The following is a 56,821-nucleotide window of genomic DNA, read 5'->3' on the forward strand; positions in this document are numbered from 1 at the left end:
CGCAGGAATCGAACCGGCTGCTGTTGTTATTGTTGCGACCGTTCGTGCGTTGAAAATGCATGGAGGCGTTTCCAAGCAAGAACTGTCAGTCGAAAATGTGGATGCGTTGCGAAGAGGGTTAAGCAATTTACAAAAGCATATCGAAACCATTCAAGCCTTCGGTTTGCCGTTTGTCGTTGCTCTTAATCGCTTTATCACTGATGCGGATCAAGAAATCGAAACGCTGCTGTCATTTTGCCGCGACCATCACTATCCAGTTGCTTTAACAGAAGTATGGGAAAAAGGCGGCGAAGGAGGAATGGAGCTAGCGGAAAAAGTGCTGGATATGATCGAACATGGCACAAACCAATTTGCTCCTTTATATGATCTCCATGATCCTCTGCCTGACAAAATTCGCAAAATTGCCCATGCTGTTTACGGAGCCCAAGCGGTCGAGTTTTCTACAAAGGCGCAAAAGCAAATGGCTCAATTTGCGGAATACGGATGGGATCGCTTACCTGTGTGCATGGCGAAAACGCAGTATTCGCTGTCTGACGATCCACAAAAATTAGGGCGTCCGACAGGCTTTGCCATTACGGTGAGGGAGTTAAAGCCATCGATAGGCGCCGGTTTCATTGTCGCTTTGACGGGAGACGTTATGACGATGCCGGGACTGCCGAAAGAGCCGGCCGCATTAAAGATGGATATTGATGAGCGCGGACAAGCGATTGGGCTGTTTTAACTAAGTGGCTGATCCGGCGAAGCTGGCCGTCTGCCGAACAGAAGTATTTTTTTGTTGATGACGAGAATGCTGTTGTTCTCATCCCCTTCGCTTTCGAGTGAAAGAGGCCCATGTTCAACTTTGCTGCTGAAAAATAAAGATGGAGTTCATAAAGAGGGAGACACACGAATGTTTGATCCAACCGTGTTTGATAATTTGAAAACAGTGATCGAAGGAGCTGTTTATGATTTAGATTTAGAAGGCGTCATCGCGGTGATAGAGCGCCATGATTTCATCGATTTAGCGCACCTTTCACGAATGTACGAGATTGCTTTTCAGCTACGGGGACAGCTAGGAGTGGATGTATCGTGCAAGGTGGAGCTGACAATGGATTTGGAGCAAATGGCTGGAGAACTGCTGCAAACATTAGCGGCTCCAGGGTGCAAATTAACGATTATGTTTACGATGCCACTAATCCGGGAGGAAACGGTCTGCCCTTTAGTGGAAGAAGTGCTCCAAAAGATTTGGGGAAGCAATCGGAGCATTTCGCAAACTTTGCGACGCGATTATAAAAGCGGGCAAGGCAGCCATGAAATAAAAGTGCAATTTGGCCGGCTTATTGATGAAACCCATATCGATGATTTGCAGGAAATGCTGCCATATATGCTAAAATCTCTTCACGAACTGAAATTATTGGCCAAATGATAAAGTGCCAGAGTGGAAAAGTTCCTCTCCGTTCTTTTATTATAAAAGAGAGAGGGGTGATGCTAATTGAGCATTTACGATTTTACAGTGAAAACGATTCATGGCGAGGAGAAAACGTTAGCGGAGTACAAGGGAAATATCTTATTGATTGTCAATACGGCGAGCAAATGCGGATTTACTCCGCAATATAAGGAACTACAAGAATTGTACGACCAATATCGCGATAAGGGATTGGTGGTTCTCGGGTTTCCATGTAATCAATTTGGAAGCCAAGAGCCAGGAACGGAGGAAGAAATTGCTCAATTTTGTGAGCTGAATTACGGGGTGACGTTCCCGATGTTTGCAAAGGTTGATGTGAACGGAGAACATGCTCATCCGCTGTTTGATTATTTAACAGAGAAAGCGCCAGGGGTATTTGGAACAAAAGCGATTAAGTGGAATTTTACCAAATTTCTTGTTGATCGCGATGGAACGGTTATTGAACGATTTGCGCCCAAGACAAGACCTGCGGAATTAAAACAGGAAATTGAGAAATTATTATAAAAAGGAATAAGCTGCCTTTCCTTAGGGGAAGGGCGGTTTTTTGTCGGTGATGGGATGAAAAACAAAGAACAAATGATTCGTGAAACCGAAAAGTACGTAAAAACTGTATTGGAGCATGACTCAAGCGGTCACGATTGGTGGCATATGGAACGGGTTCGCCGCCTTGGCTGTTGGCTGGCAAAAAGAGAAGGAGCTGACGTGTTTATCGTGGAAATGGCCGCGCTGCTTCATGATCTTGCGGATGAAAAGATAGCGGGAAGTGAAGAGGCGGGAATGAAAAAGGTTAGACAATGGCTGGAACACTGCTCACTCTCGAAAAAAGAAGAAAACAGTGTCATCGAGGCGATTTCAACCGTTTCCTATAAAGGAGGAAATGGAGAAGCGCCGCGAACATTGGAAGCGATGGTTGTCCAAGATGCCGACCGGCTCGATGCGATTGGGGCGATTGGAATTGCCAGAACGTTTATGTATGCCGGCCATCGCGGGCAGCCTATGTATGATCCGGCACTGCCGGTTCGAAATGTGATGACGAAAGAAGAATATCGGCATGGCCCTAGCAGCACGATTCATCATTTTTATGAAAAACTATTGAAATTGAAAAGCTTATTGCATACCAAAAGCGCCAAAAAACTTGCGATCCGCCGCCATGAATTTATGGAGCAATTTTTACAGCAATTTTATAAAGAGTGGGATTTTCATGATGAAGGAGGAAGCGATTTTGCGGATTCGATCGATTGAACCAACCCCAAGTCCAAATACGATGAAAGTATTGCTGGATGAGGAGCTTCCATTTGGGAAGAGCCATAATTATAAAGCGGATAATATTCATACGGCTCCGCCACTTTTGCAGCAAATTATGCAAATTGAAGGAGTAAAAGGGATTTATCATGTGGCTGATTTCTTAGCCATTGAACGAAACGCTAAGTATCATTGGAAAGAAATTTTGCAAAAGGTGCGGGAAGTGTTCGGAGAAGACGCGGAAGATGCCCAAGCCGGGACGCGTATGCATAATGAGCATTTCGGTGAAGTAAAGGTATACGTCCAAATGCTGTACGGTCTGCCTATGCAGGTCAAGCTGACAGATGGAGAGCAGGAGCGGCGGTTTGGCTTGCCAGAACGGTTTATGGACGCTGTAAAAGAAGCGCAAAAATATGCCGAGAATGTAGTTCTTGAAAGAAAATGGTCGGAAAAAGGAGTTCGTTACGGTACGTTTGACGAAATTGGAGCTGAAGTGATCGAAGAGCTCTCCGCTGCTTATCCGCCTGAGCGTCTGGAGCGAATGGTGGAAATGTTTCGCAGCGGAGACCAAGCGAAGACACAACGGCGTACCAGCCTAAAAGTAACAGAAGAAATGCTCGATCATCCAGATTGGACCAAGCGCTATGCCGCTTTAGAGCAAATGGCGGAACCGAGCGAAGCGGACTTGCCTGTTTTGGCAAAAGCGCTGAAGGATGAAAAAGTATCGATTCGCCGTTTAGCTGTTGCTTATTTAGGGATGATTGGCGGTAAAAAGGTGCTGCCATATTTATATGAGGCGTTAAAGGATAAAGCGGTGTCTGTTCGCCGTACGGCTGGCGACTGTTTGTCCGATATCGGCGATCCTGAGGCGATTCCGGTGATGATTGAAGCGCTAAAGGATGAAAGCAAGCTTGTCCGCTGGCGCGCCGCGATGTTTCTATACGAAACCGGCGATGAATCCGCTTTGCCAGCATTAAAAGCAGCAGAAGACGATCCGGAATTTGAAGTGAGCATGCAAATAAAAATGGCCATCGAGCGCATTGAAGGTGGCGAAGAAGCAAAAGGGTCAGTGTGGAAACAGATGACAGAAACGAGAAAACAAGAAAAGTAAAATTTTGTATTTTATGTTAATAAGTGACAATCAATCTCAAGAATGAATCAAAGCGTGATGGATGGCCCGTCACGCTTTGATTGTATAGTTTTATAAAAAAGTTACGTTTCAACGTCTGTCGTTGCGGTTGGAGCGAATTGCACAATTTCGAGCACAATCGGCGTTCCAGCCGGAATAGTATCTGTGCCCGCCGGCACGTCAATCGCAAGCGATCCCACCCCAGTACCACCTGGCGTATAGGTAGAGATTCCATCCATTTGTAAAACTCCATTCACATAAACCGTGTAATAGCTGTTGTCGGTCGCTAAAGCTGGTAGCGTTGTCACCGCGTTTCCGCTGTCATCCAAAAAGTCTGCCGCATCAATCGTAAGCGTAGCTCCTGCTGCTGTATCAGCTGCAGCGACGTAGAAAAATTTGGTGCTGGTCGGCACGGTCGTGATGGCCGTAGCAGCGCCAACAAAGAGCTTCATAAGTTGAAGAGCCATGAACATATCCCCCTTTCCTCTTGATTTTTAATTAAGAAAGCAATAAACCAACATAGTAAGCAAGGCATAAAAAAAGAAAGCAACTGCGCGGGTCATGTTTATTGCTTAACTGTTCATGATTTATCATATGAGTGAGGACGGTAAAATGATTTAGCCAATTATCATGTATTTGAATAAAAAAGAAAAATAGATTCAGCCCATTGGCTGTGACAACATCACTTCCGCAAATGAGCAGATAAGGAGCCTATGATGACATGATGACGGTCGGATGACTGAACAACATCGCTTCCAGACAGATAAATTTTGTCGGGAAGTGGCTGGCTGTTTTGTTCTTGGTCACGCTTTGGCATGATCGAGGCAAGCAACCGACTTGCCTCCGTCCGTAAAAAAGAGAGCGATATATTCCGTCTTCTCATTGGATCTATTAACATATCCACTGAGATGGAGTAGAGGTTCATCTTAGTTTGTATAATCTTCTTTCCTTGTTCACTTTATGTTTTTTTTCTGCATAAAAATATAAAAAGCAGGCGAATGCCTGAATCAATCCAACCAGTTTATGCGCCGTTTTTTCCTTCTGTTTCTGACAGAAAGATCGATTGATCCGCTGGCATTTTTTGATTGAAGGGCCGTCTAATGATATCGATCAGAACAGACTCCCATCCATATTGGCCGGGAAATCGGTTATCCTATTCGTTCCATTGATAGGTCAAGCGTTTCAAACGCTTGCATAAAAGGCAAATAGCGCTTGATAAAGAGAAAGATTGGTTATCTATTTTTCAGTTTGGGTGGTATCTATGAGAAAAAAACAGAACGATCAGAGGCATGTGATTGCTGTTCCAAGGGTATATGACTGGGTGAATCGAACTACAACGATTCATCTCAGCGTAGATTTGCTCATCCCGCCGCAAATTTTGCAAGTCGAAACGTATCAATATAATTCGATATCCGATGGCTGCAAAACGGTTTATACAAATGATGATGAACTAAAGGAATACGGAAATCGAGGAATACTGGACCCGAAGAACGTATCCTTTATCAATTTGTTTATAAACGGGGTGCTGCAGCCGCAAAACGTGTATGAAGTACAGGAAGGAAAGTTGATTTTAAATTCTGCCGATGTTCCACTTAAAGGTACGCCGATCATTTTGCAATTTGTCACCATTAAACAAGGAGGAAGGCATCATCAAGATTGATGGAATAAAGGCTGTTTATATAAATCTAACTTCAAAAAGAGGAAACCCAGAACGGGGTCTGTAAAAACTCACGGTTGGAAGAGACCTTTACTTACTACTCATGAACTCCATATCCATACACATGTTAACATGTCAATTTGATGAGCCGATCCCGTTTACACGCCGTTTCAAGATGTAAAAATCAAGTATCATAGTGAACTTGCTGGTGGCTAGAGACGTATTTGCTTCTATCGATACAGCAGTATTTTTCGTTGATTTTTTCGTAAGGAAATAGTATCCTTTTGACATTGAAGACATGTTTAGGAGGGATTCAAATGTCAATGGCATATGAAGAATATATGCGCCAGCTCGTTCAACCGATGCGTGATGAGCTTGTCCGCGCGGGATTTCAAGAGCTGACAACGGCTGAGGAAGTGGAGAACTTTATGGAACATGTTCAAGGAACAACCTTTGTCGTTGTCAATTCGGTTTGCGGGTGTGCGGCTGGCTTGGCGCGTCCTGCCGCAACACAAGCGATTTTACGCAGTGAGAAAAAACCGGATCATTTAGTGACGGTGTTTGCCGGTCAGGATCGTGAAGCGACAGCAAAAATGCGCGAGTATTTCGTGGGAATCGAGCCTTCTTCGCCATCGATGGCGCTGCTTAAGGGAAAAGAGGTTGTCCATTTCATCCCGCGCCATGAAATTGAAGGAAATTCAATGGAAGCGGTCATGGAAAATATTATGAGTGCATTAGAAGCGCACTGCGAATAAGGATGTCGTCAAGACATCCTTTTTTGGTGGAGGTTTGTATGATTGTTACGACTGCAGGAAGAACGAATCCAAGCATGATCGCCAAGGCAAAACAAATCGCGGATGAGCTCGATATTCTGTACGTGCCGCGTCAGAAAATGTCGGTAGAAGCCTTACAAATGCAATACGGCGATGAAGTGATGGTAGTCGGAAAAAAACGTTTAGAAATATATCCGTCTGATGGAACGTCCTCTTTCTTTTTTCATCCGAATTCGGCGATGTTTCGAGTGAAAAGGGTATTGCGCGGGGAGACGGAGCCGTTTTTGGAAGCCACTAAACTGCAAACAGGAATGTCGTTTTTAGATTGTACAGTAGGAATCGGTTCAGACAGCATCGTAGCCAGTACGGTGACAGGGGAAAACGGCATTGTTGTTGGAACAGAAGGGAACCGTTATATCGCTTATTTAGTTCAGCAAGGATTGCGCCAATGGGATTCAGGTATCGTTCAAATGAATGAGGCGATGAGGCGCATTCAAGTGTTTCACGCTGATTACTTTTCTTTTTTACGTTCCCTCCCTGATCGTTCCTTTGATGTCGTTTATTTCGATCCGATGTTTGAACAATCCATTGTCGAATCGGACGGCATTCAAGGCATAAAGTCCTTTGCCCTTTATACAGAACTGACGGAAGAGGTCATCTTTCACGCGAAACGGGTTGCGCGGCAGCGCGTGGTGCTTAAAGACTATTGGCAGAGCACAAGGTTTCATCGTTTCGGCTTTTCGGTCTATGCGCGTAAAACGGCTAAGTTCCATTTTGCGGTGATTGAATTGGCAGAAGGAATAGAGAAAAAATAAAGATGGGGACGTTCATGGACGGAGGTGACAACATATCAAAACGAAAAAAAGATCCGTCCAAGACGGGTTTAAGCTCTTCGCATATCCAAGGGCAAGGAACGACGACTACGGAAACGGGAGCGCACAAACTTGATTCTGCTCGCAAAAAAACAAAACAATAGCGATAGATAGGAAGGTTGAGCGATCGAACAGTACTGCTGATAGGAATGTATTTGTCTATTAACGGCGGGCTGTCCGGTCTTTTGTTTATGCTAAATCGTGGCAAAAGCAAGTTACCGACTGTCGAAATATATCCAAATAGTCGTGAAAACAAAAACTCGCAGGCCCCCCTGCGAGTTTTTACGAGTCGGCAAAACAGCTATAAATGTAATAAGCAATCGTCAGCAAGCTTAATCCGAAAAAAATCGCATTCATTTTTATCCCTACCCTTTCTATTCTAGAGTGATCAAATTGTGCTACACTGGTATTGTGAAATCCTTTGTCTCGGAGTATTCCTTATATTCATAATATATATCAAAAAAATAAGAAAAAGAAAGGGGTTTTTTGGAGAATGGAAATGAAAATATCAGAGCGCATGAAAGCGTTCGGCGCTTCTGTATTTAGCGAGTTGGTTGCTTATAAAAAAGCGAAGATGGCTCAAGGATTTGATATGATTGATTTAAGTATCGGAAGTCCCGATTTGCCGCCGCCGTCCTTTGTAAGAGAAACCATCGCTTTTTATGCCAGCCAGCCTGATACATACGGTTATTCTTTAACAGGAACGAGTGAATTTTACGATGCGGTGGCTTCCTATTACCAAACGGAGCATAAAGTGCAGCTGAACCCAAATGAAGAAGTCGTTTGCTTAATGGGATCTCAGGATGGTCTTGTTCATTTGCCGATGGTGTTTGCCGATCCCGGTGATTTTATTTTAGTTCCTGATCCAGGCTATACGGCGTATGCAACAGGAATTGCGATGGCCCAAGCACAGCCTTATTTCATGCCGCTTCGCAAAGAAAATGGCTTTCTTCCAGATCTTCGCGAGATCCCGGAGGAAGTGGCAAAACGTGCGGCGATGATGATCGTCAATTTTCCGGGGAACCCTGTTCCTGCGTTAGCCACTGAGTCTTTTTTTCAAGAGGTCATTGAATTTGCTAAACGATATAACGTGATCGTTGTTTCGGATTTCGCCTATAGCGAGCTGTATTATGAAGGACATAAGCCGATTAGTTTTCTATCTATTCCTGGAGCGAAGGATGTAGGCATTGAGATCAACTCGCTGTCGAAAAGCTATAATATGGCTGGATGCCGAATTGGATATGCCTGTGGAAATGCAGAAATTCTCAAGGTGTTTTCACAGTTTAAATCCAACCTAGACTATGGCGTGTTTTTGCCTGTTCAAAAAGCGGCTGTCGCAGCTCTGACAAAAGGAGCTTCTTTTTGTGAAGAAAGCCGAAACATTTATCAATCTCGCCGCGATTTATTAATTGAGGGCCTTTCTTCTATTGGCTGGAAAATTGAACGGCCAAAAGCAAGCATGTTTGTTTGGGCAGACATTCCCGATGGATGGGCATCGCTAGAGTTTGTTTATGCTTTGATGGATCGAGCCCATGTTGTGGTAACGCCGGGACATGCATTCGGCCCGAATGGGGAAGGTTTTGTCCGCATCGCTCTTGTTCAAGATGAGGAGAGATTAGCCGAAGCTGTCAGCCGCATTAAGCAAAGCGGCATCTTCCGTCTTCGCTCTTTTTCCTAAAATTATGCATTTCTCTAGCTGTTTTCGTGTGCTATAGTAGAAAAAAGAGTCTGTTGGCTTGCTAGTTTCATAGCATGCAGGAAAAGGCAGGGAAATAGCTGGATGAAACGTTTGATTGGTCTCGTGGCAATGGTTGTAGCTGTTATTCCGCTGCTGTCGTTTTCGCCATATCCGAATACGCACGGTGTTTTATTAAGAGCGAGCTCTCTTGCTGGGATGGACGTTCCCTCTTATTCGCTATTGCGAAACATGGTCATTTTGCCTGATGGGCCATTCAACCAGGTAGAGGCCAAAAAAATGGTGAGCACACTGGCTCGCATTGACGGGGATTTATTACAAAAAATGGCCGATAAACAGATATATATTAAACTGTTTAATGGAAAGCTGACGGATGAGCCGTCCGCCCGATCATTGCGCGGAAAGGTGCCCCGCGGCTATATGGCGCTTTTAACATGGGATGATGTGCCAGGGATGGGCGGTTCACGTCTTGTGCTCGTTAAAATCGGGCATAGTGACAAAGGAAAAGGGCATGGTTCCATCAATTTAGAATTGCACGAGCTTGCCCATTCTGTAGATTATATTGTATTGAACGACATTCATGAAACCCCGGATTTTTTGGCGATTTGGCGCGAAGAAGCAGAGCGCCTGTTTCCCGGTCAGTACTATTTTCTTGATTATCCGGAAGAATATTTTGCGGAAGCGTTTGCTTATTACTATCATAACGATGAAACGCGCGCTCATTTGCAGAGATTGGCACCAAAAACGTATGAATTTATGCAGCAATTGACGAAAAGAACTCGAAAATGAGTTCTTTTTCATTTATGATAGAACATGAGGTGAGCACGATGCAGCAATATTTACAATTACTTGAAGATATTTTGGAAAATGGAATTGAAAAAACAGACCGAACAGGAGTGGGGACCCGATCAGTATTCGGTCGGCAGCTGCGATTTGATTTGCAACAGGGCTTCCCGCTATTAACAACGAAAAAGCTACATATTCGGTCCATTATTTATGAGCTGCTCTGGTTTTTAAGCGGCAACACCAATGTTCGCTATTTACAGGAAAATGGCGTAACGATTTGGGATGAATGGGCTGACGAAAACGGAGAATTGGGGCCTGTCTATGGAGCGCAGTGGCGTTCTTGGAAAGGAGCGGACGGCAAAACGGTTGACCAGATCAGCCAAGTCATTGAACAAATTAAAACAAATCCTGATTCGCGCCGTTTGCTTGTTAGTGCATGGAATGTCGCGGAAATTGACAAAATGAAATTGCCGCCTTGCCACTATGCATTTCAATTTTATGTGGCGGATGGAAAATTGTCTTGCATGTGGCAGCAACGTTCTGTCGATACGTTTCTTGGCTTGCCGTTTAATATTGCCAGCTATGCCCTGCTGACGCATATGATCGCCCAACAATGCGAATTGGAAGTTGGTGAGCTCATTTTTACAGGCGGGGATGTTCATTTGTATTTGAACCATCTGGAACAAGCAAGGCTTCAATTAACAAGAGAGCCGCGACCGTTGCCAAAGCTGGTGATTAAGCGGAAGCCGGACTCTATTTTTGATTATCAGTTTGAGGATTTTGAAATTGTTGACTATCATCCGCATCCGCATATTAAAGCATCGGTTGCGATCTAAAGGAGAGAGAAGATGATTTCGCTTATTGTCGCAATGGATCACCATCGCGTGATTGGGAAGGATAATCAATTGCCTTGGCATTTGCCAGCCGATCTTGCCTATTTTAAGCGCGTTACGATGGGCCATCCCATCATTATGGGCAGAAAAACGTTTGAGTCGATTGGCCGGCCGCTGCCAGGAAGAGAAAATATTATTATAACCCGCAATCATTCTTTTCGTCCCGAAGGCTGCACGATTATTCATTCTGTAGCGGATATTCAAAAAATCGCAGCAGAGCGCGAGAATGAAGAGATTTTTATTATCGGAGGAGCTGAGTTATTCCGAGCGACGCTGCCGTTGGCTGATCGCCTTTATATCACAAAGATTGCTGGGCAATTTGCTGGGGATACCTTCTTCCCTTCGTTTGATGAGAGAGAATGGTGCCTAGTGTCAAGCCAGCAAGGCCAAAAGGACGAAAAAAACCGGTATGACTTTGCGTTTCTCGTCTATGAACGCAAGCGGCCGCGCTCCGAACATGGCCGGTCTTTGACATGAAAAAATGCGCGTCCCGATTCTCCGTAAACCGTGTTTTTCAGTTTTCGTTTCTCTTTTGTCCGGCACCACAAGAAAGGGTGAAAACACATAATTGGATGGATATAGGACTTACCGCGTCCGTTTCAGTCTGCGCAAAAACGTGCTTCGCAATAAGCGAAGCACGTTTTTCTTTTGACCGATTTTGAATAGAGAGGGTGTAGAAAAGGAACGATAACAATAACCAAACGAGAATGGAGGGAGAAGTTATGAAGCATATCATTTCATTCGTGATCAAATTTGTTTTATGGAGTACGGTGTTGCTTTCGTTTTTAACCATTTTTAATACGCCGATTTCGCTTATTTTTTTTATTTCATTGGCGGCAACAGTGATTTCATATGTACTTGGCGATTTATTGATTTTACCGCGAATGGGAAATTTCGTGGCAACGCTTGCTGATCTTGTTTTGTCATTCGGGTTGATTTGTTTTTTTTGTTATTGGTTAATCGAACGAACGGCCAATATGGCTTATGTTGCTTTTTTCGCAACGTTGGCGATTGGAGCTGCAGAAGCATTTTTTCATCTGTTTCTTGAAAACCATCTTTTCACTGACCGCACCATGCGGCAAACAAGAAATTGGTTCGATGAAGGAAGATGGGCGACCGAATTCGCAGAGGAGTATGAAGAACCGAAACAAAACGACGATTCTCAGTAAATGCCCTGTTTTTATAAATTTTTTGAAAATTCCCTTTCCTTTTTTAAAATTTGTGATATAATTTTCAAATTAAAAAAGTGATGGAAAGGACAAGGGAATATGGAACAGCAATTGAAACGAAAACGAGGAGCCGTGTATGTGGAAGATGTTTTAATCGCGCATCATACGCTAAAAGATGTTGTATACCACACCCCGCTACAAAGAAATGCATTGCTATCGGAGCGCTATGGCTGTCAAGTTTATTTAAAGCGTGAGGATTTGCAGGTTGTGCGCTCGTTTAAAATTCGCGGCGCTTATAACTGCATGAAGCATCTGACAGACGAAGAACGAAAACGGGGAATTGTTTGTGCTAGCGCAGGTAATCACGCTCAAGGAGTGGCCTATTCATGTCGCGCGTTAGGTGTGCATGGAAAAATTTATATGCCTGCGACAACACCACGCCAAAAGGTTTCACAAGTTCAATTATTCGGAAAAGATATGGTAGAGATTGTTTTAGTTGGCGACACATTTGACGATTCCTTTAACGAGGCTGTTCAATGCGCCGGGCGAGAAGAGAGAACGTTTATTCACCCGTTTGATGACGAGTATGTGATGGCTGGACAAGGAACGATCGGAGTGGAGATTCTTAATGACTGTGAGGAACCGATTGATTTTGTGTTTGCCAGCATTGGTGGCGGCGGATTGATGGCAGGTCTCGGTACATATATCAAAAGCATCTCGCCTGCCACAAAACTGATTGGCGTCGAACCAGCCGGAGCTCCATCCATGAAAGCGGCACTTGAGAAAGGGGAAGTTGTGACTTTAGAGGAAATTGATAAATTTGTGGATGGAGCAGCAGTCAAAACAGTAGGAGAAAAAACGTTTGCGTTATGCAGAGAAATGATTGACGACATCGTCGTTGTGCCAGAAGGGAAAGTGTGTACGACCATTTTAGAACTTTATAACGAAAATGCCATCGTGGTTGAACCAGCTGGAGCCTTGCCAATCGCCGCTTTGGATTTGTATCAAGAGCAGATTCGCGGAAAAACCGTTGTTTGTGTCATTAGCGGAGGAAACAATGATATTGATCGGATGCAGGAGATCAAAGAACGTTCCATGATTTATGAAGGCTTGCAGCATTATTTTATCGTTAATTTCCCACAGCGTGCCGGAGCATTGCGCGAATTTTTAGATGAAGTGCTAGGACCGACGGACGATATTACGCGGTTTGAATACACAAAGAAAAATAATAAAGAGAACGGACCTGCATTAGTGGGGATCGAACTGAAGCGGCGGGAGGATTATGCTCCTCTCATTGAGAGAATGAAAAAGAAGGGATTTCCTTATCAGGAAGTCAATAAAGATCCGAACTTATTTCATTTACTTATTTAATATATCTATTGAGAAGTCTCCCACCGCTTAACAGAGTGTAGGGGAGAGAGGGGTGTTTGGAAGCGGTCGGTATTCGGTCGGCCGACAATCGAAATCAGATGATCGCCTGCTCATTTGAGGCTAAATGTGGATACAGGTCGATATCGTTATGTGGAGCACAATGAGTCATTCGTTATTTTTCGCTAAAAAAATTATAAATCTTTCGCGCAATCTGACATACTTTTACACCGATTTCGTGTATAATAATAATAAATCGGTCAAAAAAGAGGATTGATATTTTGCTATTCAAAAGCCTGGAGTTCAAGAATGCTTATGGACAGAAGGTAAAAATTATTGAGATTCCAGTATTGGAGGAAGATAACACCTATCGCTTTATTGTTCAATCACGTTTAGAGACGCTGATAGCAAAGGTCTATTGGTCTCGGGAAGCACGTTGTGTTTATTCGTTTAGGGATCATTTAAAAAGAGTGTTGAAATGGCCTGTCTATGAACAAATTTTCAAGACAGATATTTTAAAAAATAATGCATAAGCATCATATGAAAAAGTTGCTTTGCCAAAGCAAAGCAACTTTTTTTGCATTTATTATAGGCATTTCACTCGTTTCATTGTATAATGTTCAATGAGCCTTAACTCCAGGAAGTGAAATAATGAGCAAAATCAAAATTGTAACGGATTCGACAGTAGATGTTCCTACTGAAACATTAAATAGGTATGGAATTGAAGTGATTCCGCTCACTTTTACAATGGACAACAAAGTCTATACAGATCGTTTGGATATCACATCAGAAGAATTTATGAAAAAAATGGCCCAAGCAAACGAGCTGCCGAAAAGTTCTCAACCTTCAATAGGAAGCTTTCTGGAGCTATATAACCGTTTGGGAGAGGATGGATGTGAAATCCTTTCGATTCATATGGCTGGCGCGCTAAGTGGGACGGTGCAATCGGCAAGACAGGCAGCGGCCATGTCACAGGCAAATGTGGCAGTTGTTGATTCGCAATTTATCTCGCTTGCCCTAGGATTCCAGGTCATAGAAGCAGCAAAGCAAGCGGCAGAAGGGAAGAGCTGTGCTGATATTATTCAGCATCTTGAAAAAGTCCGTTGCGGCACGCATCTCTATATAGCTGTTGACACGTTGGACCATTTAGTGAAGGGGGGCCGAATTGGACGCGGCAAAGCGTTGCTTGGCTCATTGCTGAACATCAAGCCGATTGCGGCGCTGATGGATGGCATCTATACGCCTGTGATGAAAGCGCGGAGCTATTCACAGATCGTCAGCTATTTCACACAACGGCTGGTCGAGGATGCGACCGGCAAAACGATTCGTGCGATCGGCATTGCCCATGCTGATGCGTTGACGTTGGCGAATCGCTTAAGGCAATCTATTGTTGAGGCAACTGGCTATGAGCAGATTGACATAGTATATACGACGCCGATTGTTTCGATTCATACAGGTGCAGGTGCGATTGGTTTTATGTACTACGTTGAATAAATCATGAAACATTTGGTAAAATGAAAGAGGAAATGAAAACAGGTGGATTTAGCGATGAGAAAAACAAGTGCCATTGTGCTTATAAGCATACTTTTGTTATTCACAGCTGCATGCAGTAAAAAGATCCCTGATGCCCAAAACTGGCCGGTTGCGTCTTTTACCTTTACGGATCAGAATAATCAACCGTTTGGCTTAAAAGACTTAAAAGGGAAAGTATGGGTAGCTGATTTTATGTTTACTCGCTGTGCGGATGTATGTCCGCCAATGACGGCCAATATGGCGAAGCTGCAGCGAATGGCCAAAGAAGAGGGATTAGAGGTTGAATTTGTTTCTTTTAGTGTGGATCCGGAAAACGATCATCCGGAGCAATTAAAAGCATATATTGAGAAATTTGATGCTGACACTCGTCATTGGCATTTGCTGACGGGATACACTCAGCAAGAAATTGAAGCTTTTGCTCAAAAGAATTTTAAAACGATTGTACAAAAGCCAGCAAACCAAAGCCAGGTCATCCACGGAACCAGTTTCTATTTAGTCGATCAAAAAGGAAAAGTGGTTCAATATTATAATGGAATGAATAACGTTCCATACAAGAAAATTCTAGAGCATATTAAAATTTTGCAATCATCATAAAGAGGCAAAAATGTGGTGGCATTTTTGCCTCTTCGTGTTTTCCTTTTTCTAGGAAGGTGAAAGAAATGAAAAAATGGGGACTTCTGTTTTTGTCACTGCTTCTAAGTGGGGGATGCTCAGCCACGGAAGCGATGAAAATGGAAAATATTCCATTGCGGCAAATCGGTCTTCCGAGTCGTTTAATAATCGACCAGGATTTTATCCCCCGGGATTGGAATGTGGTGGCTTTTGGCGACTCATTAACGGAAGGAGTAGGAGATCGAGACCATCAGGGCGGCTATGTTTTTGATCTCAAAGAAAAATTATTGCATAATAAGGGAGTTCGCTCTGTTACGGTCACGAATTTAGGAAAAAGAGGCTTACGTCTTTCACAATTGCAGGATGTCATTCAGTCTCACGAACAAGAGATAAGGGAAGCCGATATGGTGTTGATCACGATCGGTGGTAACGATATTATGAAAGTTGTCCGTTCTCATTTGTTTGATTTAACCTATGATTTATTTGAGAAAAATCAGAAAAGCTTTGCTGCCAAATTAGACCGGCTCATGCAATCGCTGCGCGCGCTGAATCCACATGCTACGATTGTTCTTGTTGGGGTGTATAATCCATTCTCAAGCCCGCTTCAAGACGTTCCTGAAATCGATGAGGTGATCGATATGTGGAACCGCGGAAGCCAAGCGGTTTTAAGCAAATATGATCGAGCGATTTTTGTCGATGTGAAGGATTTATTCGATAACCGTGATGATTTGCTTTACGATGATCAATTTCATCCGAATGAATTAGGATATGAAAAAATTGCTGAACGTGTCTATGAACATTTGTTAGGGAGTATGAAACAATGAAATGGAAAATCGCTTTTTTTGGATTATTAGCAATCAATATGGTCATTGTGGTAAGTTTACTGTGTCTTATTCTTCAGCCGTCTTCAACAAAGCTTCCGACCCTAAAAGCTGTAAAGGGAGCAACATTTCTCGTTCATTCATCAAAAGAAGATGTCAATATTTTGCTGAATGACTATCTGAAAGAAAAAACAAAAAATAGTTCGCTTTCGTATCGGGTTTGGATTGATGATCGTGTATATGTAGCGAGTCAAGTCCCGCTTTTTAGCAGAAATGTGGACTTAACGGTTTCGTTTGTGCCCAAAATCGTGAAAGGCGGCAATTTAGAATTAAGGGATCCGGATTTATCGTTAGGAGAATGGCAGCTTCCGGTGAACTATACGTTGTCATACTTGCAAAAGCATGCGAAACTGCCTGACGAAGTCATGATTGAGCCCGATGCTCACCGAATTTATATTGATTTAGCCAATATCCAGTTGAAAAATGGATATCGCATTACGGCAAAAGAATTTGATCTAGAGCATGACAAAATTGTGTTTGCATTAACCGTTCCAGTAAAATAACAAAAGGAGACAAGCGGTTAACAAATGTTTTTATACTGCATGGCTTGTCCGCGTCGATGAACATCTTGGTTTCATTCTCGTTTTGATTTGGCGGCATTTTGGTTTCATGGACGTTTTCAAAACCGTTTGGGACGGGAAAATGCAAGTGGTCATTTCATTTGCTTGCTCATCAAAAAATCGTCCTTTCTGAAAATGCTGTTGAGCAAAGAAAGGACGATTTTTTTTTTGCGCATTTTTACAGAATCCACCGAGAAAATTCCCATCTTTTAACGGAGTGGAGGCGAGAGAGGTTCAGATGAATCAAAAAGGGGGCTTCCGAAAGCCAACTAGCTACAGCCCCTAAATTCTTAGCCCCTTTGGATAAAAATTTTTCAACGTTCCTTTTACTTCCTTTCCCCAGCCGAGCGGGTAGCCGTCAATCGTGACCATAGTCCAGCCGCGGTCTTCGCCTGTTTCAAGCGTTTCGCCGCGCAAATATTTCATAATCGGCTCTTGGTCGCTGCTGTTTAAATCGAGCGAATGAGCGACCACTTCTTTTTTTAAGGCTAAGGCGAGCGCATGATTCGGCTCAAAGCGCTGTTTCTTTAACTCTCCTAAATGCAAGCCCGCTCGCACCACTTTTAATCCCTCAAAATTCGGGCAATCCTTTGGCAGCGCAAATAGCTGTTGTTGAAATGCATAAATAGTGCGGGTGATTTCGGTTTTTAGCACCTCTTTTGCAAATGCTTGATAGTCACGCTGCGCCGATTTGGAAAGGTTGGAAGCAGCGGTTTTGCCATTCCATTGGTTGGATCTTCCTGTTTTTTGCAGCTTAGCAACAAAATGTCCTTCTCCTTTTAAATAATGTGGCCAAAGCCGTGCTGTTTTCGCCATTTCTTTCATATGAGTATTTGTCCATTCCGGTCTTCCTGACTGAATGCCCGCTGTTTTATCAATCGGCAATAAAATCAGATCCTCATATTCTGCAAGAAGCGCTTCGATCGTTTGCTCGTTTTCTTCTGGAGAAAACGTGCATGTCGAATAAACAAGAATGCCTCCTTCTTTTAACATGCGATAGGCACAGGACAAAATGTGGCGCTGCTTGCTGGCGCATTGCGCTACATGCGCTTCGCTCCAATAACGGATGGCCTCCTCATCCTTCCGAAACATTCCTTCACCTGAACAAGGCGCATCAACTAAAATTTTATCAAAATATCCTGTGAAGCGCTCTGCCAGCTTTTCTGGCGTTTCGTTTGTGACAAGCGCATTGGTGATGCCCAATCGCTCAATATTCTCTGATAGTGCTTTGACGCGTTTTGGATGAATCTCATTCGCAAGCAAAAAGCCGGTATTGTTCATCATAGCTGCCAGTTGTGTCGTCTTCCCTCCGGGAGCTGCACAAAGATCAAGCACTCTTTCTCCTGGTTCAGGACGCAATGCTTCAGCGACAAACATGGCGCTTGGTTCTTGAATATAATAAAGGCCGGCCGCATGATACGGGTGTTTTCCCGGCTGTTCCGCAGCATCATAGTAAAAGCCGGTCGAACAAAATGGAACAGGTGATAAGGAAAACGGCATCAGTTCTAAAAAGGTGCTTCGCTCTATTTTAAGGGGATTCAAACGAATCCCGTTCGTTTTGTTTTCTTCATATGTATGAAAGAAGGGAAGCGCTTCTTCCTGTAAGAGTCGATTCATTTTTTCGCGAAATGGCTCCGGTAATTTCAACAAATAAAACTCCTTTCATTGGTCTTGTGCGTCTATTGCTTGAAAAAGAACGAATGCGATCATCCCGATCATCCGATCGTCGCAGGATCCGCAAAAGAGGCTGCCCGAGTGAATGGGACAGCCCTGTGAGCATTTATAGCCATTTGATTTTTGGTTCCGTTTTATTTATAATTCGCTTAATGTTGGCGCGATGGCGATAAAAAACAAAGAGAGCGAGCAAAGTAACGCCGATCCTCAGCGGAATGTCATTAGTAAAGAAAATCGTATAAATAATCGCGTAAACTCCCGCCAGCATCGAGGAGAGAGAGACATATTTTGAAAGATATAGTACAAGAAAAAAGACCACTAACAGTGTGAAAAATAAAAATGGCGAATAAAACAGCAAGACTCCCCCCGAAGTAGCAACGGCTTTTCCGCCACGGAATCCGGCGAAAATCGGGTATGTATGTCCAAGCACTGCCAGCGCTCCGGCAATGAGCGGATGAATGTCTACATGAAACAGCACCGGTAAGCTAGCGGCGAGCGTTCCTTTTAAAATATCGCTGATCGTTACAATCAATCCTGCTTTGACACCGAGTACCCGAAACGTATTTGTGCCGCCCAAGTTTCCGCTCCCATGCTCGCGAATATCAATGCCAAACCCGACTTTTCCGACAATGAGCGCGGAGGGAATGGAACCAAGAAGGTAAGCGGCGATTAAAATCAATAGCTTTGTCACCAATCTTCATACACCCTTTACTTGTTCAAATTCATGCATGATTTTATTTTACCATGCATTAAAAAAAACGCCAGATAAGAATTTGGGATTTGTATGAAGCGGGAATGGGCTAAAGGGGTTTTTTTAAAAACCGGTCATGGATTTTTGAAAGAGCCAACCAAGCTAATATGGAGCCGATGAGACAAAACAGCATATCCCATTGTGTATCCCATATGTCACCTTGGGTGCCCAGAAAATCTTGCACTTGCTTTACCTGTTTGGCCAATTGCCCGATTATCCATTCAATGATTTCATACAATGCGGCAATCGCCAGCATCATGCTCATCACAATCAAAAATAGCCATCCGCCTCGTGTCAGCGAGGTTTTCCGTAGTAAAATTTCTCTGAGCACGATGGCAAATAACCCCTTTAAAAAATGACCGAAACGATCATAATGATTGCGTTCTAAATCGAACGTGTCTTTCACCCAATTAAACAAGGGAACGTTGGAATAAACATAATGCCCCCCGATAAACATGCTGATGGCTAAAAGTGAAATAATAGCATACGAAAGGGTGGTCAAGCGAAAGCGACGATAGAGAAGGATCGCAATAAGCAACCCTGCAACAGCAGGACTGACTTCCAGCAGCCATGTCAAATAGCTTGCAGGCTTGACCGCTGACCATATCAATGCGGCAGTCACTAAGAATAGCAAAACGAGATGTTCTTTTAGATGTTGGGATTTAGCCATATCATGCCCTCCTTGCCATCATATCGTTGCGGCCTGCTCATTATAATTTAAAAATGGAACAAAGCAATTCAGAAAAGGAGCGTATTGGATTTTTTCGATCATATGAACGAGGCCAAACAACACGGTGATTCTACAGACCAATGAATAATAGGGTTCAGGCGGCACAACCGCCCTAACTCTAAACGTTAAAAGATTGCGTTAATAGTATGAGAAAAAAGAAAGCCGCTTATGCAGCAAGAAGCGGCTTGTTTGTTTATCGTTTTTGGTGTTTATAAAACAGGCGTGAAATGATGATGCCAATGCTGCCAAGTCCGATGAACAGGATGGAACGCATCAATAAAGAAACAATCGGCAGATCAATAAATACCAATTTCAGCAATGTTAAAAAAATCAATCCGATTCCTAATAAACGCATCGCTTTTTTGTCGCGAATTGTTCCAAAAACGACACTTCCAGCGGCGAAAGCAGCCCAGCTGAATGACAACAATATTGATTCTTTAAGTAATATAGCTGCGCAGTCTGAGCGAAAAGAGTGATGTGTTGTCACAAGCTAGGGCATATGGAACGAATAGAAAAAACAAAAGGACATGCCCGGCGGCCAATGCCCTTTTGTTTTCTTTTTATGTAAGATGTTAGGCTTTTTGTTCAAACAGTTTCGCAATTTCGATAATGACTTGCGTTGCTTTGACCATATTATCGACAGAAATATACTCATAACGGCCATGGAAGTTTTCTCCGCCTGTAAAAATGTTTGGCGTAGGCAAGCCCATGTAAGAGAGCTGAGAACCGTCAGTGCCGCCGCGGATCGGCGAAACTTTTGGCTCAATGCCGAGGTTTTCCATCGCTTCATATGCAATGTCGACAATTTCTTTCACTGGTTCAATTTTTTCTCTCATATTGTAATACTGATCGTTTATTTCCCATTCGACACGCTCTTTACCATATTTTTCTTGAAACTGTGCAGCTAGTTCCGTTATTTTTGTTTTTCGTGCTTCGAATGCGTTTCGGTCGAAATCGCGGATAATATAGGAAAGAGTGGTTTTTTCGACATCTCCCTGAAAGGATAACAGATGATAAAATCCTTCATAGCCTTCAGTGTGCTCCGGCGCTTCATGAGCTGGCAGCTGGCTATGGAATTCCATGGCCAGTTTGATGGAGTTGACCATTTTGCCTTTAGCCGTACCAGGATGCACGTTTTTTCCTTTAAAGATAATTTTCGCTTGTGCGGCATTAAAGCTTTCATATTCTAGTTCGCCAAGCGGTCCTCCGTCCACTGTATAAGCGTATTTCGCCCGAAAAGCGTCCACATCGAATTTATGCGGACCTCTGCCGATTTCCTCATCCGGTGTAAAAGCGACGCGAATTTCGCCGTGTTTCACTTCTGGATGCTGAATAAGATACGCCATCGCTGTCATAATTTCAGCAATGCCCGCTTTATTGTCGGCTCCTAGCAAGGTCGTTCCATCGGTTGTGATCAAGGTATGTCCTTTGTAGCCAGCGAGCTCAGGAAAATCGGCGGGCGAAAGAACAATAGAAAGCTGGTGATTTAAGATGATATCGCCTCCGTCATAGCTTTCAATCAGTTGCGGATAAACATTTTCCCCCGTAAACTCGGTCGCCGTATCTAAATGTGCCAAAAATCCGATCGTCGGCACTTCTTTCTCTGTATTGGCCGGCAGTGTGGCCATCACATAGCCATTTTGATCAACCGTCACCTCTGTCATGCCGATCGCTTTTAACTCTTCTGCCAGCATATTGGCTAGTTCGAGCTGACCTGGAGTTGAAGGGCACGTGTCGCTGTTTGGATCAGATTGGGTATTCACCTTCACATATCTAGTCAAGCGCTCAATGATTTCTTGTTTCATATCGTCCATCTCCTTATGATTTGCTATCTTTTTCCGATGTTATTTTATCATAAAACGCTTATTTCAAGAAAAATGGAATCCTGATTTAGACCATTGATCATCGGATACAAGCTTTATGATGCGAATGAGTGACAAGAGCTCTGAATAAGGGCTGTTTCTGAGGCCGAGTAGATGGATTTATGAATGAATGATGTTATCTAGTAGGTCAACTGTGGGAAGCGTATAAAAGCCTTAACGTTAAGAAGCGAAGCTTTACGCATGGACAATATTCAGCAAAACATGTATAGTATAAATGGAATAAATAAAATTTAGATTGATTCATCTTCGGGGCAGGGCGAAATTCCCGACCGGCGGTGATGAAGCGAATAAGCTTCTAAGCCCGCGAGCCGCAAGGCAGGATCCGGTGCAATTCCGGAGCCGACAGTTATAGTCTGGATGGGAGAAGATGAAGGTTTGCCGGCGTTCGGCGGTTGCGCTTGAACGTCTGTTTGCGCATGCCTGCTATCCTCCCTTGAGCGTTTAGGCTTAAGGGTTTTTTATGGTCAGTCGGCAGCCTTCTTCTTGTGAGGATGAGTCACGAGAAGGAGAGGAGAATCAACATGAAAAACATGAACGTATCCGCTTTTGCGGCGATTGGATTGTTTAGCGCCATCGCTTATCTATTGATGCTGCTCAATTTCCCGATTCCGCCATTTCCTCCTTTTTTGCTTGTTGATTTTAGCGATGTTCCAGCATTAGTCGCTGCTCTAATGTATGGACCGATTGCTGGGATGCTCGTCGAATTATTAAAAAATGTGCTCAACTATTTCCTTGTCGGCAGCGCGGCTGGCGTTCCAGTCGGTCATTTTGCGAATTTTATGGCTGGAATAACGTTTATTTTACCGACCTATTATATTTATCGTAAAGCAGCATCAAAACAGGGAATGGTCATCGGTTTGGTGGCTGGCACCATCGTGATGGCAACGGCGATGAGCGTGTTGAACTATTATATCTTTCTGCCGGCCTATACCATTTTTCTCGGTTCGCCGGCAATGAGCGCCCCGGAAGCGAAAGCGCTCATTGTTTCCGCGATTTTGCCATTTAATGCCTTAAAAGGCGTGTTTATAACCGTTGTCTTTATGCTTCTTTTTCTCCGGCTTCGTCCATGGCTGCATAAACGAGCGGCAAGCCGCATCTGAGCCGCAAAAAGGCTGCGTTTACGAACGCAGCCTTTTTGTTAAAGCTTCGACAGCGTTGAATCGGAAAACCGCTCCTCTTGAAATGGGTTCGCTGTCATTGAATAACCTCTCACTTCCCAATAGCCAGGCTCATCTGTTTTCATAAAACGGATGCCGGTCGCCCATTTCGCCCCTTTCCATAAATAAAAAGAAGCAGGGGGAATGAACCTCAGCGGATAGCCGTGCTTTGGCGAGATCTCTTGCCAATCGTGATGAGGGTCCTTCCATCGGTACACAAAAAGCGCGTCATCTCCCATGAGAGCATGAAGAGGCAAATTGGCTGAATAGCCGAAGGGATCGCCATTTAAATATCCATAAACTTTGACATAAGCGACGTCTGGATTCAGCTCGACGAAACGCAAAAATTCGCGAAAAGCAATGCCCTCAAATGTCGTGTCAAACTTGGACCATGTTGTGACGCAATGCATATCAATGGTTGAGATCGTTTTTGGCAATTCCATAACTTGCTGATAAGAAAGAGAAACCTCTTCTTTCACCTCGCCGAATAATGTGAATTTCCATGTAGCCTCATGAAACTCGTATACATCGCCTTCGTGAAGAATCGGCCATTTCTCCGTTGCAAATTGCCCTGGAGGCAGTTGTTTTGTCAATGTTCTGCACCCTTTCTTCCAACATGATATGATTTACCATCATACGGAGATTTGTGAGAAAATGCAATACAAACCGGAAGGAAATTGGCAAATGATGTAGAATATTCCGGGAAGCAGAAGGCGATGAAAAAGGAGGGTTCCTATGAACGAAGCTTTGACGCCGCATATCTAGTGCTCGCTCCTTTCGTTTGCTTCTACGCTTATGGTTTCGGGAATATTAGTGCTTCTCATTGTTAGTATATGGATGCAAAACCGGACATTGAAAGGCATGAAAAGAAAGTTAGAGAGCTTCAAGTAAGGACAAGGAGTAAGAGAATAATGGAACATGTTCAGATTGTGCGTGATATCGCAAATGCGAATTGGACAAAGATGAGAGAAATCTACGAATCTGTTGGCTGGGTTAAGCATACAGAGCCAATCATTCAACGAGTTTTTCAAGCGAGTCATATAGTAGCGCTTGCCTTTTGCTCCGGCCGTCTGGTTGGATTTGGCCGCGCTCTGTCAGACGGCGTATTCAATGCGGCGATTTATGAATGATGTCGTCGTTCACCGCGATTATCAAGGTAAAGGTATTGGAAAAGCGATCATGAAAGATCTGCTCGAACAGCTTGATGCCATTTCATGCATTCATCTTATTTCGACGATAGGAAACGAACCGTTTTATATTCAATCAGGATTTCGTAAAGCAAAGACGGCGTTCGCTCGTTATCGCAGCATGGATTTGGCACAGATCTATTTAGAAGGAGGGGATGGGAGTGAACATTCGGCAGGCAAAGGTGGATGATGCCGAACGATTAACAGCGTTGATTTTGCAAGTAGAGCGCGAATCAGCCTATTTGTTGTTTGAAGCGGTGGAACGGCCGCTTACGGTTAAAGAGCAGCGCCGCCAGCTTGAGGCGATCGAGCATGAAGAAAATGCCGCGATTTTTTTGGCGGAGACAGAAGAAGGGGAGCTCATCGGTTATTTAGTGGCAAGAGGCGGACGTGCTAAGCGCAATCGTCATACTGTATATATCGTTGTCGGTTTGCATGCTTCCTATCGGGGAAAAGGAATTGGCACGATGCTATTTACAGAATTGGAGCGCTGGGCGCGGACAAAAGGGATCCATCGTTTGGAGCTGACGGTTGTGACAGACAATGTCCCCGCGATTTCTCTCTATAAAAAAATGGGATTTGTTCAGGAGGGAATCAAACGCCATTCGCTGAAAATCGACGGGCAATATGTCGATGAATATTATATGGCGAAGCTTCTGTAGGTGAACACTCCCTTTTCACGTAACCAAAACGCAAGCGGGGATTCAGAAAACGGAGAGGGCTTATCTTGATTTTGATGATGTCATTTTAACGCTCCGTTACTACCGCATACATAAACAAGACAGAGCAGCTAGCGATCAATAAGTACTCGGTGAGTTAAGGGGAATTGGGGAGGCCAATTTTCTTTTTTTACTGTAGCACTAATCGAGATTCTATTACGTTTTTTATTCTTGGAAAATTTGAGTAGCATCGGACATAGCGTGTTAGGCGAAACGTTGGATCTTATGTGAATCGTAATGATTTCTTATGGAGATTCGAATGGAACGTTTGCGATTGTGACATAGGAGCTTGTTTATGAGGTGGTATGAATCGAAATATCTTGTTTATTTTCCCGTATATATGCTTAAATGGTAATGGATGCAATAGCGACCTATTTCCATTTACAAGGGGGGAACAAGGCAGTGAGCTGGATGATTCAGTATATTCTCGCCTTTTTTGTGTTTGTTTTTTCCACTCTTGCTTCTTGGTACGAAGGAAGCGAAATAAGGTCTAACCCATGGGAGTGGAAGTATTCTGCTTTTTTTTTCACAGATGCTCCATGGTTCCATCACCAATAGCAGCGATATTTCACAGCTCGATCATTTTATTTATGCTGCTAAATTCAAGCCTGCTTTTCCTTTGCTTATGGCATTGAGCATTATTTATATAGTGATGCTAACAGGGTATTGGCTATGCCGGAGAAACAACAAAAGATTTCGCTTGTTTTATGCCGGCAGTCTGCTATTTTGGATACTGGGGGCGATCGTAGCCGATTCCCCGACGATCGGTGGGCATTATTTTACAATGCTTTTTATGGCTGCGGGTGCCGGAAGTGCAGCAATGGCTCTTTTGTCTGTGCTTCGGGCAAAGTGTTGGCGAGGTGAGGAGCTAAAATAATGGATACCGTGATGAAAAACGAACGTGATATCATCCAAAGGATTCAGAAGGACGAGTGGATGATGGAAACATTGCGAGCCGTACAGTCGCTGAATTTGCCCGATTGGTGGGTGTGTGCCGGATTTGTCCGTGCGAAAATTTGGGATGTGCTGCATGGATTTCAAGAAAGAACGCCGCTTCCAGATATCGATGTCATTTATTTTGACCGCAAGCATACGGAGAAAGCGGCAGAAAAGAAGCTGGAACAGAAGCTGTACCATCTCCTCCCCGATCGTCCATGGTCGGTGAAAAATCAGGCGCGAATGCATGCAATAAATGGCGGATCTCCTTATTTATCTTCCGTCGATGCCATGTCCAAATTTCCGGAAACTGCCACTGCTCTAGGGGTAAGGCTTGATGAAAAAGGCGTTGTTGTCTTGGCGGCACCTTGGGGAGTCGAAGATGTTTGTCAGCTTCTTGTCAAGCCAACTCCATATTTTTGTGAAACGAAAAAAACGGGCTCAAATGTATGAAGAACGAGTGCGGAGGAAGAAGTGGACAAGCATTTGGCACAAGCTAACAATCGTGACGCTAAAAAATGCTTAAAAACGCGAGACAATGATTTTTCTATTGCAGCATAGGGAAGGAGACAAAATCATGGAAATTCGTTATCGGTTAACGGAAGAAGATTATGTGCAGTTTAATTTGTTTCATATCAAGCATTCGAAAGCAGCCCGGAGAACGTTGGCGATTCAGCGAGTTATCCCTCCCGTTCTTTTTCTTTTGGTTGCCTGGGTATTTGCTGAAATCGGACATGCTTCCTTTTTAGGATTGCTGATTACATTTTCGATTGTGGCGGTTTTATGGGTGATTTTTTATCCGAGTTACTTTGATCGAGCCATTATTCGCAGCGCAAAGAGAATGATGAAAGATGGAAATAATGAAGGGTTATTAGGAGAGCATCATCTTGTGATGACAGAAGAAGGAATCGTTGACTCGACTTCTTACGGAGAAACAAAAGTAAGCTGGGGAGGCATAAAGGCTTTCAAGGAAGACCGGCACAGCTTTTATCTCTATAATAGTGCTGTCAGCGCTTATATTATTCCAAAGCGAGAGCTGAAAAACATAGAGGAGATTCGATCATATCTTCACACAAAGCTTAAGCATATTGAATCAGAAAATAAGTGATCAATGACCGGTGGGCATATCCCAGCGGCAAGCGAATGGCTTGCCGACTATTCAACGATTTTATATCAGTGACTCCATCATTTCCATAACCTTACTAAAAAGGCCCAAAGAACGAACGGCACCTCAAACGTAGAAATCATGACTCATCATTCGAAGTGCCGTTCGAAACAGGGCCGTTTTCATTTTAAAATGTCGGCAAGTTATCGAGATTGTTGCTTGGATCTCCATCGGCATTGCTACGCAGATGCCAGTCGCCGTCCTTCCCTCTAAATGTGTTTACACCCTCGATCTCGCCGTTTTGTGCCATCACTTGTGCCTGTTTATAATCGACAATCCGTCCAGAAGATAGCTTGAGCTCAACAATATCGCCATCGCCATTTTTTCGGACTGCTACCACTTTTTCACTCATCACTTTCACCCCCTCTATCATTTTAGTATGGGGGATTTGTCAGCCATTTTATGCACATACAGCCTCAATAACAAACGCTCTTCATTGAAGACGAACCCATATTTCGGAATAAAAATCAGGGCTGGTTGGATCGTCGTCCGGATATACCTCTAATTGCGGCGTGCCTGCAAGCTTGTAATGCTGGGATGGCAACCATTCTGAAAAAATTTGCTCCCATGCTTTTTGTATCGCTTCCGGCATCGATCCGCGCACCTCAAATATGCCCCATTTAGAAGCGGGTATTTCTAACGCCAACAGCCCGTTAGGCACCTCGCCATTATACTCTGCGGCTATCCAATAATCGATCGTTTGTCCTGACTGGTCATCGCTGTGTGCGGTACATACACCGATCAAGCCTTTTAATGAGCCGTTGTTCAGTGATGATAATAACTTAACGGTGCCGTTTTGATGAACTTCCTCCCACATCTTAGCAATCCCTGTATGATTCTCTCCATTGACTAGCGAAAATGTCCGCTTGATTCCCACTACTTGAAAACGATCTTTTTCAATGATTTGGTGATTCATTGATTTTCCTCCCATCTCAAGATAAAGAAACGATTCTAGGCTTGCTTGTGTATGGCCACTATCTATTTGATTATAGCACATATGTTCGTGTGTGACTACCTATCTTTCTGTTTAGAAAAAATGTTTTTAGAAGCAAAAAATGATGGCAGATTTGAATGGGAAAAAGGGGCTCGACTGTTTAACAAGAACGGGGGACCGTTTTTTGACAACTGGGGGATTATTTAAATGTTATATTACATATAAATGGAATTTATTGTTCATTCAAAAGCAGAGCGGAGGCATGGCGGTGACTTGCTTTTGTTACGCCAAAGCGTACTAGATTTGAAATAAAATAGAGAAACTTTCAAACTATTTTCTAATAAATAACGAATATATGAATGAAAGGCTAGCCTTTGAAAGAAGTAGGAGTAGAAGTCAATGGAGAAAATAAAGGAATGGATCACCAAAGCCAAAAAAGGAGATCGCAATGCCGCTAACCAGCTTGTCAGTTTTTATTATAAGGATCTATATGCTTATATTTACAGGCAGACATTAAACAAGGATTTAGCAATGGATCTAACCCAGGAAGCATTTATCAGCATGCTTCGTTCGATCCGTTCGTATGACGAGAGAAAGGCGTCATTTCGAACGTGGTTATATCGAATTGCCACTTACCAAACGATCAACTACTATCGCTCAAAATATTACAAACAGCAATCAATTGTGACGGAGATCGATCACGAGTTAGGGCAAGAAGAAGATTTTACATTGAAGCTGGAATACAAGGAGGAGGTTGAGCGGATTTTAGCGGTATTGAATACGTTTGAAGCGTCTGTCCAGCAAATTTTCCGTCTTAAATTGTTTGGTGAATATACTTTTGCTGAAATTGCTGCTGTCACTGGCTTAACGGAATCGACAGTGAAAACGAAATTTTATAGTACCGTAAGAAAAATAGGCAGTAACATAGCGATTGTCGATTGGAAGCAGGATTTTCTTTCTATCTGTTGAATGTTCGAAAAGGCGAAGAGAACGTTGGGAGGACTTGTATGATGAAACGATTCACATTTGCTAAAAAAGCCGGCACCGCCATGACAAAATACAACTCCAAGTTACCGAGCTATACGAGAATAACGAAACTAACCGAATCTGCCGTCATCGGCTGCATGTACATTGAAGCGAACGGAGTGGTCGGCTATCATGAAGCGCCAGTGCCGCAGCTGTTTCTTGTTGTACAGGGGGAAGGCTGAGTGACGGGGGCGGATCGCAAAAAAGTGTTTGTCAAAAGTGGAGAGGCGGTGTTTTGGGAACAAGGCGAATGGCACGAATCGGGAAGCGATCAAGGAATGGCCGCGATGATTGTTCAGTCTGAACATTTGACACCGAAATATCTCATACAATTGCAAGTATCCGAGTGAGTAATTTGATTTATAAGAATCAAGTGAACCGAAAACGGCGCGGTCAAATCACCGCGCCGTTTATCTTGGCGTTTCTTGAAAGGTAATGCCTATTACTCGCTCTGTTGCGGTGTTAAATTGGATATTGACAAAAACACCAAATTCTTTCTGGTTGGTTCTCAGCCATAGCTTAAATTTTTCCGTCGTCACATTCGCTTGTTGGTCGCGGCCAATATGGAGGTAGTCGACGATTTGGGCGTTTGGATATTTTTCCTTTGTTTTTTGAAGAGCGAGTCTTCCCCATTTGGCATATGGTGGCATTTCGGTTTGGGCGATCGCGTGATGGACGATTTCAATCGGTTGGATGCCCATCCCCGCAACTGACCAGACACTGAGAGCGAATAAAGTGATCCATCTGTTTTTCATATATAATAAAACCTTTCTTTTTTTATGTTTAGCGTGCACGATGCTTGTCAGATTATTCATCCTCTCTAAAACGGAGAAAGAAAATGACGGTTCATGATGCAGCTGTTTGATGTGTATCGCTCTCCGTTTTTAATAGTGCGGGCAAAGAAAGAAGATGCTTGTCTGCTTATAAAATTCTGTTGTCCGATTCGCGTTTTCACTCGTCTGTAAAGGGAACTTTTTCATTTATTACAAAAAATTCAATATCGATTGAAACCTTTTTGCGTTTTGAACGTTAATATTATGGAAGATAAGCGGCGAGGTTGAGAACTAAAAAATATGGAATGTGTTGCAGCATGTGATCTATGTTTCAAACAGAAGATCAGCTGATGGAAAGCATGAGCATACGGTTCCCTGTCCCTTAAAGCTGGAGCGAATGCCGTCTATTTATGAAATTCGAAGGAGTGCATGAGGAATGAACTTTTTTAAAAAATTGAGCTATAGCGTAGGGGATGTCAGACGTTATCCGGACATGGTGGCGCAAGGCGCAGGAAAAGCTTTTTTATATTTGCTTTTATTTGCGCTTTTGTTTGGTACGCTGAATAGCATCATTGTCGGCTATCAATTTAATCAAAGCATCGGCCATTTTACCGGAACATTAGAAAGCAAAATCCCGGAATTCACCTTTCAAAACGGAGAGTTGAATGTAGAAGGAACGATGCCGATTGTGTTGGATGATTCTAAAAATGGCGCTGTCATTATCGATACGACGGGCCAAACAACAGAAGATCGTTTAAATCCGTACTCGTCGGGAGTGCTGATTTTAAAGGACCGGATGATTAGCAAGCAAGCTGGAGGGCAAACACAAGTTTTCTTATTTCGTGATTTTCAAGGCGTAACGTTTGATAAACAAGATCTGGTCGGCTTTTTGCCATATTTAAAATGGCTCGCTCCCATTGTGGCAGTGATTGCTTGGATCGGCTTTTTCATTGGCAAAATATTCAGCGCTTTATTTTTAGCGATTATCAATCTGGTGATCTCTAAGCTACAAAAAGCGAACTTGCCTTTTGGCCGGCTATACAGCTTGAGCATTTATTCATTATCTTTGCCGATCATCCTTGATCTGATCTTTAAGCTGTTCCATTTCCGTTTACCGGGATTGATTTATTATATCGTTGCGTTAGTATATAGCTGGCTGGCGATTAACCAAATCAAAAAACAAGCGGGAGAGGCTTTTTAACAGATCGGATCCCCTTTTGTGTGGGATGAGAGCCGTCCGCTAAGCCGCGCTTCGTCTTTGTTAAAGAAGCGCTGTTGCTCGAAAAATCAGCTGCGGTAGGAGATTGGTATGAATCGTGAATCATGATCCTAAGATAGGGGCTGTCCCAAAAGTCAGGGTAACTGACCTTTTGGACAGCCCCTCATTTTTTCGATTTAAAAAGGACACAAAAATCATCCTTTCTAGTAAAATGAAGTTGCGACACAACATTACAGAAAGGACGATTTTTTATGAGCAATCAAATGATTACTCCTGGAAAGGATCACACACAGCCTCTAGATGGAAAAGAAGAAAAACTCCTGCAAAACTTAGTATGTTTTTTTGATGAGGCTGAGCGAAGGCATGGGGATGGCCCAGCTGCCAAATCGTCTCAAAAATAGACAGGCGGCATTTATTACGCGGAAACTGACAGCTGAAAATGTTACACTTTTTCCTCTTTGCGGTGAGCTGTGGCCTGCTTAAGCCACATGTTTTTTGGGTGCCATATTGGCTGAATGAGTCGGCTTAAACTATAGCCAAGCATTCCGCCTAACGTATTTAAAATTAAATCATCGATGTCAAAGCTTCCTAATTCAAATAATAGCTGCATCACTTCGTATGTAAAGCTTAAACACAAGGTTGCAAGCATGGTAGCAGAAAAGCTGCGAAAGCGTGTCGACAGCAATGGAAGCATCCATCCGAAAGGAATAAAACCGATAATGTTTCCAGCTAAGTTTTCAATTTTAATGTTTAAATTGACATCGGCAAAGAATAAATAAAAAATAATGGTTTTCAGGGGAGTAAAGTTGCTTGAATGCCATTGGTTTTGAATGGCGCTGAAGTCGAAATGGTAGATCATTTCTTTCCAAGAGACATATTTAAATAAGACCATTTTCGTGAGAATAAATAAATAGAGACAAAATAGCCATACGAACATTTGATAAAAAAACTTTTTCATTCACTTGCGACTCCTAAAGTTCATCGTTTTATTTTTTTAGCGTTTGAACCGTGCTGATCACTTCCGCCCATATGTTTATGTTTCAGCTGCTTCTGTGCTTGGAGCGCAACGGCATTGTACGCTTTATTACCATGTTAAATGATCATCGTTTTTATTTCAATCATTTCCCGAAATAGTTGGTAGTCAATCGCGGCAGCTGCTATAGAATGAGGAAGATGGAGATGAGGAAAACGTTTGTAGGCCTACCTCCCCGGCTGTCGTCGGAGATGAATGCAGACAGATCATTTCGCTTTCATCTCGCGTCACTGGCCTCGCACGTCCGCTCACGGTCTTCTTTTAGCTTCACCTGTTTTTATCTTGTCTAACCGTTTTCAAGCCCGTTCGATCGGGAAAATCAGCTGCTTAAAAAGGGAAGACAAAGCTCATTTTGCACCTTATCTACAATGAGAGATCCATGAAAAGTTTGTAGAGATCGGAAAAAATCCATTACTTTCTTTTCCAAAAGGTATTTGCAAAGAAAATCCCCTTGCGGATGGGGCGCAAGGAGATCGGCTGCTCACTTAGACATTTTTCATTCTTTTGATAAAAATGATGATATAAATCATTAGGGTAATAATGGTGAGCGCAGGACCTATATTCATTAAGGTTAAAAAGTTGCCGTAAAACCATCCTTCTTGAGCGAATAAGGAAACCGGCAAAACATGGGCCGAGCTATTGGCATGATAGACGGGTTCCCATAAAAGAAAAGTAAAAAATCCTGCTAAAAATCCGTGAATAATGCGAGAAATGAAAAAAGGCTTAAAGCTGATATCGCTTTGTGCTAAAAGGCTGGCGACTTGAGCTTGTACACTAAGACCGCTGAAAGCAAGAATAAAGCTTATAATAATGGCTTTATGCATTAAAGAGACTCCCTGGACTTGGCTTGTCATTTGCCCGCCTAACGTGATCTCAAATAAGCCGGATATAAGAGGGGTGCTCAATGCTTCTGGCAAATGGAACAAACGAAGCGCATATGCTACTAGTTCTCCTAAAAACTGGGTAATATGTAGACTCGATAGCAGCCTATTGATGACAGAAAACAAAATGATAAAACCGCCGATCATTAATAAAGTATGAACAGAAGAGATGACGGCATCCCCGAGCAGCTTGCCAATCGGTCTTTTTTCTTTCATACGTGTGGTATGCAAGGCGGAAAAGGCTCTGCGCAATAGTGCTTCGTCTCTGGCCTCCTTTGGATCTTGTGGCTGCTCCTTTCCGTAAAACCTCATCATAAGGCCAATACATATGTTTCCTAAATAATGCGATAAAATCAAGACGGCGCCAAGCTGTGCATTATGAAAAAACGAGATGGATACGGCACCGATGATAAAAAGTGGACTGGATGAATTTGTAAAACAGACCAACCTTTCTGCCTCCACTTTACTGAGTTGTTTTTCTTGCCGCAATAGTACAGTGAGTCTTGCGCCTGTCGGAAAGCCAGAAACCATTCCCATCGCCCATACAAATCCCCCGACGCCGGGAACCTTAAATAGGGGCTTCATGAGAGGTTCAAGTATAACACCGATAAATTTTACAACCCCAAAATTAATCAGCAATTCACAGATAATGAAAAAAGGCAGCAGCGAAGGAAAGACGGTCCCCCACCAGATTTTCAGTCCCTGCTTTGAAGCATTGACGGATTCCTGCGGGAAGGAGACGAGGGAGACGGCAATAAAAGTAGCTGCTAAGGCTAATACGATCGTTTTGAATCGGGAACGGGACACTTCTCAATCCTCCTCAAATGGATAAGCTAATGTTGCTGTTATAAAGTTTATTTGCGATGAGAGTAGATTAGAACTGATGGCACCGTGTTTGTCCGCTGCCATCAAACCTTGGTTAGAAAAGGGGCGTGGAAGTGACCGCCGCCGGCAAAAGGATGGAAATACTCTTTGACGTTCGATCAACTTTCACTATCGATGAAACGTAATCTTTGAAGATGTGATGTTTCGGCGGGGCAGACGCGTAAATGATGAACCGTTTGACAATCCCATCAATGGACCTGAAAGCGTTTTGACAAAAGCAAGTTCACATAGATGGGCCTTTGCCCGTCGGTTTTCAGAAATGATCGTTCCATCTAGAAACGGTATGGTATGATCGATAAGAAAACGTTTGAGGCAATCAAAAAAATAGGAAAAAGAGCAGAAGGAAAAGGAAGAGGAAAAATAGAATAAAAAACAAGAACATATATTCCTGTATTGATGAATCTATGCTATAATAAAGATGCACAGCTATATGCAGGGTGGGAGCGGCCTACTCCCTTAGAGAAGGGAGGTGCCGCTGATGATATCTGTGACCGATACACTGACGCTAATGATTGCTTTTGCATCATTAATGGTAGCTGTTATCGCTGTAGCGAGAGACAAAAAATAACCCACCCTGCTCGCCTTAAGTGAGGGTGGGTTACAACCGCCTGTTTTCGGCCGCTGCACGTCTTGCAGTCAGCTGTGTATTGAATGGACATTGGTTGCCGCCAATGTCCTATTTTTATTTTATGCTTTATACGTTTATTATACGCATAAAAGTGTCGGAATGACAAGGAATTTCTCTTTGTGCGAAGCCGCAGGTGAGACGGTTGGTGTTAAATCGTAAATATTACGATTTGTACTTTATTCATTTATCAGGAACCAACAAATGCAGGGAGGGGATCGAAAAATGTTTCCCAATTCCGGCTCATTTCCTGAGCGGTAAGTAAACATTGGTCTAACGAATCTTCTATTTCTTCTTGATTCATCTCGATGCCGATAAAGACGAGCTCGGTCATGCGGTCGCCATATGTTTGATCCCATTTTTCAAGAAGTTCAGGGTTCTCCATTAAAATTTGTTGGCGCTCAGCTTCAGGATAAGCAGCGACCCATTCGCCCGCTCCTTGGATCACGATCGATGTGCCCGCTTGTGATAGAAGGCCGCATACATCATTTCTTGACGCAAGCCAAAAAAAGCCCTTGGCGCGAATCACTTCAATTGGCCAATTCTCAAGCCATTTCATAAATCGTTCCGGATGAAAAGGTTGTCTTCTCCGATATACAAAAGAGGAGATGCCATATTCTTCGGTTTCTGGAGTATGCTCTTCATTCAACTCTTTGAGCCAGCCGGCCGCTTGGCTGGCACTTTCGAAATCGAATAAATGCGTGTTTAAAATTTCGTCTAACGCTACTTGGCCAAATGTCGTAGGGATGATTTTCGCTTCCGGATTCAGTTTTTTTAGCATATTTTCAAGCTCTTTTGCCTCTTCGGGATGAATTAAATCGATTTTATTAAGCAAAATGACATTAGCAAATTCGATTTGGTCGATTAACAAATCAGCTACTTCGCGTGTATCTGAATCATCGACAGCTTGCTTGCGATCGAGCAAGCTCTCTCCAGAAGAAAAATCGTTCCAAAATCGGTTAGCGTCGACAACGGTGACCATCGTATCTAAACGACATTTTTTAGTGAGATCAATTCCTAAATTTTCATCTATGTAGGTAAAAGTTTGCGCTACCGGAATCGGCTCGCTGATTCCTGAAGATTCAATGACGATGTAATCAATTCCCCCTGCGTCTACTAATCTTTCTACTTCCTTCATTAAATCATCGCGCAATGTACAACAAATACAGCCGTTTTGAATTTGAACAAGCTTTTCTTCTGTTCGGGAGAATCCCCCTTGTTTAATCAATTCCGCGTCGATATTCACTTCACTCATATCATTCACAATAACGGCAATTTTTTTGTTTTCACGATTATGCAAAATATGATTGAGTAAGGTGGTTTTTCCAGAGCCTAAATAACCGCTTAATACAGTAACTGGCACTTTTTTCATGATAAGTAACTCCTCCCTTTGGTAAATCGTAATTATTACGTTTTAACAACGTCAATCATACAAGAAAATAAGAAAAATAGCAACTACGAGAATGAAAGGGAGGTATAGATATCGTTCATTCTATCTTTGAGCTGCCATGATCGGATAGATTTTTCAAGATCAGTTCATCGCTTTCATCGTTTTTTATTATAGAGAGATACGATGAGAAAATTACACTTATAGCTAACCGATTCAAATTTTCCAACGGTCGCCCGACTAGCGAAATCAGATCATCTGCGCACTTGGCGACAAATGTTGACGGAGCAATTGATATTTCATAGTCATATTTTTGTGGACAATCTATGTATATATGTTAATAGGAAAAATTACGATTTGTTAAGAAGAAATGAGAGCATGAATGGAGGAAATGAATGTGAAAAAGGCGATGTCTCATACAATCAATGATGGACTAGCGTTTGTTCTTTTATTGTTATTTTTATATTTATTCTTTTTTTATGGAATGGGGAATACGAATTTTACATTGCCGAAAGAGTGGGCGATTGTCCATACTATGTTTTTAAGCATTGTTTTAGAAGCGATTCCGTTTATTTTAGTAGGCGTCTTTGTATCCGCTTTGATTCAAACCTTTATTTCAGAGGATACGCTGCGGCGTTGGCTTCCGAAAAACCCGTATGTGGCCATTGTATCTGCCGCCTTTTTCGGAATCATTTTTCCCGTTTGTGAGTGTGCGATTATTCCAATTGTAAGAAGGCTGATTAAAAAAGGAATGCCGCCAGCAGTTGGCATGACATTTTTGATGAGTGCGCCCATCATCAATCCGATTGTTTTCCTCTCGACCTACTATGCGTTTCAGCAAAAAAGCGAAATCGCTTTTGCTCGCGTGGGCCTTGCTTTTTGCGTTTCTGTGTTGGTAGGCTTGCTTTTATACCGCTTTTTTCAACATAAGACTCCGCTCAAACCAACAGCCTCTTCCTCGCACGAACATATTCATTCTACAAATAAATGGAAAGAAACGTTGCATCATGCCAGCGAAGAATTTTTTGACACGGGAAAATATTTAATCATTGGCGCGTTTTTAGCCAGTTTATTGCAAACGTTTCTTAATCGGAACGAATTGCTGCAAATTGGAGCCAATGAACTCATCTCTCCTGTTGTGATGATGGGTTTTGCTTATTTGCTCTCGCTTTGCTCGGAGGCCGACGCTTTTGTGGCTGCTTCGTTTAGTCACACCTTTTCTACAGGCGCGATTTTAGCGTTTCTTATTTATGGAGCCATGCTTGATTTGAAAAATACCTTGCTGCTGCTTGCTTATTTTCGAACACGGTTTGTCATTGCGTTTATTCTCGTGTTGACATGTGTTGTTTATTTGGTTGTTTGGCTCTATCAAACAATCTTTATCCATGGATGAGGAGGTGAAGGAAGTTGAATAATCAGCTTTTTTTGCGGGGAGTTCTGCTCGTGGGCTTTGCGTTAGTCATGTTTAAATTAATCGTAACAGGGCAAATCCAGCAATTTATTGCACCAAAGATGTTTCCTTTCCTTTATTTTGCGATGGGCGTACTGTTTATTCTTGGCATTTTTCAAATTTGGCGAAGTGATCATCACGATCATGCGGTTGGTTGTGAATGTGGCCATCATAAGGATAATCATCCTCTAAAGACGTGGATGATTTATCTTTTATTCATTGTGCCCATCATCACAGGTTTAATGTTTTCAAGTCAAGTATTGGACAGCTCGGTCGCTGCCAAGCGCGGTGTGCAAATGGGTGGGGGGCAGAAGCAAAGCGATCCATCAGCGAATGCTCAAACGCAATCCTTAACCGAATCAGCACAGACCGAACAGCAGCCAGCCGAAAAAAGCATTGACAAACAGCAGCTCGCTAAGAAGTTAAAATCTGCGAAAAAGATAGAGTTTACGAATGAAAACTATTTAGCCACTCTGGAAATCATTCATAATCATGTTCAAGAGTTTATTGGGAAAGAGATTCAACTTACCGGATTTGTCTATCGCGAACCTGATTTTCCAAAAGGGGAAGCAGTCATTGCGCGATTTGCTGTTACTTGCTGTGTTGCCGATGCTTCCGTTTATGGAATGCTATCAAACGGAGAACAGCTAAAAGAGCTCAAGCCGGATGAATGGGTAGAAGTAAAAGGAGTCATCGGCCAAACAACGTATGAAGGAAATATCCTTCCTTGTATCAACATCAAAACAGTGAAAAAAGTTCAACAGCCTGATGAGCCTTATGTTTATGACCGCACTCCTTACTGATATCCATTTTAAAGACACCGTGAGCGCGAATAACAGCAAAACAAAAGCGATGGCGTTCATCACCCGCTCCGTTAGACTCGAGGTAATCAGCGCGCCGCCCGCTAATGTGCCAACAAAGGAGGCTGCTCCTCCGATGGCGATCAGTGCGAAAAAAAGTGTGCCCAACATGATCCCTTCTTAATCTGTTAATCTAAAAAATGGATCCAACGAACACCATGGGTACATTTTCTATACTACCATTTATTTCTGGATCGTTGCATAGATCATATGACACAATATATGGAAAGCGAAAGAGGAAATGTTCTATTTCCCCGGCAAGCGCAAATTGCGACAAAAAAGCAGGAGAATCGGGGGGCGGTGCTGCGAATTTTGTAAAGGGAAGATAGAGGAAAAAGTTTGATTCTCTCTGTTTTCTGGAATTTAGTAAAATAACAAGCAGATAAACAACGGTTATATGCTTATAGGGCTTTTTGGACAGTTTCTTATGATAATGAATGTAATACATCATGTAGTTAAGAATAGAAAATTGTTTCTATATTTTTCTATTTCTACAACTTGAGAAGCCAACACGGGTTTCTATGTGAGCGAGTAACGATTCATCTAGCAAGAGAACAATAAAACGAATCGGTTTTATCATCTGTTACTGAAGCAAAACTTATGTAGCAAGAAAGGGGAGGAACGGGGTGATTCTCGAAACACCACGATTGATATGGAGACCATTTACCGATAGCGATCTGTTCGCTTTACATAGCATTTTTTTTGATCAAGACATGATGAAGTTTTATTCGGCCCCTTTTACTGTGGCGCAAACCCAAGATTGGATTTAACGAAATTAAAAAAGGTATCATAAGCGCTGCTTTTATTTAATGTGAAAATTTGGATGTTCGCTCTCTATCAAAGAAAGGAGACATGTAAATGGAAGAAATTGTGGCGCCAATGACATTTGAACATTTACAGGAATGTATCGAACTGTATATAAGAGTGTTTCATCGTGAGCCTTGGAATGAGAATTGGACGTATGAGGCGGCTCGAGAGCGGCTCACCGATTTATTGCATACGCCTAAGTTTATCGGATTTGTATGTAAACAGCGTGAAGCGATCCTTGGTTTTATCGCTGGCCACAGCAAAGCGAGCGATCAGGGGATGGCGTTTTATCTGGCGGAGTTGTGCATCGATCAGAAAGCCCAAGGGAAAGGATATGGCTCTCAACTGCTGCAAGTTCTTGAGGAGGAACTACAGAAGCAACACGTCAAAAGCATCTATTTGTTAACATCCGCTTACGGAGCGGCGGCAGCGTTTTATCGAAAAAACGGCTACACCGTCCGCGCTGACCGGATCGTGATGAAAAAGAGCCTTTGACCGCTTTTGCGGCTGCCTGTTGCTTTTCGCCGAGCGTCAGGGTATTGTGAATTCAGCTGCTTGCAGATACAAACGGCTGGAGTGAATCCGTATGATAGAGGAGATAGCCAGATGATGTCTCAAAATGACAGCATAGCATAAATATAGTACATCCATGAGATCATTAGCTGGCGCGAAATGAAAACAAGCATCGATTTTTGTGATCCGACAACACGCTTCTGCGGCGAAAAGCAGAGCCGTAACAAAACGAATCTTTGATTTTATTTCAGCTAAGCGCGGCTTGCTATTTTTTTAAGATGCCTAAATATTCGATCCAAGGTCCGACATCTTCCTTGTATCTTTTGGCCATCACTCTGACAATTTGGGCGATGTGGGTCAAATCATGGACAGCCCAAGTAGACAGCAGTTCTCGCAGCTTTACAGGACCAAAAGCTGGATGAATCCCGGTCCATTCAAAATCGGTTTCTGGGCCGATGAGATGGTTTAGCTTGGCGAGATTTTGTTCACGCAACTCTTGAAATAAACGCAGCTTTTCTTCGATGGTCTCTCCTGAGTGTTCTTTTAAATGGCTGAATCGGTCGAAAACGGGAAAGGTTTTATCTCCGTGTTCTTGAAGAATGATTTCAAGCCTTGGAATCCAATTCGTTTTCTCAGCTTCTATCAGATGCTCGATAACTTCTGTCGCATTCCATGTGCCTTCTCCCTCGCGGCATTGCAACCATCCAGCGGATAATCCGGATAAAAAATTCTCCAATGTTTTCGGCGTGCGCTGCAGTAATTCAATGGCTTCTTGTAACTGAAAGTTCATAGAAATAGCTCCTTTCATCATTTATTAATAACTTACCATAATCAGCGGATGATGCAAATAGAATGACCGAAGACTTGACGAATAGCAGAACGGATACGCAACAAAATGTGATGAAAACAGAAAACGATGGAATGGATGATAGGCTTATATCGAGTTTTTGCGGCTGAATCCCTTGAGAATATTTTTTTCGTTCGCCGGCGACAATGGATGATAGAAATTCCGATGAAAAGAGGCCAAAAGAAAAATGTCCGAGCTAGCAGGATTCCTTTGACCAATGCCGAAATTAGTACACACAAGACACGAGACGAAAGGGGAACACATATGCCAATCGTGAATCCAAGCCGCGAAGAAATCGGCGATATGTTGCAAAAAGCAAAGCGCATTGCTGTTGTAGGTCTGTCCAATAATCCAGAACGCACGTCATATATGATCGCTCAAGCGATGAAGGAAGCAGGATATGAGATTATTCCTGTCAATCCAACCATTGATGAATGGGAAGGGATTCCGGCTGTTAAATCATTAAAGGACATTGACGGACATGTGGATATTGTGAACGTGTTTCGCCGTTCAGAGCATTTGCCGGAAATTGCCCGTGAATTTGCACAAATCGATGCCGATGTGTTTTGGGGGCAGCTGGGTGTAGCCAATGAGGAAGCCTATGAATTTCTCAAAGAAAAAGGATATACAGTTGTGATGGATCGCTGCATTAAAGTAGAACATGCTTTAACGAAAAAGAATTGAATGGAATCAAAACGGCCATCTTTAGTTGTGAAAGATGGTCATTTCCATTTTCGACAAAAATTTTGCGTGTTCGGCTGAAAACGGTAAAATAGGCATAGACGTTTTGCAAATTTATGCTACAATAAAACAGAAACAAACGTTCTTGTTTTTGAAAGGGGTATGTTCGTGACAAATCAGCAACGATATGAATATAACGATGATGCGATCCAAGTGCTTGAAGGGCTTGAAGCGGTGAGAAAACGTCCGGGAATGTATATCGGCAGCACCGACAGCCGCGGCCTGCATCATCTTGTATATGAAATTGTCGATAACTCCGTTGATGAAGCGTTGGCGGGGTACGGAAACTATATTCTCGTCAAAATACATAAAGATAATAGCATCACGGTGCTTGACGAAGGCCGGGGAATGCCGACGGGCATGCATAAGCTTGGCAAGCCGACTCCGGAAGTGATTTTAACCGTCTTGCATGCAGGCGGCAAATTCGGACAAGGCGGGTATAAAACAAGTGGCGGTTTGCATGGAGTCGGGGCCTCGGTCGTCAACGCTTTATCGGAGTGGCTTGTTGTCACGATTCATCGCGATGGATTTATCTATCGGCAGCGGTTTGAAAACGGTGGAACGCCCGTGACGACATTGGAGAAAATCGGAACGACATCGAAAACGGGGACGATGATCCAATTTAAGCCGGACTCCAGCATCTTTAGCACGACGTCGTTCAATTATGAAACGCTCAGCGAACGGCTAAGAGAATCGGCCTTTTTATTAAAAGGACTGAAAATTGAACTAATCGATGAGCGGACCGGCGCAAAAGAGAAATTTCATTATGAAAACGGAATTGAAGCGTTTGTTGCTTATCTCAACGAGGAAAAGGATGCTCTGCATCCAGTCGTGTATTTTGAAGGGCAGCAAAATGGCATCGAGGTGGAGTTTGCGTTTCAATTTAATGACGGCTATTCGGAGAACGTGCTTTCATTTGTTAATAACGTCCGCACAAAGGATGGCGGAACGCATGAAGCGGGCGCCAAAACAGCCATGACCCGCGTGTTTAATGAATACGCTCGCAAAACCGGCTTATTAAAAGAAAAAGATAAAAATCTAGAAGGTTCCGATATTCGCGAGGGACTCTCAGCGATTGTTTCTGTAAGAATCCCCGAGCATTTATTGCAGTTTGAAGGCCAGACAAAGGGAAAGCTTGGAACGAGTGAAGCTCGTTCAGCCGTCGATGCGATCGTCGCGGAGCATTTAACTTATTTTTTACAGGAAAATCCGGATATCAGTGCGATGCTCGTCAAAAAAGCGATAAAGGCTTACCAAGCGCGAGAAGCAGCGCGCAAGGCACGCGAGGAAGCGCGAAGTGGAAAAAAGAAAAAAGGAAAAGAAGCGGTATTAAGCGGCAAGCTGACGCCGGCCCAGTCGCGCAATCCGAACAAAAATGAGCTGTATTTAGTCGAAGGGGATTCGGCAGGCGGCTCCGCGAAGCAAGGACGAGATCGCCGCTTCCAAGCTGTGCTGCCTCTCAGGGGGAAGGTCATTAACACAGAAAAAGCGAAGCTGGCTGATATTTTTAAAAATGAAGAAATCAACACGATCATTCACGCGATCGGCGGCGGCGTGGGAGCCGATTTTTCCTTGGCCGATATCAACTACGATAAGGTGATTATTATGACCGATGCCGACACCGACGGCGCCCATATTCAAGTGCTGCTTCTTACATTTTTCTACCGCTATATGCGGCCGCTAATTGAAGCAGGCAAGGTGTATATCGCGCTTCCGCCGCTCTATAAAATTAGCAAAGGAGCGGGAAGAAAAGAAATCATAGAATATGCTTGGACGGATGAGCAATTAAAAGAAGCGGTGAAAAAATTCGGCAAAGGCTACACGATTCAACGCTATAAAGGTCTTGGCGAAATGAACGCTGACCAGCTATGGGAAACGACAATGAATCCAGAAACGCGTACGCTGATTCGCGTGCGAATTGATGATGCTGCCAGAGCGGAGCGGCGCGTCACAACGCTGATGGGAGATAAAGTCGAACCGCGGCGCAAATGGATTGAAGCGAATGTCCAATTTGGCTTAGAAGAAGATCTGAACATTTTAGATAACGAACATGTCGTAGCAGCAGAGGAGGGAGTCAGATGACCGAACGGTTATTGGATTTGCCATTGGAGGATGTGTTGGGCGACCGCTTTGGACGATACAGTAAATATATTATTCAGGAGCGCGCGCTGCCTGATGCTCGCGATGGACTTAAGCCGGTGCAGCGCCGCATCTTGTATGCCATGTATGTCGACGGCAATACAGCGGATAAGGGCTTCCGCAAAGCGGCGAAGACGGTCGGCAACGTGATTGGCAACTTCCATCCACATGGGGATTCGTCTGTTTATGAAGCAATGGTACGAATGAGCCAAGATTGGAAGCTGCGCAACATTTTGATTGAAATGCACGGAAATAACGGCAGCATCGACGGAGACCCTCCGGCAGCGATGCGTTATACGGAAGCGCGCCTCTCTGCGATTGCCGTAGAGTTGCTGCGAGATATTGAAAAACAAACGGTAGAGTTTGTCCCTAACTTTGACGACACAAGCGAGGAACCGGTCGTTCTGCCGGCGATGTTTCCGAATTTATTAGTGAACGGTTCGACCGGAATCTCGGCAGGATATGCTACTGAAATTCCTCCCCATCATTTAGGAGAAGTGATTGATGCTGTCATTATGCGAATTGATAAGCCAAATTGTACAGTGGATGAGATCATGACCGTTCTTCACGGTCCGGATTTTCCGACGGGAGGAATCATTCAAGGAAGAGAAGGAATCAAAAAAGCGTATGAAACCGGAAAAGGAAAAATTATGATCCGGGGAACAGCAACGATTGAAGCCGCAAAGGGCGGCAAGCAGCAAATTATCATTACAGAGCTGCCTTATGAAGTAAACAAGGCCAATTTAGTCAAAAAAATGGATGAGCTCCGTTTTGACCGAAAGCTTGATGGAATTGCCGATGTTCGTGACGAAACGGACCGCACGGGCCTTCGCATTGTCGTTGAATTAAAGAAAGAGGCAGATGCGGAAGGAATTTTAAACTATTTATATAAAAATACGGATTTACAGGTGCCGTATAATTTTAATATGGTTGCCATTCATAACCGTCGTCCGAAGTTGCTGAGCTTGCTTGAGCTGCTGGATGCCTACATTGAGCATCAAAAGGAAGTGGTTACCAATCGTTCGCGATATGAGCTGAAAAAAGCCCATGATCGCCAGCACATCGTCGAAGGATTGATGAAAGCATTATCCATTTTGGATGAGATCATCGCGACAATCCGGGCTTCGAAGGATAAGCGGGAGGCAAAAGACCGGTTAATGGCTCAATACGCGTTCACGGAAGCTCAGGCAGAAGCGATTGTGTCCCTTCAGCTTTATCGTTTGACTAACACCGATATTACGGCCCTAAAGCAAGAGGCGGAAGAGCTGGAGAAAAAAATCAGCGAGCTAAGCGCGATTTTGGCCAGTGAAAAAAAACTGTTGTCCGTCATTAAAGCGGAATTAAGAAAATTAAAAAAGACATATGCTGATGAACGAAGAACCGCCATTCAAGAGGAAATTGAAGAAATTAAAATTAATTTGGAAGTTATGATTCCGGCGGAAGATGTCATCGTTACTGTCACAAAAGAAGGATATGTGAAACGAACGAGCCTTCGCTCATATACAGCCTCTAATGGACAGGATTTTGGCATGAAGGAATCCGATCGGCTGCTGGCGCAGTTTGAGATGAATACAACGGATGTGCTGCTTTTGTTTACACGACAGGGAAGTTATATATATTGTCCTGTTCATGAGCTGCCGGATATTCGTTGGAAGGAGCTTGGTCAGCATATTTCCCATATGGTCCCGCTTGATCGGGAGGACGAGCTGGTCGCAGCGGTTTCCGTTCAGGATTTTGATCAGCCGCATGATTTGATGTTTGTCACCAAGCAAGGGATGGTCAAACGAACGCCGATCCAACAATATAAAGTGCAGCGTTATGGCCGACCGTTAGTTGCGTTGAATTTAAAAGAGCATGATGAGGTTGTCCATGTTTACATGACGGACGGACATCAAGATCTTTTTCTTGTGACTCACCAAGGATATGGGCTATGGTTTAGCGAAGAGGAAGTGAATCCGGTCGGTGTCCGAGCGGCAGGGGTGAAGGGCATTCAATTAAAAGAAAACGACTTTGTTGTCGCAGCACAGCCTATTTTTTCACCGGAGCAAGCCAAAATTGTCATCGCTACGCAACGGGGAGCAGTGAAAAAGATGGGGCTTGGCGAATTTGAAAAATCTTCGCGCGCTAAGCGGGGATTGGTGATGATTCGTGAATTAAAAACGAACCCTCACCGAATTGCGGCGGCGGCCATAGTGGAAAGCGACCCAAGCCAAATGGTGGTGCGGACGGAAAAAGGAGAAATAGAAGTGCTTGATCTGTCGCAGCTGAAGCTGGTTGATCGATATAATAGCGGGAAATTTGTCGTGGACCATGAAGAAGCAGGAGATGTTAAAGAAATGTGGCTCACCGATTTCCATCACGGAAGCTGACAGATAGCTAGAAATGGACATGGAATCGATAGACGAAGGATGAGCGGGAGGGGGAACGACGATGCGATTTAAGCGAAACGAAGCCTTTCGCTATCAATTCGGACAGCCGCTTTTGGGCACATTCCGCATCGCTTATATTGATGGAAAAGAGATGGACAGCGAAAAAGGAGCTGTTGAAATTTACGATATCAGTCCAAAGGGGATGAAGATCCGCACGGTATTTGACATTCCTCCGCGCCCGCGGGATGTCTGTATTCAAGTGACATTTATGCTTAACGATGTCGAATTCAATTTATTAGGAATCATCGTGTGGCAAAAGAGGGACTTTAGAGGTTACTTTTATGGATTGCAGCTGCACCTGTCACATGAACAGGAGGAAATCATGATTCGCGAACTTAAGCGATATGTGACACTTCGCCAGAGCGATTAGCAATCAATAGGCGTGTGCCCCCCATCCTCATGTTAGGAGGGGGGATTTTAATGTCAAGGATAAGGCAGACTGTCCAACTTTTTGGCGAAAATAAAAAATAGAAAGGCTCTTAGAAAGCCCGCGAGACATCGTGCCGCAACATGGGCCAATCGCTTTATTAGTGTGTACACGGCTTTATCATCATCAACAGCAAGTCTTTTTGTGGCTTGCTTTTTTTGTTTTTTCGTTTTTCGTTCCGAATAAAAATAGGATTGACTGCCTTGTATATACAGGTTAAAATGATGCCTAAAGAAAGTGCATGTATATACATGTCTATTTTTATATGAATGAAAGGGTGAACCATAATGATACCTTGGCAAGAGGAAGAGATTATTTTCGCACCATTGAATGGTCGGATTATACCGCTGGAAGAGGTACCGAATCCCACGTTTTCGCATAAATTTTTAGGAGACGGCATCGCGATTATGCCAAACGATGGACAAGTCGTTGCTCCAGTGGATGGCAGAGTGGCTAATATTTTTCGTTCCAAACATGCCATTGGAATTTTATCGAACAAAGGAGTAGAGATTTTGATTCATGTAGGGCTGGAGACGGTGCTGTTGAACGGAGAAGGCTTCACCGTCCATGTTAAAAGGGGAGAAATGGTGAAAAGAGGGGATTTGCTGCTATCATTTCATTTAAAAACGATCAAAAAAAGAGCGGCTAGCCTTCTAACGCCAGTTATTATCACCAATCATGAGCAGGCGGAGATTACGAAAATTGCTTCACGGCCAACATGCGTCGCAGGACAAAGCGCGCTGCTGCGGGTAATGGTCACAAGAACATGTCTGTTTCGTGTGAAATAAATAAGGAGGGATTTTTGTTGCTTGTTCAGTCTGAATATTTGCACTTTTGTAAAAAATATATGGATGTAGGTTGAGTTTCTTGGATCCCCCTCACTAAATCGCTCTATTCTATCGATTTTGTTATTCGAACGATGTGAGAATGAGAGAGTACATAAACGTCTCTTTAAAGATGAAACGAATGATCTCTGGATATGGGCGGTTGGAAAAGGTTCAATGATTTGCTTTTTTATCATGTATGCATGATAAAGACTTGAATCATATTCTTTTTTCTGCTCCTGTAAGGGCTTTAAGAAGAAGCGATTGGTTATTCAACCGTCCGGCCGCCGAAAATGAATCCGAACTTGATGTCTATAAGCACCTTTATCTTAAAAAATACTCTATGCCTTGCGCAGATGAATCATATCGTGAAAAGAGAACGAACATGATGATATACAGGCGATTTTTTTATTGACGAACTTGTATATACAGATTAAAATAAAAACATCTTGTATATACAAGTTTTGAAAGCGGTTAAAAGGAGAGTTCATGATGTTAAAAAAATGGTTTCGCAAAAAAGAAGAAACGCTCGTAGCGCCTTTAACTGGAAAAATAGTCGAGATCGAACAAGTTCCTGACCCAACGTTTTCCCAAAAGCTTATGGGGGATGGAGTAGCGATTGATCCTGCAGAGGGGATTGTCGTTTCGCCGGTTAATGGGGAAGTGATTCAATTTTTCCATACAAAGCATGCGATTGGCATTCGTTCAGATGCAGGGCTGGAGCTATTAATCCACGTTGGCTTAGACACCGTCATGATGAATGGGGAAGGGTTTGTTGGACATGTGAAAGTCGGCGACAAAGTCAAGGCAGGCGACCGCTTATTGACGTTTGACCTGGAGTTGGTTAAGGAAAAGGCGGCAAGCACGATCACACCGATTGTCATTACCAATATGGATGCTATTCAATCACTTGAAAAGAAGCCGCTTGAAAACGTGCAGGCAGGAACGGATTGGTTACTATTTGTCGTAGCAAAGTAGCATTTATTTTGTAAACGGTTACGGAGGGATCATCATGAGCATCAGCAAACAATCAGTCGAAAAGATTGTAGAGTCTGTTGGAGGAAAAGAGAATATTGTGGCGGCAACACATTGTGTCACCCGCTTAAGATTTGCATTAAAGGATGAGAGCAAAGTAGATAAAGAGACTTTAGAAAGTATTGATCTCGTCAAAGGTTCCTTTTCCGCAAACGGCCAGTTTCAAGTCGTAATTGGACAAGGGCTCGTTGATAAAGTGTACAACGAAATGGTGGAGTTGACGGGTATTGGCCGCGCGACAAAGCAAGAGATTAAAGATGCAGCGGAAGCGAAGCTAAACCCGCTTCAGCGCGCGATTAAAACATTAGCGGATATCTTTATTCCGATTTTGCCGGCGATTGTAACAGCGGGTTTATTGATGGGGATTAATAACATTCTAACAGGCCAAGGGATTTTTTACGAAAATAAATCGTTTGTGGAAGTGCATAAAGAGTGGGCCGATTTTGCTAGCATCATTAACTTAATTGCCAACACGGCGTTCGTCTTTCTACCAGGTTTAATCGGCTGGTCAGCGGTAACGAAATTTGGCGGCAGTCCATTGCTCGGTATTGTGCTTGGCTTAATGCTCGTTCATCCAGATTTGTTAAACGCATGGGGATGGGGAGCAGCGAAAGAAGAAGGAAAAATTCCTGTATGGAATCTGTTTGGATTGGATGTTCAAAAGGTAGGATACCAAGGGCAAGTATTGCCTGTATTAGTGGCATCGTACGTGCTGGCGAAAACAGAACTGTTTTTGCGCAAACGAATTCCTGATGCGTTTCAATTGTTGCTAGTTGCTCCGCTTTCGTTGCTTTTTACCGGCTTTTTAGCGTTTATCGCGATCGGGCCGATTACATTTGCCATCGGCAACGGAATTACGAGTGTATTTGTTTCCGTGTTTCATAATGTTCCTGCGATTGGCGGGCTTCTATATGGAGCGTTATATGCCCCTCTTGTGGTCACGGGGATGCATCATACGTTCTTGCCGGTTGATTTGCAGCTGATCACCAACACGGGCGGAACATTTTTATGGCCGATTCTTGCTCTTTCGAATATCGCTCAAGGTTCAGCAGCGTTAGCGATGATGTTTTTAGCAAAAGATGAGAAACTGAAAGGGTTATCATTCACATCTGCTGTTTCAGCTTATTTAGGAATCACGGAACCGGCCATGTTTGGAGTGAATTTACGCTTCCGTTATCCATTTATTTCAGCGATGATTGGAGCCGCGGTTGGCGGAATGTTCATCACGCTCAATAAAGTGATCGCAGCTTCCATCGGCGTGGGCGGTCTTCCTGGTTTCTTATCAATCGTTCCGCAAAAATGGGCGCCGTTTTTCATTGGAATGGCGATCGCGATTGTGCTGCCATTTGTTCTAACGTTTGTGTTGGGAAAAATTCACAAAGACTATAATTAATAGAACTATGTTCTAAATAATCAATATAAATAACTAAAGATTCATACCATTGGTGAATGACCGCCAATGGTATCGTTTTTCCCGATAGTCGCAAAATTATAAACGAGGTGATATTCATTGAAGCAACCATGGTGGAAAAAATCCGTTGTTTATCAAATTTATCCGAAGAGCTTTAAAGATACGACGGGAAATGGAATAGGAGATTTGCAAGGGATTATCGAAAAATTAGACTATTTAAAGACATTAGGGATTGACGTCATTTGGCTGACGCCTATTTATGCTTCGCCACAGCGAGATAACGGCTATGATATTAGTGATTATTTTAGTGTCCATCAAGATTATGGAACAATGGCGGACTTCGAGCGTCTGCTTGCTGAAGCTCATCAACGCGGTATCAAAGTGATTATGGATATGGTCGTCAACCACACCTCAACCGATCATGAGTGGTTTCAGCAGGCGCGTTCGTCAAAAGAAAACCGCTACCGTCATTTTTATATTTGGAAGGATCCTAAACCAGACGGCAGCCCTCCAACAAACTGGACGTCCAAATTTGGCGGATCGGCTTGGGAGTATGATGAGAAAACGGGGCAATATTATCTGCACTTGTTTGACGTCACTCAGGCGGACTTGAATTGGGAAAATGAAGAACTGCGCAAAACGATTTATGAAATGATGCATTTTTGGTTTCAAAAGGGCGTCGACGGTTTTCGCTTGGATGTCATTAATTTGATTTCGAAAGATCAACGTTTTCTCGATGATGATGAATCCTTGTCGTTGGGGGACGGCCGCCGATTTTATACAGACGGTCCGCGCATTCATGAGTTTTTGCAGGAAATGAATCGGGAAGTGTTTGCAAAATATGATATTATGACGGTGGGGGAGATGTCATCGACCACCATTGATCATTGTATTCAATATACCAATCCAGCGCGAAACGAATTGAATATGACATTTAACTTTCACCATTTAAAGGTAGACTACCCAAATGGTGAGAAATGGGCGGCGGCTCCATTCGATTTTCTGGCTTTAAAACAAATTTTATCTACTTGGCAGGTGGAAATGAATAAAGGAGGAGGCTGGAATGCCCTCTTCTGGTGTAATCATGACCAGCCGAGAATCGTGTCGCGCTATGGTGATGATCAAGTCTATCATAAAGAATCAGCGAAGATGCTGGCGACCGTTATTCATATGATGCAAGGAACACCTTACATCTATCAAGGTGAAGAAATCGGCATGACCAACCCGAAGTTCGAGAGAATTGAAGAATACCGCGATGTGGAAACCTTAAATATGTATAAAATTTTACTGGAGCAAGGAAAAACAGAAGCAGAAGTACTTGAAATTTTAAAATGCAAATCGCGGGATAATTCACGGACACCGATGCAATGGGACGATAGTCCGCATGCGGGATTTACAACTGGAACTCCTTGGATTTCTGTCGCACCGAATTTTAAAGAAATTAATGTAAAAAATGCATTAGAGGATCCGACATCGATTTTCTATCATTACAAGCGTTTGATTGAATTGCGAAAAAACTATGAGATTATTACAACAGGAAACTATCAGTTATTGCTAGAGGATCATCCGCGAATTTTTGCTTATGCGCGCAATGGAAATGGCGAAAAGCTGCTGGTAGTAGCCAACTTTTTTGGCGGCCAAGCGACCTTTATTTTGCCAGACGAGTTGGATATAAGCGGATATACAAGCCGCATCTTGCTTTCCAACTATAATGACTCCTCTGAGCATGTACAAGAAATTATGTTGCGTCCATATGAGGCGATTGTGTATCATTTAACAAAATGATACAATACAATTCGGTGATGACCATGAAGGAAAATAAATTTTTAGCGATTTACAACGATCTTTTGCTTCAGATTCGCAAAGGCGCTTTTCAACCGAACGAAAAGCTGCCTTCTGAAAATGAACTGTCCCAGCAATATCGAACATCGCGCGAAACCATTCGCAAAGCGCTCAATCTTTTGTCAGAGCATGGCTATATTCAAAAAATAAAAGGAAAGGGGTCCATCGTATTAGATGTCGGGAAATATGACTTTCCTGTCTCTGGACTTGTCAGCTTTAAGGAATTGGCGCAAAAAATGAACAAGCCGGCAAGAACGATCGTACATGAACTGGAACTGATTGAGCCTGATGAATATATTAAACGGCAATTGGAAACCGAAAATAAGGAAAAAGTATGGAAAGTGATTCGTGCTCGGGAAATTGAAGGAGAGAAAATTATTTTAGACAAGGACTTTCTTTGCCAAAAATTTGTTCCAATATTGACTCGCGACATTTGTGAAAATTCAATTTATGAATATGTGGAAAACGAACTAAAGCTTCGCATTAGCTTTGCCAAAAAAGAAATGTTTGTTGACCGAGTGACAGCTGAGGATCAAAAATATTTGGATTTAAACGGCTATGAACATGTAGTCGTTGTGAAAAATTTTGTCTACTTAGAAGATGCGAGCTTATTTCAGTTTACTGAGTCAAGACATCGACTCGATAAATTTCGGTTTGTTGATTTTGCCCGGCGTACTCATCACCCGCACCTGCTTCCATAAGCACGTGCGTTTTTTTTCGGTAATACAATTTAATAAAACTATGTGCTAAATAATCAATAAATGGAGTAATAGTTTAAAGCATTTATGGCTATCCTTCTAACATAAGGATGGTGAATATCAAATTGGAAGGAACATGGGTTTCATTATTGCCGTTTCTCATTGTCATCCCGCTTGCTATTTGGCTTCGAGAAATTCTGCCGGGACTCGTTGCTGGTTTGTTGATCGGAGCATTTTTTCTAGAAAAACATTTCCTTTTAGCGATTGAGCAAGCCGTTCAGGCAACGCTGCAGGCAGCAACGGAAATGAGTCATATCCAGGTGCTTGCTTTTCTTTATTTATTTGGCGCCTTAGTCGGAATAATGCAGATTACCGGCGGAATGAAAGGATTTGTGCAATGGATCAGCAAAAAAATTCATTCTCGGCGCCGCTTGCTATGGTTTATTTGGCTTACCATTCCCTTTACGTTTTTTACACCGATGTTTCGTATCATGCTGATCGGTCCTGTTATGAAATCGTTGCTCGACAAGTTTCATATCGATAAACGAAAAATGGCGTATATGATTGATGTCTCGACGGAGCCTATCATTGTGTTGCTTCCAGCGGCAACGGCTTTTGTCGGTTTTATGACATCGGTTGTAGATGGGGCGCTTAAGCAAAACCAAATGGAAGAAAATGCGTTTTCTCTCTTTCTTGCGAGCTTGCCTTATAATTTTTTTGCCATTATTGCGCTATTGATCGGAGTGGTGACTACTTTTAAAAATATCGGCATCGGCCAAGAAGAAAAGGAAAAAGGAGACGAACAGAATTATTTCCATCGTCTCGGTCTGAAAAAAGAGCTCGCTTTAGTAGTGGGAGAGCCGCTGCACTTATTTTTTCCGCTTCTCCTTGTCCTTTCCTTCACGCTTTTTTTCTTTTGGTATGATGGCACAAAGCGGGGAGCTGACAACCTGATCGCCGCCTTTACCGCAGCGGACGCAACATTTGTGATGGTGGTGTCACTATTTGTGACCATTATTGTGACCATGTTATTTTATTTATTCCGCCGCCAAAAGCTGGATGAATTAATTTATCATCTTTTTGAGGGGGGAAATGAGCTAATGGCTCCGATCGGTATGCTTATTCTTGTATGGGCCCTGTCTGCTACGGCAGAGCAGTTGGGCTTTTCGCACTATATTGCTTCCACTTTTGGCGGAATGCTGCCAAAAGAAATGGTTCCGGCGATGATGTTCGCGCTTGGTTCGTTTATTTCTTATTTTATCGGCACATCTTGGGGAACATGGGGTCTGTTTATGCCGCTCGGTGTCACACTGGCCGCAGCGACGGGCGCTTCGCTTCCGATGACCGTAGGTGCTGTATTTGCTAGTGGCACATTCGGCGCTTTTGCTTCACCGCTGGGCGATACAACGATAACAACTTCTTCCATTATGGATTTGGATTTAATGGAATATGCCAAATATAAATTAAAAATTTCGCTTGTGTGTGGTGTTCTTTCATTACTCAGCTATTTGGCCGCCGCTTGGCTTTTGCCCTGATTAGCAGAATCAATCGCTCCATAAATAGATAGGAAAAGACGATTTTATTTTATAAAAATGCTTTCTATTTACTGATCTATTGTTCAAAAATGAAAACACAAGATCCATTCCCTTATGCTTCGGGGAATATAAAAGCTATCAGCTTATCCCTATATTCTTAAACGATGTTCTAAATAATCAAAAAATATTTTCAAACAATAATTGCCAAAGACAAAAATTTCCGCTATGATGAAGGAAAGCATATGGATAAGCCTTTATAGGGGAAAGGGGGAGAAAAATGGCTACGCATATTACTCATATCACCGTTCGTTTTGGAGAAACAGATGCGCTTGGCCATGTCAACAATACGAATTATTTTGTATATTTAGAGGAGGCGAGAATTCGCTTATTTGAGCAGCTCGGCTTTGGCTCTGCCGATCCTCATGAATGGAAGTTTATCGTCGCCTCTGCTAAATGCGATTTTATCAACCAAGCATATTTTGGCCAAACGCTCAAGGTGGAAACGAATGTATCCAAAATCGGAAATAAAAGTTTTACGCTTGTTCATCGCATTGTAGACGCGAACAATCAAACATTAATTGCGCTTGGAGAGGTAGTCGGTGTTTATTTTAATTTTGCGACGCAAAAAAGTGAGCCAATTCCAGAGGATTTGCGCAGCCGACTCGAGAAATATAGCGTGTCTGACATCGAAAACCACTTGAAATCATAACAAGCTGCCTAATTATTAGGCAGCTTGTTTTTATGAACCCCTTTTTCTGTTTATACATACTGTATCATAAACATAATGGAAGGGGGAGTATGCTTATGGAAATTAAGGCAGTGATTGGCAGTCAACGGTTTACTTCCCACGGAGAATTAGAAACTTACTTTCAGCCATTTCGTCAGGCGACGATCGGAGCGGATTTTTCCTTTGCCACTCCATTTGGTCAGCAGAGAATGATTTATGCCGATTGGACAGCAAGCGGCCGCTTATATGCGCCAATCGAACGTAAAATCATGGAGGAAATAGGCCCATATGTCGCCAATACCCACACAGAGTCGAATATTACAGGTACTAAAATGACCTTAGCATACCAGTACGCAAAAGATGTGATGAAAAGACATGTCAATGCGGGTCCCTATGATGTCCTTTTATTAGAAGGAGCAGGAACGACAAGCGCCGTGAACAAGCTTCAGCGCCTTCTCGGCTTGCGTATACCGGAGCAGTTTCGTCCCTATATCGAACTCCCCAAAAGTAAAGTACCTGTTATTTTTGTTACCCATATGGAGCATCACTCCAATTTGTTGTCGTGGATGGAGACAATTGGCGAAGTCATCACGATTCGCCCGACCGCCACAGGAGAGGTAGATGTCCATCATTTGCAAGCGCTATTACACCAATATAAGGACCGTTCTTTAAAAATTGGCGCTTTCACTGCATGCTCCAATGTGACCGGGCTGCAAACCCCTTATTACACCCTTGCCAAAATGATGCATGAGCATGGCGGGCTTTGCTTTGTTGATTTTGCCGCTTCAGCTCCATATGTCTCGATCAATATGCATCCCGATGATCCGCTGCAAAAATTAGACGCCATTTACTTTTCGCCCCATAAGTTTTTAGGCGGGCCCGGAAGCGCGGGGATATTAGTTTTTGATGGGCGCTTATATCAAAATCGCATTCCAGATCATCCGGGAGGAGGAACGGTGCTATGGACGAATCCATGGGGAAAATATCAATATGTGACAAATATTGAAGAGCGGGAGGATGGAGGCACCCCGCCGTTTTTGCAAGCGATTCGAGCGGCGCTAGCCATCAAATTGAAGGAAAAAATGGGGATAGAGGCAATCATAAAAAGAGAACAGGAGTTAATAAGACTGCTTTTGCCTTCATTAAAAACCATTCCTAGCGTGCATGTGCTGGAAGGAGAGCGGGAGGATCGGCTCGGGATCATTTCCTTTATTATCGAAGACTTGCATTATAATTTAGTTGTTAAACTTCTTAATGATTATTTCGGCATCCAAGCACGTGGAGGATGTTCATGTGCTGGGCCGTATGGCCATTATTTGCTTGGGATCGATCAAAAACAATCTGCAAGCATGGTCAAAAGCATGGAGGAGGGAAACTTGTTAGCCAAACCAGGATGGGTGCGCATCTCCTTGCATCCCATTATGACGAATCATGATATGTACCAAATCATTCGTGCGATTCGCTACATTGTACAGCATAAGAAAAGCTTGAAAACGGCATATGAATATAATGAAGCAAAAAATGAATTTTATCATCGTGAAGACGATCGTCATGTCCGCCATCTTTTTACTTTTTAGATGGATCGATTCTACAAACTTGAAGCTGGAATGAATAGAACTCTAGGCACATATTAATGGCATATGGTTTCCATTCCGATCGGAGAACAGGTACAATAAAACATAGAAACCTATATTTATTGAAGAAGGAGAAACGGAGATGAATCATCTATACCATTTATTTCTCCGCACCGAACGGGAACAAATGCTGTACGAACAGGCGCGGCAGCTATCCGAGCAGTTTCGGACGCGCGCAGCTTGGCATGATGAGCAGGCGGCGTTTCCCTTTGATAATTTTGCTGAGTTAAAAGAAGCTGGATTGCTTGCACTGACGGTACCGAAAAAATATGGCGGAGAAGGTAGTTCATTATACGAGTTTTTACTAGTACAAGAAATGCTGGCCCAAGGCGATGGGGCTACAGCATTGTCGCTTGGCTGGCACTTAGGCATTGTCATGAGTTTAGCTGAAGAAAATAGGTGGCCGCCATCGATCTTTGCTCGACTTTGTCAGGAAATTGTTGAAAAAAAGGTGTTGCTGAACAGTGCCCACTCAGAAGCGGCAACAGGAAGTCCGGCACGTGGCGGAAAACCGGAGACAACGGCTGAAAGACGAAAAGACGGCTGGCGGATTTCGGGACGGAAGACATTTACATCGCTGGCTCCTGCGCTCGATTATTTTATTGTCTCAGCCACCATCAAAGAGACGGGGGAAGTCGGTCATTTTCTCATTCCTAAGACGGCGTGTGGGCTTAAAATCGAAGAAACATGGAACACCCTTGGAATGCGGGGGACCAGAAGCGACGACTTAATTTTAGATCGTGTCGAGGTTGAAGAAGAAGTGCTTGTCGAGATTCTTCGTACACCGAAAACAAAAGCGAAAGCGCAAGGCTGGCTACTTCATATCCCGGCATGCTATTTAGGAATTGCGATAGCAGCTCGCAACGACGCCGTTGATTTTGCAAAAGCATACAAGCCTAATAGCCTTCCTCATCCGATTGCTGAAGTGCCGGAAGTGCAGCGGAAAATCGCTGAAATCGACCTTGAACTAATGACAGCGCGTCATTTTATGTATGCGGTCGCTGATAGGTGGGATCGCGATCCGGCCAAACGACCGGAGATGAAAGAGGAGCTGGCGGCTGTGAAATATGTGGCTACGAATGCGGCCGTTCGTATAGTCGATTGGTCGATGCGCATTGTCGGCGCTCAAAGCTTATTTGCAACGAATTCCTTACAGCGTTATTACCGCGATGTCCGTGCCGGCCTGCATAACCCGCCGGCTGATGATATCACCCTTTCCATGCTGGCAACACGTGCGCTGAAATAACGTGCGTAGGAAAAAGAAGAGAAATAGAAAAAACATGCTTGCTGCGGTACGGACACAGCAGAAAAACTAGCTTGCT

General features: G+C 43.3%; 61 protein-coding genes, 2 pseudogenes and 1 riboswitch (1 of these 64 running past the window's edge). Of the genes and pseudogenes, 48 read left to right on the forward strand and 15 right to left on the reverse strand.

The features are described 5' to 3' along the window. The 5 genes from AT864_RS12155 to AT864_RS12175 all read left to right on the forward strand — a co-directional run. Positions 1 to 721: the end of a formate--tetrahydrofolate ligase gene (locus AT864_RS12155; RefSeq protein ID WP_066149217.1), read on the forward strand. It extends 968 nt beyond the left edge of the window; only the last 721 of its 1,689 coding nucleotides appear in the window; its start codon lies off the left edge, out of view; its stop codon occupies positions 719 to 721. Between the two features lie 168 nt (positions 722 to 889). After that, positions 890 to 1,405, forward strand: a complete 516-nt coding sequence (locus AT864_RS12160; protein ID WP_066149219.1) for a hypothetical protein — start codon at positions 890 to 892, stop codon at positions 1,403 to 1,405. 66 nt (positions 1,406 to 1,471) lie between these two features. Beyond that, complete coding sequence (locus AT864_RS12165; RefSeq protein ID WP_066149221.1) at positions 1,472 to 1,948, forward strand: glutathione peroxidase; 477 nt, start codon at positions 1,472 to 1,474, stop codon at positions 1,946 to 1,948. A gap of 54 nt (positions 1,949 to 2,002) precedes the next feature. Continuing rightward, a complete protein-coding gene (locus AT864_RS12170; RefSeq protein ID WP_066149222.1) occupies positions 2,003 to 2,686 on the forward strand; it encodes an HD domain-containing protein in 684 nt (227 codons plus the stop codon). After that, positions 2,667 to 3,797, forward strand: a complete 1,131-nt coding sequence (locus tag AT864_RS12175) for a conserved virulence factor C family protein (protein ID WP_066149224.1) — start codon at positions 2,667 to 2,669, stop codon at positions 3,795 to 3,797. The genes AT864_RS12170 and AT864_RS12175 overlap by 20 nt, the downstream gene beginning before the upstream one ends. 101 nt (positions 3,798 to 3,898) lie before the next feature. Here the strand turns inward: AT864_RS12175 and AT864_RS12180 are convergent, their stop codons facing one another. Further along, complete coding sequence (locus tag AT864_RS12180; RefSeq protein WP_044743469.1) at positions 3,899 to 4,282, reverse strand: DUF4183 domain-containing protein; 384 nt, start codon at positions 4,280 to 4,282, stop codon at positions 3,899 to 3,901. Positions 4,283 to 4,497: 215 nt separating this feature from the next. Further along, positions 4,498 to 4,647, reverse strand: coding sequence for a hypothetical protein (locus AT864_RS17940; protein WP_156450532.1), 150 nt, complete (start codon positions 4,645 to 4,647; stop codon positions 4,498 to 4,500). A 429-nt stretch (positions 4,648 to 5,076) separates the two neighbouring features. Between AT864_RS17940 and AT864_RS12185 the strand changes: the two genes are divergently transcribed. The 15 genes from AT864_RS12185 to AT864_RS12250 all read left to right on the forward strand — a co-directional run bounded on the left by AT864_RS12185 (position 5,077) and on the right by AT864_RS12250 (position 16,558). Continuing rightward, positions 5,077 to 5,475 carry a DUF4183 domain-containing protein gene (locus tag AT864_RS12185; protein ID WP_044743470.1) on the forward strand — a complete coding sequence of 133 codons (399 nt, stop codon included), beginning with the start codon at positions 5,077 to 5,079 and terminating at the stop codon, positions 5,473 to 5,475. 314 nt (positions 5,476 to 5,789) lie between these two features. Continuing rightward, on the forward strand, positions 5,790 to 6,227 hold the full coding sequence (locus tag AT864_RS12190; protein ID WP_066149226.1) for a BrxA/BrxB family bacilliredoxin: 438 nt from the start codon (positions 5,790 to 5,792) through the stop codon (positions 6,225 to 6,227). 38 nt (positions 6,228 to 6,265) lie between these two features. After that, on the forward strand, positions 6,266 to 7,060 hold the full coding sequence (locus tag AT864_RS12195; protein ID WP_066149227.1) for a class I SAM-dependent methyltransferase: 795 nt from the start codon (positions 6,266 to 6,268) through the stop codon (positions 7,058 to 7,060). A 32-nt stretch (positions 7,061 to 7,092) separates the two neighbouring features. Beyond that, entirely contained in the window at positions 7,093 to 7,221 is a 129-nt protein-coding gene (locus tag AT864_RS17650; RefSeq protein WP_082741695.1) for a YuzL family protein, read from the forward strand. A gap of 389 nt (positions 7,222 to 7,610) precedes the next feature. Then, complete coding sequence (locus tag AT864_RS12200) at positions 7,611 to 8,795, forward strand: LL-diaminopimelate aminotransferase (protein ID WP_066149229.1); 1,185 nt, start codon at positions 7,611 to 7,613, stop codon at positions 8,793 to 8,795. A 102-nt stretch (positions 8,796 to 8,897) separates the two neighbouring features. Continuing rightward, complete coding sequence (locus AT864_RS12205) at positions 8,898 to 9,602, forward strand: toxin (protein ID WP_066149232.1); 705 nt, start codon at positions 8,898 to 8,900, stop codon at positions 9,600 to 9,602. Between the two features lie 38 nt (positions 9,603 to 9,640). Next, positions 9,641 to 10,435, forward strand: coding sequence for a thymidylate synthase (thyA, locus tag AT864_RS12210; RefSeq protein WP_066149234.1), 795 nt, complete (start codon positions 9,641 to 9,643; stop codon positions 10,433 to 10,435). Between the two features lie 12 nt (positions 10,436 to 10,447). Further along, positions 10,448 to 10,969 (forward strand): dihydrofolate reductase, encoded by a 522-nt coding sequence (locus AT864_RS12215; RefSeq protein WP_066149236.1) that lies wholly within the window; start codon positions 10,448 to 10,450, stop codon positions 10,967 to 10,969. A 245-nt stretch (positions 10,970 to 11,214) separates the two neighbouring features. Beyond that, positions 11,215 to 11,661 carry a YndM family protein gene (locus AT864_RS12220; RefSeq protein ID WP_066149239.1) on the forward strand — a complete coding sequence of 149 codons (447 nt, stop codon included), beginning with the start codon at positions 11,215 to 11,217 and terminating at the stop codon, positions 11,659 to 11,661. A 99-nt stretch (positions 11,662 to 11,760) separates the two neighbouring features. Then, positions 11,761 to 13,032, forward strand: a complete 1,272-nt coding sequence (gene ilvA, locus AT864_RS12225; protein ID WP_066149241.1) for a threonine ammonia-lyase IlvA — start codon at positions 11,761 to 11,763, stop codon at positions 13,030 to 13,032. Between the two features lie 278 nt (positions 13,033 to 13,310). Further along, complete coding sequence (locus AT864_RS12230; RefSeq protein WP_066149243.1) at positions 13,311 to 13,562, forward strand: YpmP family protein; 252 nt, start codon at positions 13,311 to 13,313, stop codon at positions 13,560 to 13,562. 118 nt (positions 13,563 to 13,680) lie between these two features. After that, the gene (locus AT864_RS12235) at positions 13,681 to 14,523 is read left to right on the forward strand and encodes a DegV family protein (protein ID WP_066149245.1); all 843 of its coding nucleotides are present in this window, start codon (positions 13,681 to 13,683) and stop codon (positions 14,521 to 14,523) included. 54 nt (positions 14,524 to 14,577) lie between these two features. Further along, positions 14,578 to 15,156, forward strand: a complete 579-nt coding sequence (locus AT864_RS12240) for an SCO family protein (RefSeq protein ID WP_066149247.1) — start codon at positions 14,578 to 14,580, stop codon at positions 15,154 to 15,156. Between the two features lie 65 nt (positions 15,157 to 15,221). After that, entirely contained in the window at positions 15,222 to 15,998 is a 777-nt protein-coding gene (locus tag AT864_RS12245) for an SGNH/GDSL hydrolase family protein (protein ID WP_066149249.1), read from the forward strand. After that, positions 15,995 to 16,558: a YpmS family protein gene (locus AT864_RS12250; RefSeq protein ID WP_066149252.1), complete on the forward strand. Its 564-nt coding sequence runs from the start codon at positions 15,995 to 15,997 to the stop codon at positions 16,556 to 16,558. Before AT864_RS12245 ends, AT864_RS12250 begins: the two co-directional genes overlap by 4 nt. Positions 16,559 to 16,897: 339 nt before the next feature. Here AT864_RS12250 and AT864_RS12255 read toward each other — a convergent pair whose 3' ends face one another. From AT864_RS12255 to pepT, 5 genes are all read right to left on the reverse strand, one after another. Beyond that, positions 16,898 to 18,232 (reverse strand): RsmF rRNA methyltransferase first C-terminal domain-containing protein, encoded by a 1,335-nt coding sequence (locus tag AT864_RS12255; RefSeq protein WP_066149336.1) that lies wholly within the window; start codon positions 18,230 to 18,232, stop codon positions 16,898 to 16,900. 163 nt (positions 18,233 to 18,395) lie between these two features. After that, positions 18,396 to 18,980 carry a glycerol-3-phosphate 1-O-acyltransferase PlsY gene (gene plsY / locus AT864_RS12260; protein WP_066149338.1) on the reverse strand — a complete coding sequence of 195 codons (585 nt, stop codon included), beginning with the start codon at positions 18,978 to 18,980 and terminating at the stop codon, positions 18,396 to 18,398. 109 nt (positions 18,981 to 19,089) lie between these two features. After that, the gene (locus tag AT864_RS12265) at positions 19,090 to 19,710 is read right to left on the reverse strand and encodes a DUF2238 domain-containing protein (RefSeq protein WP_066149254.1); all 621 of its coding nucleotides are present in this window, start codon (positions 19,708 to 19,710) and stop codon (positions 19,090 to 19,092) included. 253 nt (positions 19,711 to 19,963) lie between these two features. Beyond that, entirely contained in the window at positions 19,964 to 20,194 is a 231-nt protein-coding gene (locus AT864_RS12270) for a DUF2339 domain-containing protein (protein WP_066149255.1), read from the reverse strand. A 148-nt stretch (positions 20,195 to 20,342) separates the two neighbouring features. Further along, the gene (pepT, locus tag AT864_RS12275) at positions 20,343 to 21,575 is read right to left on the reverse strand and encodes a peptidase T (protein WP_066149257.1); all 1,233 of its coding nucleotides are present in this window, start codon (positions 21,573 to 21,575) and stop codon (positions 20,343 to 20,345) included. Between the two features lie 316 nt (positions 21,576 to 21,891). Then, positions 21,892 to 22,026, forward strand: a riboswitch (FMN riboswitch). A gap of 148 nt (positions 22,027 to 22,174) precedes the next feature. Between pepT and AT864_RS12280 the strand changes: the two genes are divergently transcribed. Next, a complete protein-coding gene (locus AT864_RS12280) occupies positions 22,175 to 22,753 on the forward strand; it encodes an ECF transporter S component (RefSeq protein WP_066149259.1) in 579 nt (192 codons plus the stop codon). A 38-nt stretch (positions 22,754 to 22,791) separates the two neighbouring features. Here the strand turns inward: AT864_RS12280 and AT864_RS12285 are convergent, their stop codons facing one another. Further along, positions 22,792 to 23,403 carry a molybdopterin-dependent oxidoreductase gene (locus AT864_RS12285; protein WP_066149261.1) on the reverse strand — a complete coding sequence of 204 codons (612 nt, stop codon included), beginning with the start codon at positions 23,401 to 23,403 and terminating at the stop codon, positions 22,792 to 22,794. 318 nt (positions 23,404 to 23,721) lie between these two features. Between AT864_RS12285 and AT864_RS12290 the strand changes: the two are divergent. The 6 genes and pseudogenes from AT864_RS12290 to AT864_RS12310 all read left to right on the forward strand — a co-directional run bounded on the left by AT864_RS12290 (position 23,722) and on the right by AT864_RS12310 (position 26,760). Then, positions 23,722 to 24,187, forward strand: a pseudogene (locus AT864_RS12290) (GNAT family N-acetyltransferase). Next, positions 24,159 to 24,659 carry a GNAT family N-acetyltransferase gene (locus tag AT864_RS12295; RefSeq protein ID WP_066149263.1) on the forward strand — a complete coding sequence of 167 codons (501 nt, stop codon included), beginning with the start codon at positions 24,159 to 24,161 and terminating at the stop codon, positions 24,657 to 24,659. The pseudogene AT864_RS12290 and the gene AT864_RS12295 overlap by 29 nt, the downstream one beginning before the upstream one ends. 468 nt (positions 24,660 to 25,127) lie before the next feature. Then, entirely contained in the window at positions 25,128 to 25,274 is a 147-nt protein-coding gene (locus AT864_RS18540) for a DUF4306 domain-containing protein (protein ID WP_255357510.1), read from the forward strand. After that, the gene (locus AT864_RS12300; RefSeq protein ID WP_066149264.1) at positions 25,249 to 25,593 is read left to right on the forward strand and encodes a DUF4306 domain-containing protein; all 345 of its coding nucleotides are present in this window, start codon (positions 25,249 to 25,251) and stop codon (positions 25,591 to 25,593) included. Before AT864_RS18540 ends, AT864_RS12300 begins: the two co-directional genes overlap by 26 nt. A gap of 11 nt (positions 25,594 to 25,604) precedes the next feature. After that, a pseudogene (locus AT864_RS12305) lies at positions 25,605 to 26,178 on the forward strand (nucleotidyltransferase family protein). A gap of 51 nt (positions 26,179 to 26,229) precedes the next feature. Further along, positions 26,230 to 26,760, forward strand: a complete 531-nt coding sequence (locus AT864_RS12310) for a YcxB family protein (protein WP_080861929.1) — start codon at positions 26,230 to 26,232, stop codon at positions 26,758 to 26,760. 184 nt (positions 26,761 to 26,944) lie between these two features. On the opposite strand, the gene AT864_RS12315 is transcribed toward AT864_RS12310, so the two are convergent. Together AT864_RS12315 and AT864_RS12320 are read right to left on the reverse strand one after the other, a co-directional pair. Continuing rightward, positions 26,945 to 27,169, reverse strand: coding sequence for a DUF3892 domain-containing protein (locus AT864_RS12315; RefSeq protein ID WP_183186186.1), 225 nt, complete (start codon positions 27,167 to 27,169; stop codon positions 26,945 to 26,947). 81 nt (positions 27,170 to 27,250) lie between these two features. Further along, on the reverse strand, positions 27,251 to 27,733 hold the full coding sequence (locus tag AT864_RS12320; protein ID WP_066149267.1) for a GyrI-like domain-containing protein: 483 nt from the start codon (positions 27,731 to 27,733) through the stop codon (positions 27,251 to 27,253). Positions 27,734 to 28,150: 417 nt separating this feature from the next. Here AT864_RS12320 and AT864_RS12325 point away from each other — a divergent pair, with 417 nt between their 5' ends. The 3 genes from AT864_RS12325 to AT864_RS18365 are packed head-to-tail and all read left to right on the forward strand — an operon-like array spanning position 28,151 to position 29,127. After that, entirely contained in the window at positions 28,151 to 28,720 is a 570-nt protein-coding gene (locus AT864_RS12325) for an RNA polymerase sigma factor (RefSeq protein ID WP_066149268.1), read from the forward strand. A gap of 38 nt (positions 28,721 to 28,758) precedes the next feature. Further along, positions 28,759 to 28,959 (forward strand): hypothetical protein, encoded by a 201-nt coding sequence (locus tag AT864_RS18360; protein ID WP_231734643.1) that lies wholly within the window; start codon positions 28,759 to 28,761, stop codon positions 28,957 to 28,959. Further along, positions 28,960 to 29,127: a hypothetical protein gene (locus tag AT864_RS18365; protein ID WP_231734644.1), complete on the forward strand. Its 168-nt coding sequence runs from the start codon at positions 28,960 to 28,962 to the stop codon at positions 29,125 to 29,127. 60 nt (positions 29,128 to 29,187) lie between these two features. Here AT864_RS18365 and AT864_RS12335 read toward each other — a convergent pair whose 3' ends face one another. After that, positions 29,188 to 29,478 (reverse strand): YqzG/YhdC family protein, encoded by a 291-nt coding sequence (locus tag AT864_RS12335; protein WP_044743510.1) that lies wholly within the window; start codon positions 29,476 to 29,478, stop codon positions 29,188 to 29,190. A gap of 508 nt (positions 29,479 to 29,986) precedes the next feature. Here AT864_RS12335 and AT864_RS12340 point away from each other — a divergent pair. Beyond that, positions 29,987 to 30,751, forward strand: a complete 765-nt coding sequence (locus tag AT864_RS12340; protein WP_066149270.1) for a DUF1189 domain-containing protein — start codon at positions 29,987 to 29,989, stop codon at positions 30,749 to 30,751. Positions 30,752 to 31,211: 460 nt separating this feature from the next. Here the strand turns inward: AT864_RS12340 and AT864_RS12345 are convergent, their stop codons facing one another. Next, the gene (locus tag AT864_RS12345) at positions 31,212 to 31,727 is read right to left on the reverse strand and encodes a VanZ family protein (protein ID WP_063504914.1); all 516 of its coding nucleotides are present in this window, start codon (positions 31,725 to 31,727) and stop codon (positions 31,212 to 31,214) included. Between the two features lie 560 nt (positions 31,728 to 32,287). After that, positions 32,288 to 33,490 (reverse strand): sporulation integral membrane protein YlbJ, encoded by a 1,203-nt coding sequence (ylbJ, locus tag AT864_RS12350; RefSeq protein WP_066149272.1) that lies wholly within the window; start codon positions 33,488 to 33,490, stop codon positions 32,288 to 32,290. A 556-nt stretch (positions 33,491 to 34,046) separates the two neighbouring features. On the opposite strand from ylbJ, the gene AT864_RS18370 reads away from it, so the two are divergent. After that, positions 34,047 to 34,136, forward strand: coding sequence for a putative holin-like toxin (locus tag AT864_RS18370; RefSeq protein WP_231734645.1), 90 nt, complete (start codon positions 34,047 to 34,049; stop codon positions 34,134 to 34,136). Between the two features lie 247 nt (positions 34,137 to 34,383). On the opposite strand, the gene AT864_RS12355 is transcribed toward AT864_RS18370, so the two are convergent. Continuing rightward, a complete protein-coding gene (locus tag AT864_RS12355) occupies positions 34,384 to 35,565 on the reverse strand; it encodes a GTP-binding protein (RefSeq protein WP_066149273.1) in 1,182 nt (393 codons plus the stop codon). 406 nt (positions 35,566 to 35,971) lie between these two features. Here AT864_RS12355 and AT864_RS12360 point away from each other — a divergent pair, with 406 nt between their 5' ends. The 3 genes from AT864_RS12360 (at position 35,972) to AT864_RS12370 (ending at position 39,192) form a co-directional block, all read left to right on the forward strand. Continuing rightward, a complete protein-coding gene (locus AT864_RS12360; RefSeq protein ID WP_231734646.1) occupies positions 35,972 to 36,973 on the forward strand; it encodes a permease in 1,002 nt (333 codons plus the stop codon). 14 nt (positions 36,974 to 36,987) lie between these two features. Continuing rightward, entirely contained in the window at positions 36,988 to 37,833 is an 846-nt protein-coding gene (locus AT864_RS12365; RefSeq protein ID WP_066149275.1) for a TIGR03943 family protein, read from the forward strand. 915 nt (positions 37,834 to 38,748) lie between these two features. Further along, positions 38,749 to 39,192: a GNAT family N-acetyltransferase gene (locus tag AT864_RS12370; protein WP_066149278.1), complete on the forward strand. Its 444-nt coding sequence runs from the start codon at positions 38,749 to 38,751 to the stop codon at positions 39,190 to 39,192. A 283-nt stretch (positions 39,193 to 39,475) separates the two neighbouring features. On the opposite strand, the gene AT864_RS12375 is transcribed toward AT864_RS12370, so the two are convergent. Further along, complete coding sequence (locus tag AT864_RS12375; RefSeq protein ID WP_066149280.1) at positions 39,476 to 40,000, reverse strand: DinB family protein; 525 nt, start codon at positions 39,998 to 40,000, stop codon at positions 39,476 to 39,478. A 321-nt stretch (positions 40,001 to 40,321) separates the two neighbouring features. Here AT864_RS12375 and AT864_RS12380 point away from each other — a divergent pair, with 321 nt between their 5' ends. The 13 genes from AT864_RS12380 to AT864_RS12440 all read left to right on the forward strand — a co-directional run bounded on the left by AT864_RS12380 (position 40,322) and on the right by AT864_RS12440 (position 56,745). Then, entirely contained in the window at positions 40,322 to 40,741 is a 420-nt protein-coding gene (locus tag AT864_RS12380) for a CoA-binding protein (RefSeq protein WP_044742146.1), read from the forward strand. Positions 40,742 to 40,900: 159 nt separating this feature from the next. Beyond that, positions 40,901 to 42,880, forward strand: coding sequence for a DNA topoisomerase IV subunit B (gene parE / locus AT864_RS12385; RefSeq protein ID WP_044742145.1), 1,980 nt, complete (start codon positions 40,901 to 40,903; stop codon positions 42,878 to 42,880). Beyond that, positions 42,877 to 45,306 carry a DNA topoisomerase IV subunit A gene (gene parC / locus AT864_RS12390; RefSeq protein WP_066149282.1) on the forward strand — a complete coding sequence of 810 codons (2,430 nt, stop codon included), beginning with the start codon at positions 42,877 to 42,879 and terminating at the stop codon, positions 45,304 to 45,306. Before parE ends, parC begins: the two co-directional genes overlap by 4 nt. A 61-nt stretch (positions 45,307 to 45,367) precedes the next feature. Then, entirely contained in the window at positions 45,368 to 45,736 is a 369-nt protein-coding gene (locus AT864_RS12395; protein ID WP_044742143.1) for a PilZ domain-containing protein, read from the forward strand. 344 nt (positions 45,737 to 46,080) lie between these two features. Continuing rightward, positions 46,081 to 46,581: a PTS glucose transporter subunit IIA gene (locus AT864_RS12400; protein ID WP_044742142.1), complete on the forward strand. Its 501-nt coding sequence runs from the start codon at positions 46,081 to 46,083 to the stop codon at positions 46,579 to 46,581. 528 nt (positions 46,582 to 47,109) lie between these two features. Next, complete coding sequence (locus AT864_RS12405; RefSeq protein WP_044742141.1) at positions 47,110 to 47,595, forward strand: PTS glucose transporter subunit IIA; 486 nt, start codon at positions 47,110 to 47,112, stop codon at positions 47,593 to 47,595. Positions 47,596 to 47,629: 34 nt separating this feature from the next. Then, on the forward strand, positions 47,630 to 49,045 hold the full coding sequence (gene treP, locus AT864_RS12410) for a PTS system trehalose-specific EIIBC component (RefSeq protein WP_066149284.1): 1,416 nt from the start codon (positions 47,630 to 47,632) through the stop codon (positions 49,043 to 49,045). 117 nt (positions 49,046 to 49,162) lie between these two features. Further along, the gene (gene treC / locus AT864_RS12415; RefSeq protein WP_066149286.1) at positions 49,163 to 50,848 is read left to right on the forward strand and encodes an alpha,alpha-phosphotrehalase; all 1,686 of its coding nucleotides are present in this window, start codon (positions 49,163 to 49,165) and stop codon (positions 50,846 to 50,848) included. A gap of 23 nt (positions 50,849 to 50,871) precedes the next feature. Further along, positions 50,872 to 51,606 (forward strand): trehalose operon repressor, encoded by a 735-nt coding sequence (treR, locus tag AT864_RS12420; protein ID WP_044742150.1) that lies wholly within the window; start codon positions 50,872 to 50,874, stop codon positions 51,604 to 51,606. A gap of 122 nt (positions 51,607 to 51,728) precedes the next feature. After that, the gene (locus AT864_RS12425) at positions 51,729 to 53,138 is read left to right on the forward strand and encodes a Na+/H+ antiporter NhaC family protein (RefSeq protein ID WP_066149287.1); all 1,410 of its coding nucleotides are present in this window, start codon (positions 51,729 to 51,731) and stop codon (positions 53,136 to 53,138) included. A 277-nt stretch (positions 53,139 to 53,415) separates the two neighbouring features. Then, a complete protein-coding gene (locus AT864_RS12430; protein WP_044742138.1) occupies positions 53,416 to 53,847 on the forward strand; it encodes a thioesterase family protein in 432 nt (143 codons plus the stop codon). A 95-nt stretch (positions 53,848 to 53,942) separates the two neighbouring features. After that, positions 53,943 to 55,442, forward strand: a complete 1,500-nt coding sequence (locus tag AT864_RS12435; RefSeq protein ID WP_066149289.1) for an aminotransferase class V-fold PLP-dependent enzyme — start codon at positions 53,943 to 53,945, stop codon at positions 55,440 to 55,442. Between the two features lie 139 nt (positions 55,443 to 55,581). Further along, positions 55,582 to 56,745, forward strand: coding sequence for an acyl-CoA dehydrogenase family protein (locus tag AT864_RS12440; protein ID WP_066149291.1), 1,164 nt, complete (start codon positions 55,582 to 55,584; stop codon positions 56,743 to 56,745). Positions 56,746 to 56,821 lie beyond the last annotated feature (76 nt).

Origin of the sequence: Anoxybacillus sp. P3H1B (assembly GCF_001560855.1) — a bacterium.
In the GTDB taxonomy this organism is placed as follows: Bacteria; Bacillota; Bacilli; order Bacillales; family Anoxybacillaceae; genus Anoxybacteroides; species Anoxybacteroides rupiense.

What these genes read in the sequence shown, in the direction of transcription:
- AT864_RS12160 (WP_066149219.1), top strand. Translation starts at nt 890, where the DNA reads ATGTTTGATCCAACCGTGTTTGATAATTTGAAAACAGTGATCGAAGGA.
- AT864_RS12170 (WP_066149222.1), top strand. Translation starts at nt 2,003, where the DNA reads ATGAAAAACAAAGAACAAATGATTCGTGAAACCGAAAAGTACGTAAAA.
- AT864_RS12180 (WP_044743469.1), bottom strand. Translation starts at nt 4,282, where the DNA reads ATGGCTCTTCAACTTATGAAGCTCTTTGTTGGCGCTGCTACGGCCATC.
- AT864_RS12185 (WP_044743470.1), top strand. Translation starts at nt 5,077, where the DNA reads ATGAGAAAAAAACAGAACGATCAGAGGCATGTGATTGCTGTTCCAAGG.
- AT864_RS12190 (WP_066149226.1), top strand. Translation starts at nt 5,790, where the DNA reads ATGTCAATGGCATATGAAGAATATATGCGCCAGCTCGTTCAACCGATG.
- AT864_RS12195 (WP_066149227.1), top strand. Translation starts at nt 6,266, where the DNA reads ATGATTGTTACGACTGCAGGAAGAACGAATCCAAGCATGATCGCCAAG.
- AT864_RS12200 (WP_066149229.1), top strand. Translation starts at nt 7,611, where the DNA reads ATGGAAATGAAAATATCAGAGCGCATGAAAGCGTTCGGCGCTTCTGTA.
- AT864_RS12205 (WP_066149232.1), top strand. Translation starts at nt 8,898, where the DNA reads ATGAAACGTTTGATTGGTCTCGTGGCAATGGTTGTAGCTGTTATTCCG.
- thyA (WP_066149234.1), top strand. Translation starts at nt 9,641, where the DNA reads ATGCAGCAATATTTACAATTACTTGAAGATATTTTGGAAAATGGAATT.
- AT864_RS12215 (WP_066149236.1), top strand. Translation starts at nt 10,448, where the DNA reads ATGATTTCGCTTATTGTCGCAATGGATCACCATCGCGTGATTGGGAAG.
- AT864_RS12220 (WP_066149239.1), top strand. Translation starts at nt 11,215, where the DNA reads ATGAAGCATATCATTTCATTCGTGATCAAATTTGTTTTATGGAGTACG.
- ilvA (WP_066149241.1), top strand. Translation starts at nt 11,761, where the DNA reads ATGGAACAGCAATTGAAACGAAAACGAGGAGCCGTGTATGTGGAAGAT.
- AT864_RS12235 (WP_066149245.1), top strand. Translation starts at nt 13,681, where the DNA reads ATGAGCAAAATCAAAATTGTAACGGATTCGACAGTAGATGTTCCTACT.
- AT864_RS12240 (WP_066149247.1), top strand. Translation starts at nt 14,578, where the DNA reads ATGAGAAAAACAAGTGCCATTGTGCTTATAAGCATACTTTTGTTATTC.
- AT864_RS12245 (WP_066149249.1), top strand. Translation starts at nt 15,222, where the DNA reads ATGAAAAAATGGGGACTTCTGTTTTTGTCACTGCTTCTAAGTGGGGGA.
- AT864_RS12250 (WP_066149252.1), top strand. Translation starts at nt 15,995, where the DNA reads ATGAAATGGAAAATCGCTTTTTTTGGATTATTAGCAATCAATATGGTC.
- AT864_RS12255 (WP_066149336.1), bottom strand. Translation starts at nt 18,232, where the DNA reads ATGAATCGACTCTTACAGGAAGAAGCGCTTCCCTTCTTTCATACATAT.
- AT864_RS12265 (WP_066149254.1), bottom strand. Translation starts at nt 19,710, where the DNA reads ATGGCTAAATCCCAACATCTAAAAGAACATCTCGTTTTGCTATTCTTA.
- pepT (WP_066149257.1), bottom strand. Translation starts at nt 21,575, where the DNA reads ATGAAACAAGAAATCATTGAGCGCTTGACTAGATATGTGAAGGTGAAT.
- AT864_RS12280 (WP_066149259.1), top strand. Translation starts at nt 22,175, where the DNA reads ATGAAAAACATGAACGTATCCGCTTTTGCGGCGATTGGATTGTTTAGC.
- AT864_RS18540 (WP_255357510.1), top strand. Translation starts at nt 25,128, where the DNA reads ATGATTCAGTATATTCTCGCCTTTTTTGTGTTTGTTTTTTCCACTCTT.
- AT864_RS12300 (WP_066149264.1), top strand. Translation starts at nt 25,249, where the DNA reads ATGCTCCATGGTTCCATCACCAATAGCAGCGATATTTCACAGCTCGAT.
- AT864_RS12310 (WP_080861929.1), top strand. Translation starts at nt 26,230, where the DNA reads ATGGAAATTCGTTATCGGTTAACGGAAGAAGATTATGTGCAGTTTAAT.
- AT864_RS12315 (WP_183186186.1), bottom strand. Translation starts at nt 27,169, where the DNA reads ATGAGTGAAAAAGTGGTAGCAGTCCGAAAAAATGGCGATGGCGATATT.
- AT864_RS12320 (WP_066149267.1), bottom strand. Translation starts at nt 27,733, where the DNA reads ATGAATCACCAAATCATTGAAAAAGATCGTTTTCAAGTAGTGGGAATC.
- AT864_RS12325 (WP_066149268.1), top strand. Translation starts at nt 28,151, where the DNA reads ATGGAGAAAATAAAGGAATGGATCACCAAAGCCAAAAAAGGAGATCGC.
- AT864_RS18360 (WP_231734643.1), top strand. Translation starts at nt 28,759, where the DNA reads ATGATGAAACGATTCACATTTGCTAAAAAAGCCGGCACCGCCATGACA.
- AT864_RS12335 (WP_044743510.1), bottom strand. Translation starts at nt 29,478, where the DNA reads ATGGGCATCCAACCGATTGAAATCGTCCATCACGCGATCGCCCAAACC.
- AT864_RS12340 (WP_066149270.1), top strand. Translation starts at nt 29,987, where the DNA reads ATGAACTTTTTTAAAAAATTGAGCTATAGCGTAGGGGATGTCAGACGT.
- AT864_RS12345 (WP_063504914.1), bottom strand. Translation starts at nt 31,727, where the DNA reads ATGAAAAAGTTTTTTTATCAAATGTTCGTATGGCTATTTTGTCTCTAT.
- AT864_RS18370 (WP_231734645.1), top strand. Translation starts at nt 34,047, where the DNA reads ATGATATCTGTGACCGATACACTGACGCTAATGATTGCTTTTGCATCA.
- AT864_RS12355 (WP_066149273.1), bottom strand. Translation starts at nt 35,565, where the DNA reads ATGAAAAAAGTGCCAGTTACTGTATTAAGCGGTTATTTAGGCTCTGGA.
- AT864_RS12360 (WP_231734646.1), top strand. Translation starts at nt 35,972, where the DNA reads ATGAATGTGAAAAAGGCGATGTCTCATACAATCAATGATGGACTAGCG.
- AT864_RS12370 (WP_066149278.1), top strand. Translation starts at nt 38,749, where the DNA reads ATGGAAGAAATTGTGGCGCCAATGACATTTGAACATTTACAGGAATGT.
- AT864_RS12375 (WP_066149280.1), bottom strand. Translation starts at nt 40,000, where the DNA reads ATGAACTTTCAGTTACAAGAAGCCATTGAATTACTGCAGCGCACGCCG.
- AT864_RS12380 (WP_044742146.1), top strand. Translation starts at nt 40,322, where the DNA reads ATGCCAATCGTGAATCCAAGCCGCGAAGAAATCGGCGATATGTTGCAA.
- parE (WP_044742145.1), top strand. Translation starts at nt 40,901, where the DNA reads ATGTTCGTGACAAATCAGCAACGATATGAATATAACGATGATGCGATC.
- parC (WP_066149282.1), top strand. Translation starts at nt 42,877, where the DNA reads ATGACCGAACGGTTATTGGATTTGCCATTGGAGGATGTGTTGGGCGAC.
- AT864_RS12395 (WP_044742143.1), top strand. Translation starts at nt 45,368, where the DNA reads ATGCGATTTAAGCGAAACGAAGCCTTTCGCTATCAATTCGGACAGCCG.
- AT864_RS12400 (WP_044742142.1), top strand. Translation starts at nt 46,081, where the DNA reads ATGATACCTTGGCAAGAGGAAGAGATTATTTTCGCACCATTGAATGGT.
- AT864_RS12405 (WP_044742141.1), top strand. Translation starts at nt 47,110, where the DNA reads ATGTTAAAAAAATGGTTTCGCAAAAAAGAAGAAACGCTCGTAGCGCCT.
- treP (WP_066149284.1), top strand. Translation starts at nt 47,630, where the DNA reads ATGAGCATCAGCAAACAATCAGTCGAAAAGATTGTAGAGTCTGTTGGA.
- treR (WP_044742150.1), top strand. Translation starts at nt 50,872, where the DNA reads ATGAAGGAAAATAAATTTTTAGCGATTTACAACGATCTTTTGCTTCAG.
- AT864_RS12430 (WP_044742138.1), top strand. Translation starts at nt 53,416, where the DNA reads ATGGCTACGCATATTACTCATATCACCGTTCGTTTTGGAGAAACAGAT.
- AT864_RS12435 (WP_066149289.1), top strand. Translation starts at nt 53,943, where the DNA reads ATGGAAATTAAGGCAGTGATTGGCAGTCAACGGTTTACTTCCCACGGA.
- AT864_RS12440 (WP_066149291.1), top strand. Translation starts at nt 55,582, where the DNA reads ATGAATCATCTATACCATTTATTTCTCCGCACCGAACGGGAACAAATG.